We start from the raw sequence: 57,671 nt of genomic DNA on the forward strand, positions 1-57,671 counted from the left end.
CCCCACCCCGAGCCCTGTGAAGTGAGTTCTGTGGTGTGGCCTCTGCGCTCCCGGCTCTGCGCTCTCCAGGCAGGCCGCCGAGCCGACACGTGTCAGGCCGCTGCGAGGGCCTCATCCCACGCCGCACCGGCCGCAGCATCAGCCGCGTGCTCGTCGACGTCGACACCCAGCGCGCGCAGACCGGTGGCCAGCGCCGCCAGCGCGGCGAGCACCACCGCGCGGTCAGCGGCACGGCCGTAGTGGTTCACCCGGATCATCTCCTCGGCCAGCGCACCCGCTGCGGCCTGCACCGGAACCGAGCTGTCGGCGGCAAGCGCCGCGGACACCACCTCACGGGCGTCCACACCCACCGGCGCGCGGAGCGTCGTGGCGGCCGGCGCCGCGTCCTCGTGCCGGATCACATACGGCACCGGTCCGCCCAGCACCGCCACACCCGCACGGACCGCCGCCGCTGCCGCACGGTGCCGGGTGATGACCGCGTCCAGCCCCTCGGCCTCGACACGGTCCACGGCCTGTTCCAGCGCGAGCATCTCCAACTGCGCCGGGGCGTGCGGAAGGGCGGTACGCCCGCCGTCGATCCAACGCTCCTTCCAGTCCAGCAGGGAGAGATACGAGCGCCGGGGGGCCTGCTCATTGGCCGCGATGCGCTCCCAGGCACGGGCGCTCACCGACACCGCCGAGACACCGGCCGGACCGGCCAGCGCCTTCTGCCCACCGATGACGCACAGATCCACACCCCACTCGTCGGTGAGCAGCGGCTCGGCGCCCACCGATGCGACCGCATCGAGCATCAGCAGCGCCCCGTGCTCCCGCACCACCGCACCGATCTCGGCAACGGGATTGGTGTTGCCGGTCGCCGCCTCGGCGTGCACCAGGCTCACAAAGTCGATCTCGGGGTGCGCCCGCAGCGCCTCCGCCACCTGCTCAGGCGCTACCGCACCGGTGAAGGGCGCGGTGATGGTCACCACCTCGGCGCCGCAGGAGCGCAGCCAGCCACCGAACGTCTCGCCGTACGGGCCGGTGATGATGTTGAGCGCGGTGCTGCCGGGCGGGACCGCCGAGCGGATGCATGCCTCCAGGGGCAGCAGCGCCTCGCCCTGCGTCGCCACGACATCGCTGCGGGTGCGCATCAGCGCGGCGACCTTGTCCTCGATCCGCGCGAAGCGGGCCGCGTCGAGCGGTGGCAGGTCGAGCAGAACCGGGGCGTCGGAGGTGGCAGTCACGGCAGTCACAGTGGCCTTCCAGCGGTAGCGAGCCGCGCGGTGCGGCGGCTCCTGGCATCTCGCTCGACCCTACGTCCGGCCCGGACAGCCCCGTACGGGCCCCGGGCGCCCGCCGTTGGTCTACGGGCCCGCCGCGGCCCGGGGGCCGACGCACCGCAGCCCCCGCCCTGTTCGTCCCCGGCCGCTCAGAGCCCTCGCCAGCCTTCCGGGTCCACCCCTCCCGGAACCGGCTCCGCAGGCGCGTACGGACCTCGGGTGAAGACGAAGGTCCCCAGATCGAGATGGCTGACCGAACCGTCCTCCGCGCGCACCACCCGCAGCGTCTCGCCCGCGTAGTAGCCGTCCAGGCCGGTCCAGGTGCCGTCCGGCTCCGGCCGGAAGCGCGAGGTGCGCCCGGCCCCGGACAGCGTCACCAGCTCCAGTCCGCGCTCTTCCCTCAGCCGCAGGGCAAACGGGTTCGCGCCCCAGTACCAGGGGCCGGTCACTGCCAGCAGTTCCTCGTCCACCGGGCCGGACAGCGGGCGCCATGGCTCCGGGATCCGCGGCTCGTGCTCCGCCGTGACCTCCACGAGGTCGGCCGCCACCGCACTGATCGCGACCCCCGAGGTGCAGTTCGCGAGGGCGATCCCCGCCACGTCCTCCTCGGTGTCGATCCACAGCGCCGCCAGGAACCCCGGCATCGACCCGGTGTGCCCGGCCAGCAGGCGTCCGCCTCCCGTCGGCTGCCCGCTCACCCGCACCAGTTGCAGCCCCAGACCGTAGCCCGCGTCCCAGCCCGCGCCCTCCGGCGGCACCGCCGGGATCCGCATCTCGGCGACACCGGACTCACTCAGCACCCGGTCGTCGCCCCGCAGCAGGAACGCCGCCCATCGGCACAGATCCTCCGTGGTGGACCACAACTGCCCTGCCGGCCCCATCAATCCCGTTTCCTCCGCGGGCTCCGGCAGCATCACATCGGCCCACGGATGCACCGCCCAGCCACCCGCATGCGGCATCTCCGGCCGCAGCGTCGTACGGGCCATGCCCAGCGGCTCCAGCACCTCACGCCGTAGCACCTCGCCCCATGACTGCCCGTCCCGCAGCTGCTCGACAATCGCACCGAGCAGCGCATAGCCGAGGTTGGAGTAGTGGTGCCGCCGCCCGGCCACCAGCCGCTGCGGTCGTTCCCCGAAGAGATCGGCCCGTTCGGGCCGTAGCTCCCCCGAAGTCCGCTCCCACCACGGGCCGCGCGCCTCCGCCGCCAACCCCGAGCTGTGCGCGAGCAGTTGGGCGATTGTCGCGTCCGGCACGGGGACGTCCGCCAGGTACGTACCGATCGGGTCCTCCAGTCGGAGCAGGCCCTCGTCCCGTAGCCGGAGGACCATCACAGCCACAAAGGTCTTGGTCAGCGAACCGATCCGGTACTGAACATCGCCGTGCGGTACCTCGCCGTCCACCGAACTCCGGGCCCCCGCCCATACCGCTCGCCCGCCCCGCACCACCGCGCCCACCATCGACGGCGCCCGCCCCTCGGCCTGCGCAACCGCCAGCCTGCGCACCAGCGCCCGCCGGGTCTGCGGCATCAACTCCCCATACGCCTCAGCCGAATCGACGGACAGCACTGCACGCGGCGCCGCCTCCCGCACTCCGCCCTCACCCGGCTCGGGCTCCTTGGACTCCGCGGACTCCACGACGGTCATGACGCTCCTCAACGAGACGATCCACCTGCCGAACCGGCTAGTCGGCCCTGTTCACCGGTGGGCCACTGCTCACCGCGCGGCCATCCTGCCCCGACCACCAGGCCCCGCGCCTCCGGGTTTCACGTGAAACGAAGGCTCAGCCACTGGCGTCGTCGTGTCACACGAAACGCCACCTCAGCCGGCGCGCCCATGTTTCACGTGAAACCGCGGGTTGGCGGAGTCGCCACCGTTTCACGTGAAACCGGAGCCTGATCACCACGTGACTGTGTCACGGGAGACAGTCGCACCCGTCTCAACACCCCAGTGCGGCCGCCCCGATCACCTCTCCAAGCGCGGCCTGTTCCTCCTCAGGGAGCCAGCGCGCCGCATGCACCATGTGCAGCGCGCTCCGTAGTCGCACCCGGTCCTCGTCGGTCCCGAGATACCCCAGGTACGCCGGAAGCGTCAGCCCCAGTGCCTTGAGATCGCCGCGCGCACACCACCGTGAGAAAAGCTCCCGGACCGGCTCCTCGACGGCGTCGTCGAGGCCCCACCGCCTTCCGGCCTCCCCGTCCCCCTCGGCTGCTGCCGCAGCCTCCGCATCCCGCAAGCCGTCCGCGATCGCGAATCGGTTCCAGTCGCCGTACTGCCCCTGCGGCGCATCGGCCACCCGCTCCGCGGCACGGGCGAAATACGCATGAGCCGACGCCAGTTGACCGAGCTTTCGGTGCGCCTGCCCCATGTTCACGTACAGCGACGGGTAGAAGCCCCGCACCCGCTCGTCCCCCACCAGATCGGCACGGTCCAGACACTCCTGGTTCCAGCGGAGCGTCTCCTCGGGCGAGTTCTGATGCCGCGCGAGATAGTGCGCCGCGATACACGCCTCATAGTCGTCACGGGCGCTGTCCCAGGCCCGCTGGAACAGTCCGAGCGCCGCCTCGGGACGCCCCTCCGCCTCGGCCTGCATACCCGCCACGCACAACCGCACCACCGGCAGCTCCGGATCCATGCGCCCGCTCCCCTCATCGCCCATCAGCCATCCCGCCCCGCCTGCCGCCGTTCCCCCCCCCCGGCCATCAGCCACGGGTCCCTGCACGTACCGGCATCACCAACGTCGTGAAACTCCCCTGATCCGCGGAACGGACCACCACGGGCCGGTCCGCCGCAGCGATCTCCAGCAGCACATCGGGCCCCACTCCGGCCTCCAGGACCGGCACGAACACCGCCGGATCGAAGGCAATCCGCACCCCCGGCCCCGTACGGACCACCCGCAGCCGCACGGGCTCCCGGTCGCCGCCCGCCACCTCCAGCACCTGTGCCGCCTCGGGCTGCGCGCCACCGTCGGTGTCCGCCGTGTCCACACCGGACGTCAGCGACACCACTCCGCTCCGACCAGCCACCGCGTCCCGCAGCTTGGCCCGGTCCACGATGAGCCGGTGCCGTCCGGCCTCAAGCCCGGCCACCATCAGCCGGTAGTCCGGAAACTCCCCGGGATCCGCCGCCTCGTTCGTTCCGCAGACATGGGCCCACTGCGCGATGTCCCCGTGCTCCCCGCTGCTCCGCATCCGCAGCGACACCCCAGCCCGCGTGTCCGCCCCGGCGCCGCACTCCATCTCGACCGCCACCTGACGCACGGCCCACTCGGCCAGCCTCTGCGCCGCGTCCGCGGTGATCAGTACCCGCCGCGCGCTCCCTTCGAAGACCTCCGGCCGCAGCACCCGCACCGCCATCCGGTAGCGATCCGTAGCCACCAACCGCGCCTCACCATCGGCGAGTTCGAGCAGCAGGCAGCCCAGCACCGGAAACTGCTCCCGCGCGGCGCCGACCGCCGCCGCGGGCGCCACCTGCCGCACAGCACTGGCGAGTTCCGGACCGCCGACCCGGGCCCGCACCCGGTCACCGCGATCCACCGGTTCCCCGGGCGCCTCCTGGAGGAACCCCTCGACCACCGCCCGCGCCTCGTCCGCCGCCCGCCGGGTGCGCTCCAGGTGAGCCCGCAGTACGCCCCGGGCCGCATCGTCGGGTCCGTCCAGCACGACCTCGACGTCCGTCAACGGCAGCCCCGCCGCACGCAGTTGACGCAGCCGCACCGCCCGGGCCATCTGCCCGGCGGCGTAGCGTCGGTACCCCGTCGCCGCATCCACTCGTGCCGGGCGCAGCACCCCGCAGTCGTCGTAGAACCGCAGCGCGCTCGGCGCCAGCCCCACCCGCCGGCCGAACGCGCCGATGCTCAACAGTTCCCCGGTGTCGTCCATGACCGCGATTGTCGAGCTTCAGGCAACATGAAGGTCAAACCGCACGCCTCCAAGGCCCGGCGCCGGTCACGGCCACCCGGGACCCGCCTCGCCCGTCTCGTGTCCCGCAGGCCGGTAGCGGGCCGGCGTCCCCGCGCACCAGTGCCCTGCCCGAGGAACAACCGATATCAGGGGATCGTGCACCACGGAGAGTCCGGGAGGAGACGGCCGCCGGTGGTCTCGCCGGCCCCCACGGGTCACCGCTGGCGGAGGTCCGGACCCGTCCTCTTGAAGCGGGCCGTGGTCTCCTCGGTGCCCCATCGGGTGAGCACACGCATCCCGCGCGGTGTGACGGTAGCGGCGTGACGCCAACAACCCGCCATGGCCGGGGCAATGGGTTTTCCGTACGGAACGGACGTGGAAACAGCCAGGAGGGCAGAGCGCACGAGAGGAGACCCGAGAGGGCCTCACCTCACGTCTGCGCCATATCCACAAACCGCGAATAGTGCCCCTGGAAAGCGACCGTAATCGTCGCCGTAGGACCATTACGGTGCTTCGCGACAATCAGGTCGGCCTCGCCCGCACGCGGCGATTCCTTCTCGTACGCGTCCTCGCGGTGCAGCAGGATGACCATGTCCGCGTCCTGCTCGATCGAGCCGGACTCTCGCAGGTCGGAGACCATCGGCTTCTTGTCCGTACGCTGCTCGGGACCACGGTTGAGCTGGGAGAGCGCGATAACCGGGAGTTCCAGTTCCTTGGCCAGCAGCTTGAGGTTTCGGGACATGTCCGAGACCTCCTGCTGACGGCTCTCGGCGCGCTTGGAGCCACCGGACTGCATCAGCTGCAGATAGTCGATGACGACCAGCTTCAGCTCGTTGCGCTGTTTCAACCGGCGGCATTTGGCGCGGATTTCCATCATCGAGAGGTTCGGCGAATCGTCGATATAGAGCGGCGCGGCCGAGACATCCGGCATCCGGCGCGCCAGCCGCGTCCAGTCCTCGTCCGTCATGCTGCCGGACCGCATGTGGTGCAGCGCCACCCGGGCCTCGGCGGACAGCAGACGCATCGCGATTTCGTTGCGCCCCATTTCGAGCGAGAAGATCACGCTCGGCAGATTGCTCTTGATCGAGCAGGCTCGCGCGAAATCCAGCGCGAGCGTCGAGTTGTGCGTGGGGACCATCGACCGCGTGGCCAGATACAGGTGATCGGGATTGTCCACCTGGACACAACGGACCGGGACGCTCGCCACTTCCCGCACGTCGGTGACGAAGCGCTGCGCAGACTCCGGACCGCCGGGGCGCCGGCGCTCATCGTGCAGGCGCCGCTTCCGCTCGATACCGAAGACGTCGTCGGTCGTGGTGAAGGTGATCAGATGGCCGGCGGAGGATTCCTCCGAGTGCTCCCCAACCTGCTCGGCGGGCAGGTCGCAGCCGTGGCCGAGGCTCACCACCAGCTCCCGGAATCCTTCGGCCACCGCCGTGCCGGCGGCCGTGAACTGCACCGAGCCGGTCTCGGTGACCGTTCCGCGCGCGTCGAGAAGCCCGGCGAGGAGCTCCCTCCGCTGGGCAACGGAAGCCCGCAGATACTCCTGAGGGAGATGGCCGTTGCCCAGGAGACCCAGGGTGCGCAGCAGCGGAAGCAGGCCATCGCCCGGTGTCCGGCAGCCCTCGGCCGCGAGACGCCGCACGATCTCCGGGTCGGCCGGGGCGAACTCCGCGGCATCGTGCTGCCCGGCGCCCAGCCACGCACCGAGGACGTAGGGCGGAACCGGCAGATCCCGGTGGGGAAGGTCGAGCGCGCCCGCGTTCCGCACGCTGTGGTGCGGACGCCGGCCGGCCGCGATGTCGTGCAGCGTCGCGGCGATCTCCTTGGTCGTCCGGACCGCGGCGGGGGCCCGCCCGTCGCCGGAACCGCCGTCACCGGTCGCCGCACGGGAGTCCCGGGTGTGGGTGAGCCACTGGTGATCGGCGTCGGCGATGACGGAGGTGCCGTCGTCGAACGAGATCTCGTAGCAGGGGCGCCCCGTCATGACCTCGGTGGCGGCCACCACACGCGTGGGCTTCCCCGTCGCGTCGAGCAGATGGTCACCGGGCTGGACCTCGCCCATGGTGGTCCACCCGCCAGGAGTGGGCAGCGGCGTGTCCAGCGCGAGGGCCTTACCCATCGCCGGACGGGCCGCGATCACGATCATCTGGCCCGGATGCAGACCGTTCGTCAGCGCGTCCAGGTCGGTGAAGCCCGTCGGCACACCGGTCATCTGGCCCTGACGGGAGCCGATCGCCTCGATCTCGTCGAGCGCGCCCTCCATGATGTCGCCGAGCGGGAGGTAGTCCTCGCTGGTCCGCTGCTCGGTGACGGCGTAGATCTCCGCCTGGGCGCTGTTGACGATCTCGTCGACGTCGCCGTCGGCCGCGTATCCCATCTGCGTGATCCGGGTGCCCGCCTCCACGAGGCGGCGCAGCACGGCCCGCTCATGGACGATCTCGGCGTAGTACTCGGCGTTGGCGGCCGTCGGGACGGACTGGACGAGGGTGTGCAGATACGAGGCGCCGCCGACGCGCCCGATCTCGCCGCGCTTGGTCAGCTCCGCCGCGATGGTGATCGGGTCGGCCGGCTCGCCCTTGGCGTACAGGTCGAGGATCGCCTGGAAGACCAGTTCATGGGCGGGGCGGTAGAAGTCCTCGCCCTTCAGGACCTCGACGACATCCGCGATCGCGTCCTTGGAGAGCAGCATGCCTCCGAGCACGGACTGCTCGGCGTCCAGATCCTGCGGGGGAACGCGCTCGAAGCCGCCGGACCAGCCGCCGCCGTCATCGTCGCGATCCTGGCGCTCGCCCCGGCCGCGGCCCTTTCCGTCGCCCCGGCGGGAGCGGGCGGCCGGCAGCAGGTCACTCGGACCGGAGTCCGCCCAGGGATCGTCCATGGGCTCGGGAACGCTCACCCCGGCACCTCCTCCCGTCCGCGACGCGGACCTTGCTGTGCTGTTCTTTCTTACGGCACAGCTCTGACATTCGAGACGCCCGACTCCGGTTACGGCGCGTCGAGTTCGGACGAGGTCTCAGGCCGGAACAGGCGGCGGGTGCCGGACCACGGTAGGCCCGCGCGCACCGTCCGCCAATCTGGTTATCCACAGGCCATGTGGATGACTGCCCCACAGCTGTGGAGAAGTCCCCGGATCCTGTGCACGGCACGGGGGAAACTTCTGTGGACAAGCACACAATCACGCCAGCATCGAGCCTCTGACCTGCGCATTTCTCATCCATAGCCTGTGGGGGAGAAAAACTTCGGCAACCTGTTCATGATCGTCGCAAACGCCACACAGAAGGCACCTCCACAGAGCGGGAAGTAAGGATCACTAGGCAGTTGCATCTCTTACCTGTGGAAGATTAGATTGCTCCTCATGACACAGGCTCCCGCGACGCCACGGCGCGCCCACCGCCGCCATGACCGCGAGATCCTCGCACTGGCCCTGCCCGCCTTCGGCTCGCTGGTCGCGGAACCACTCTTCGTCATGGTCGACAGCGCCGTCGTGGGCCACCTCGGCACCCGCCAGCTCGCCGGCCTCGGCGTCGCCGCCGCCCTCCTGACAACCGCCGTCTCCGTCTTCGTCTTCCTCGCCTACGCCACCACCGCCGCGGTCGCCCGCAGGGTCGGCGCCGGCGACCTCCCGGCCGCGATACGCCAGGGCATGGACGGCATCTGGCTCGCCCTGCTGCTCGGCGCGGCCGTCATCGCCGCCGTCCTGCCCACCGCCCCCTGGCTCGTCGAAGCCTTCGGCGCCTCGCCGACCGCCGCCCCGTACGCCGTGACCTACCTGCGCATCAGCGCGCTCGGCATCCCCGCGATGCTGGTCGTCCTGGCCGCCACCGGCGTCCTCCGCGGCCTCCAGGACACCAGGACCCCGCTCTACGTCGCCATCGGCGGGTTCTCCGCCAACGCCGCCCTCAACGCCGCCCTGGTCTACGGCGCCGGGCTGGGCATCGCCGGCTCCGCCTGGGGCACCGTCATCGCCCAGTGCGGTATGGCCGCCGTCTACCTCACCGTCGTGATCCGCGGCGCCCGCCGCCACGGCGCCTCGCTCCGCCCCGACCCCGCCGGTATCCGCGCCTCCGCACAGGCCGGCGCTCCCTTGTTGGTCCGTACGCTCTCGCTGCGCGCGGTGCTGATGATCGCCACCGCGGTCGCCGCCCGGCTCGGCGACGCCGAGGTCGCCGCCCACCAGATCGTTCTGACCCTCTGGTCCCTGCTGGCCTTCGCGCTGGACGCCATCGCCATAGCCGGGCAGGCCATCATCGGCCGGTACCTGGGCGCCGACGACCGCGCCGGCGCCCGCGACGCCTGCCGGCGCATGGTCCAGTGGGGCATCGCCTCCGGCGTCGTCCTCGGCGCGCTGGTGGTCCTCGCCCGCCCGCTGTTCATCCCCCTCTTCACCGCCGACCCCGCCGTCCAGAGCCCGCTGCACACCACGCTTCTGGTCGTAGCGGTCACCCAGCCGGTCGCCGGCGTCGTCTTCATACTCGACGGGGTGCTGATGGGCGCCGGGGACGGCCCGTATCTCGCCGGCGCGATGGTCGTGGTGCTGGCAGTGTTCGCCCCGGCGGCGCTCGCCGTACCGGCCCTGGGCGGCGGTTTGGTCGCCCTGTGGTGGGCGATGGCCCTCATGATGACCGTGCGGATGCTGACCCTGTGGCTGCGCGCCCGCTCCGGACGGTGGATTGTGACGGGAGCCTCCCGTTGAATCGGCTCCCGAATTTCCGGCCCGCATCGATAATGACCATGTGCGCTCGCTTGCCAGAAAGTCCGTACTGCCCCTGACGCTGGTCATCGTGGGGGCAGCCGCAGTGGTGGGCTACGCCGCGGAGGAGACCCATACGAGCAGAGGCAGCGGTCGCAGCAGCTACGGCAAGTCCGGCGAGCCTGGCCAGGCTCCCCCGGACCAGGACCCCTCGGCGACCGCCCCCGCCCAGGACGGCACCGCGTACACCCCGCGCAGGACCGAGGAGAACGCCCGGATCGGCGCGGTCTTCGAGAAGGACGACCACGGCGCCCACTTCTGCACCGCGAGCGTGGTGCAGAGCCCTGGCCGGGACATGCTGATCACGGCCGCCCACTGCGCCTTCGACGCGGACGCCGGGAAGCCGGTGGACGACCTGGTCTTCGCCCCCGACTACCGCAACGGTGACGAACCCACCGGCCTGTGGAAGGTCAGCAAGGTCGTCGTCGACGACCGCTGGGCCAAATCACAGGACGAGGACCTCGACGTCGCCTTCCTCACGGTCGACCCGAAGGACGGCAAGAACATCCAGGACGTCCTGGGCGGCAACAGCCTCGGCATAGACCGCGGCTTCAACAACGACGTCAAGATCACCGGCTACCCCACCAGCCGTGACACCCCGATCTCCTGCCAGAACCGCACCACGAAATTCAGCGACACCCAACTGCGCATCCAGTGCACCGACTTCGAGGGCGGCACGAGCGGCAGCCCTTGGCTCGCCGACTACGACCCCAAGAGCCACACCGGCACCGTCATCGGCGTCCTGGGCGGCCATGAAGGCGGCGGCGACGAGGACGACGTCTCCTACGCCGCGTACTTCGACGACGACATCGCCAAGCTCTACCAGCGCGCCCAGAACGAGGACGGAGACTGACCCCGGCCTCCCGCGCCCGTCGCACATGGCGAAGGGCCGTACCCCGCAACGGGGTACGGCCCTTCGGCGTTGTGCTGCGATTACGCGGCGACGACCTCGACGCCGAGCTTCGCGACGACCTCGGCGTGCAGACGCACGGAGACCTGGTGCGCGCCCAGGGTCTTGATCGGCGAACCGAGCTCAACACGGCGCTTGTCGACGTCCGGACCACCGGCAGCCTTGATCGCCGAGGCGACGTCGGCCGGGGTGACGGAGCCGAACAGGCGGCCCGCGTCGCCGGCGCGAACGGCCAGCTTCACGTTGACGCCCTCAAGCTGGCCCTTGATCTCGTTGGCCTGCTCGATCGTGGCGATCTCGCGGATCTTGCGACCGCGGCGGATCTGCTCGACGTCCTTCTCGCCACCCTTGGTCCAGCGGATCGCGAAACCACGCGGAACCAGGTAGTTACGGGCGTACCCGTCCTTGACGTCCACGACGTCACCGGCGGTGCCGAGGCCGGAGACCTCGTGGGTGAGGATGATCTTCATTAGTCGGTCACCCTTCCCTTATCGCGCGGTGGACGTGTAGGGCAGCAGCGCCATCTCACGGCTGTTCTTCACGGCCGTGGCGACGTCACGCTGGTGCTGAGTGCAGTTACCGGTGACCCGGCGGGCACGGATCTTGCCGCGGTCGGAGATGAACTTCCGCAGCAGGTTCGTGTCCTTGTAGTCGACGTAGGAGATCTTCTCCTTGCAGAACACGCAAACCTTCTTCTTAGGCTTGCGAGCAGGCGGCTTCGCCATTGTCTCTCTCCAGTGAGTTCAAGAAGTGTGTGCTGACGCCCTCAAGGCCCCGGCCGCTCCAGTCGCCGTTTCACGTGAAACAGGCGGTTTCACGTGAAACACCGCAGAACCGGATCGGCTGTACGGACCTAGAAGGGCGGCTCGTCCGAGTAGCCACCACCGGAGCTACCGCCCCAGCCACCGCCGCCCTGCTGGCCACCGCCGGCAGGACCACTGGTCGCCCACGGGTCGTCGGCGGGCGCACCGCCGCCGCCCTGCTGGCCGCCGCCGGGGCCGCCGCCCCAGCCGCCGCCACCCTGGCCACCACCCTGCTGACCACCGCCGAAGCCGCCGCCCTGACCACCACGACCGCCGGTCTTGGTGATCTTGGCCGTGGCGTTCTTCAGGCTCGCGCCCACTTCCTCGACGTCGAGCTCGTAGACCGTGCGCTTCACGCCCTCGCGGTCCTCGTACGACCGCTGCTTGAGGCGGCCCTGGACGACCACGCGGGTACCCCGCGTCAGGGACTCGGCGACGTTCTCCGCCGCCTGACGCCACACCGAGCAGGTCAGGAACAGGCTCTCGCCGTCCTTCCACTCGTTGGTCTGGCGGTCGAAGGTGCGGGGAGTGGACGCGACGCGGAACTTCGCGACCGCCGCACCGGACGGGGTGAAGCGCAGCTCGGGGTCGTCGACAAGATTGCCGACAACCGTGATGACGGTCTCGCCTGCCATTAGGGGAACCTCTCGGCGGGTGTGCTGCTGGCTGCTGGTGTTGCTGCTACTCGAACCCGGTTACCGCTGGGCGCTGACGCGCTCAGTGGGTCTCGGGACGGAGGACCTTGGTCCGGAGGACCGACTCGTTCAGGTTCATCTGACGGTCGAGCTCCTTGACGACCGCAGGCTCGGCCTGCAGGTCGATGACCGAGTAGATGCCCTCGGGCTTCTTGTTGATCTCGTACGAGAGACGACGACGGCCCCAGGTGTCGACCTTTTCGACCTTTCCGTTGCCCTCACGGACGACGGAGAGGAAGTTCTCGATCAGCGGGGAGACAGCGCGCTCCTCCAGATCGGGGTCGAGGATGACCATCACCTCGTAGTGACGCATGGTGAACCCACCTCCTTTGGACTCAGCGGCCACGGTCGTTCCGTGGCAGGAGGGTCGTAATGCGTTCCGCGCCAGCCCGCCGGAGTGTCCGGGCAGACATGGGCGCAGACCGTACAGAGTACCTGCATCCGAGCTTCCGGTTGAAATCCGGCCGCCGCACCCCGCAATCTGGAACACAACGGGTGTGAGCGGCGTTACAGTGCGCCGCCCTGTCCAGTCGGAGGTGCCGTATGGCACAGGCAGCACGGACCCAGCGGAACCTGCTCGCGCTTCTCAACAGCGACGGCCAATCCCATCCCGTCGAGAACACCCTCGCGGTCACCACCCTCGTCCTGGGTGTGATCGCCGTTCTCGCGGCTCTCTCCCCCAGCCTGCACCTGGTCAGCTCCTGGGTGGGCCTGATCGGAATCGGAACGGGCCTCTGGGGCCAGTTCATCTCGTCGACGACGGGTGAACGCTTCCTGTTGATCATCGGGCTCGGGGCAGCCGCCCTGGGCTTTTACATCGGCCTGGCACACGGCGGCCTCTTCGGCGGCATCATCGGCTAGGCGCCGCCGCACTGCGGCATACGGAGCCCTGCCCCGTACGGCCCAGACGGGGTGCTCCCCGGTCACAGTAGGCTTCGGCGCGAGAGCCGGAGCCCCGACCAAGGGGGACACACCAGCCGAGGAGCGCCCCGCATGAGCCTGACCCTGAGGACCATCAGCCGAGAGCAGCATCTGGCGTACATCCAGAGCCTGCCCGCTGCGAGCCACATGCAGGTCCCGGCCTGGGCGGACGTGAAGGCCGAGTGGCGGTCGGAGAGCCTGGGCTGGTTCGACGCCACCGGCGAACTGGTCGGCGCGGGTCTGGTCCTCTACCGGCAGCTGCCCAAGATCAAGCGCTACCTCGCGTACCTCCCCGAGGGCCCGGTCATCAACTGGTTCGCGCCGAATCTGGAGGACTGGCTGCAGCCGATGCTCAGCCACCTCAAGCAGCAGGGCGCCTTCTCCGTGAAGATGGGCCCGCCGGTCATCATCCGCCGCTGGGACTCCGCCGCGATCAAGTCCGGCATCCAGAGCCCCGACGTCAAGCGGCTGCGGGACATCGAGGCCACCCACATCGAGCCGCGCGCCTTCGAGGTCGCCGACCGGCTGCGCCGCATGGGCTGGCAGCAGGGCGAGGACGGCGGCGCCGGCTTCGGCGATGTGCAGCCCCGCTACGTCTTCCAGGTACCGCTCGCCGACCGCTCGCTGGAGGAGGTCCACAAGGGCTTCAACCAGCTGTGGCGCCGCAACATCAAGAAGGCCGAGAAGGCCGGCGTCGAGGTCGTCCCGGGCGGCTACGACGACCTCGCCGAATGGCAGCGGCTGTACGAGATCACCGCGGAGCGCGACCGCTTCCGGCCCCGCCCGCTCGGCTACTTCCAGCGGATGTGGACGGCCCTCAACTCCGAGGACCCCAACCGCATGCGGCTCTACTTCGCCCGTCACGACGGCGTCAACCTGTCCGCCGCGACGATGCTCGTCGTCGGCGGGCACGTCTGGTACTCCTACGGCGCCTCGGACAACATCGGCCGTGAGGTCCGCCCCTCCAACGCCATGCAGTGGCGGATGCTGCAGGACGCCTATGCGCTCGGCGCCACCGTCTACGACCTCCGCGGCATCAGCGACTCGCTGGACGAGAACGACCACCTCTTCGGCCTGATCCAGTTCAAGGTCGGCACGGGTGGGCAGGCGGCGGAGTACCTCGGCGAATGGGACTTCCCGCTCAACAAGCTGCTGCACAAGGCACTCGACCTCTACATGTCGCGGCGCTGACCGCTCCACCGCACCGTTCGTACCCCTGACACACCCCAGCCACGAGAAAGGTTCCGGGCCGGCCATGGCGCTCACCCTCTACGTCGACACCGCGCGCTGGCGGGCGCATCAGCAGAGCGTTCTCCAGCAGTTCCCCGGGCTGGTCCCGGTCTGCAAAGGCAACGGCTACGGCTTCGGCCACGAGCGGCTCGCCGATGAGGCCACCCGGCTCGGATCCGACATCCTCGCGGTCGGCACGACCTACGAAGCAGCCCGCATCAAGGACTTCTTCAGCGGCGACCTGCTCGTTCTGACCCCGTTCCGGCACGGCGAGGAGCCGGTGCCGCTGCCCGACCGGGCGATCCGCTCGGTCTCCTCGGTCGAGGGCGTCGGCGGGCTGGTCGGCGCCCGGGTCGTCATCGAGGTCATGAGCAGCATGAAGCGGCACGGCGTCCTTCCTGAGGACCTGCCGAAGCTGGCCGCGGCCATCGAGGACGTCCGGCTGGAGGGCTTCGCGATCCATCTCCCGCTGGACCGCACCGACAGCTCCGACTCGGTGGAAGAGGTCATCAGCTGGATGGATCGGCTGCGCGCCGCCCGCCTCCCGCTGCACACCATGTTCGTCAGCCACCTCAAAGCCGACGAACTCGCCCGTCTCCAGCAGCAGTTCCCGCAGACCCGCTTCCGCGCGCGGATCGGCACGCGGCTGTGGCTGGGCGACCACGAAGCCACCGAGTACCGCGGCTCGGTCCTCGACGTCACGTCCGTCAAGAAGGGCGACCGGTTCGGCTACCGCCAGCAACGGGCGGCCTCGGACGGCTACTTGGTCGTCGTGGCGGGGGGCACCTCGCACGGCGTCGGCCTGGAGTCTCCCAAGGCGCTGCACGGCGTGATGCCGCGCGCCAAGGGCGTGGCCCGGGCCGGTCTGGCGACCGTCAACCGCAACCTCGCGCCGTACGTATGGGCCGGGAAGCAGCGCTGGTTCGCGGAGCCCCCGCACATGCAGGTGTCGATCCTGTTCGTCCCCGGGGACGCCCCCGAACCGAAGGTCGGCGAGGAGCTGGTGGCCCATCTGCGGCACACCACCACGCAGTACGACCGCATGGTGGACCGCTGATCCGGCCGGATCCCCCACACCCCTGCACCAGGGCCCGGTGCCGCCGGTCATCTCCGCGGCACCGGGCCCTGGTTGTGTGTCCGCCGGCGGATCAGTCCCGTACGACGCCCCAGCGCACCCGCGGCGCACCCTCGAAGTGCACCGCGTGACGCGGCGCGTGATACGCCCGCCCGAGCACGACGACATCGGGACTGCGGTCCAGGACGCCCCCCGACGGGTCGTCGTCGCCGTCCCTGCGGACCACGTCCCGCTCCGGCATCAGGATGTCGCGGACGACCACCGCGCACAGGTAGAGGGTGGCCAACAGGTGCAGTGCGATGGCGAGTTGGTAGCCCTCCGGGGGCAGCCCCTGGTGCTTGTCGCCGCTGCCGGTGTAGGCGAGGTACATCCAGATCCCGAGGAAGTACATGACCTCGCCCGCCTGCCAGATCAGGAAGTCCCGCCAGCGCGGCCGGGCCAGCGCGGCGAGCGGGACCAGCCACAGCACGTACTGCGGCGAGTAGACCTTGTTGGTGAGGATGAACAGCGCGACGACGAGGAACGCGAGCTGGGCGAAGCGCGGCCGGCGCGGCGCGTAGAACGTCAGCAGCGCGATGCCGCCGCATCCGAGGATCATCAGCACCGTCGCGTAGAGGTTGGCGTTCTCCAGGGGGTCCCCGGTGCGCTGCGAGATCAGCAGCCAGACGGAACCGAAGTCGATGGGCCGCTCCTGGCTGAAGGTGTAGAACTTCGCCCAGCCCTCCCGGATATGAAATCCGGACGCGTCGTGCATGATCATCACCGGCAGGTTCACCACCAGCCAGGACGCCACCGCACCGGTGACAACCCTCCCGTACGCGCGCCAGGCTCCCGCGCGCCAGCACAGCAGCAGCAGCGGCCCCAGCAGCAGGACGGGGTAGAGCTTCGCCGCCGTCGCCAGCCCGATCAGGACGCCGGACGCCAGCGGGCGGCTGCGTGACCACATCAGCATCCCAGCGGCGGTCAGGGCGACCGCCAGCAGGTCCCAGTTGATGGTGGCGGTGAGGGCGAAGGCGGGAGCCAGCGCCACCAGCAGACCGTCCCAAGGACGCCGCCGGTGGGTACGTGCCACACACACCGCGATGACGGCGGCGCAGACCATCAGCATCCCGGCGTTGACCAGCCAGTAGATCTGCTCGCGGTCCTGGATCGCCCCGCTGTGCGGCGTCATCCAGGAGGCGACCTCCATGAAGACGCCGGTCAGCACCGGGTACTCCAGGTACTGCATATCGCCCGGCAGCCGGTCGAAGTACGGGATCAGCCCGTCGGCGAAACCCCGCCCGGTGTAGAGATGGGGGATGTCGGAATAGCAGGCGTGGACGTACTGACTGGTGGCGCCGAAGAACCATCCGCCGTTGTAGCAAGGCAGCTTCTGCACCATGCCGAGCGCGAACACACCGATGGCGACGAGCACGATGACCCGCACCGGCGTCATCCGGTTCGCCCCGAGAAGCACCCGCCGGCCGATCGGCCCTCCGATCAGCTCGCTGCCGGCCGCCGCCACCTCATCCCGTTGCGTCGGCCGTACCGGCTCGTCCTGTCGCAGGCTCGTCATGGCCCCATCCTGCCGTACACGCATGGGACGAACACGACGAAGCCCCCGCCCGGTCGCACCGGGTCGGGGGCTTCGTGAAGCCGTGTTTCACGTGAAACGAGCGCCGTTTCACGTGAAACGATCAGCGGTCCTAGCCGCCGGTGGGCCCGCCGAAAATGCCTCCTCCGCTGTTCCCACCACTCGTCGGGTCAGGCGTCGGACTCGTACCACCATTGCCGCCATTGCCGCCGCCCGGCCCGCCGCCGTTTGCCCCGCCGTTCCCGCCGTTGTGCTTGCAGTGGAAGTCCCACGGGGAGCACTGCTTGGTCGGGGTGGGGGTCGGGGAATTCGTCGGGGACGCGGACTGGCTGGGCGTACCGGACGGAGTCACCGACGGCGTGGCACTCGGCGTCGGGGTCGGCGTGGGAGAGGGCATCCCCTGCTCGTTCTGCACCTGTCCGATGGTCGTGGCGGCCGGGAAGTCCTGCGGGGAAACACCCTGCATCGCCTGGAGCATGTACTCGGTCCACACCTCGGTCGGCAGCGCGCCACCGTGGATCGAGTCGAAGCCGCCGACGCCGTTCATGGACAGCTGACGGGGGTTCTGCGCGTCCTCACGGAACATGGTGATGGCCGTCGAGAGCTGCTTGGTGTAGCCGACGAACCAGGCCGACTTGTTCTCGTCGGTGGTACCGGTCTTGCCGGCAGCCGGCATACCCAGCTTCTTGGCCGTCGTCGCGGTGCCGTTCTCGATCACGTTCTTCAGCACGTCGGTGACGTTGTTGGCGACGTTGGCTTCCATGGCCGTCTGCGGCTTGGGCTTGTCGAAGCCCTTCACCTCCTCGCCCTGGGACATCACCTTGGTCACCGAATACGGCTCCACGCTCGTACCGGAGGCGGCGAAGGTGCCGTAGGCATCGGCCATGCGGATCGCGCTCGGCGTGGAGGTGCCCAGTGCGAAGGACGGGTTGAGGTTCTTGTCGAAGCTGCCCGGCGCGATCCCCGCGGCCTGCGCCATATCCTTCACCTTGTCCATGCCGACATCCATGCCGAGCTGGACATACGGGGTGTTGACGGACTGCTCCATCGCCTTCCGCAAGGTGATGTAGCCCCAGGGGTAATTGCTCTCGTTGACCTGATAGAAGGGCGAGTTGTCCTTCTTCAGCACAATCGAACCGTCCGGGTTCCTCACCTTGAGATGGTCATCGCCGTTGTACTTGCTGTCCGGCGAGACCGGCGTGCCACTGCGCGCGATCGTCCCGTACTTCATCGCCGCGGCGAGCACGAACGGCTTCCAGGTCGAGCCGACCGGCACACCGTAGGTGTCCGCGTTGTTGCTGAAGTGACCCTTGTCGTAGCCGTCACCGCCGTACAAGGCGACGATCCTGCCGTCTCCCGGCACCACGGAAGCGCCACCGAACTGGACGTACTTGTCCTTCTCCGGCCGCTTCTGCGGGTCGATGTAGTGCTTGTCGACCTTCTGCACCGCGGCTGCCAGCTCGTTGGTCTTCTTCTCGTCGAAGGTCGTCTGGATCGTGTAGCCGCCCTTGTCGAACAGGGCCTCGCTGAGGTTCCCCTGCTTGAGCACGTACTTCTTGGCCACGTCGATCAAGTACCCGATCTGGCCGCTCTTGCTGGCCACCGGCTTCGGCGCCTTGGGCATCGGGAACTTCGTGTACGTGCTCCGGTCAGCCTTCGACAGGAGGTGATTGTCCACCTCGCGGTCGAGGATCCAGGACCAACGAGCCTTGACGCGCTGGGTGTTCTGCTCGGGGGTGGCGCCGGGTCCGGTGCCACCCGCAGGGTCGTAGAGGTTCGCGCCCTTGAGCAGGGACGCCAGGAACGCGCCCTCGTCCGGCTTCAGCTGGGAGGCGTTCTTCCCGTAGTACGCCTGAGCCGCCGCCTGGATGCCGTAGGCACCGCGGCCGAAGTAGCTGGTGTTCAGATACCCCTGCAAGATACTGGGCTTGTCCATCAACGAGCCGACCTTGATGGAGATGAACAGCTCCTTGAACTTGCGGGTGATGGTCTGCTCCTGGCTCAGCATCGCGTTCTTCACGTACTGCTGAGTGATGGTCGACCCACCCTGGGTGTCACCACCCTTGGCCATGTTGACCAGGGCGCGGAGGATACCCATCGGGTCCACGCCGGAGTCCGTCCGGAACGAGGCGTTCTCCGCGGAGATCGCTGCGTTCTGCATGGACATCGGAATTTCGCTTATCTTGATGTTCTGCCGGTTTGTCTCACCGTCGCGCGCCATGACCTTGCCATCGGCCCAGAGGTAGACGTTGTTCTGCGACGTGGCGGCCTTGTTCTCGTCCGGCACCTGCACCAGCGCGAGGCCGACGCCGGCCGCGCCGACGATCAGGCCGATGACCGCGACGGACATGCCGGCCACCTGTTTCCAGGACGGCACAAACCGGCGCCAACCGGTGCGATTGGCACGCGGATAGTCAATGAAGCGCTTCTTGGCGGGATTTCCACCACCCCGACCGCGCCCCCGGCCTCCATCAGCGCCGCCACCGCCACCACCGCCACCGCCACCACGGCGGCCACCGCCGCCGTAATCGCCTGCGGACCCTCCGGAAGCCATCGCAGCGGAGTCGGACACCCGCCGGCGTCCGCCGCGCTGCGCAGCCCGCCGGGCCTCGGCACGCCCTCCCGGCGGCCGGTCCTGGGGAGACTGGGGCATAGACCCCGTGACAGCGCCATGCGGAGGGGCCGCACGCCGCCCCGGTGGCTGCTGTGCGGCACGTCTGGCCGCGGCACGTCCGCCACCTTGTGGCTGTGGCGGTTTGCGACGGTGCTCGCTCATGGAACGAATACTCCTCGGGCAGGCGCGCTCTCTCGTCGCCTGAAGGCGGCAGTTGTCTTCAGGTCCCCCCGATGCACGACCCGCTCCTGACGCGCGGGCCGCACTACACCGAGGTCAGGGACGCCACGTATCGGCCCACGGTTCCCGGCAGTCTGCATGCCGCACAGACTACGCACGGCCAAAACCTGCCCAGTGTTGAAATTCACTCCAAAACAGTCAGGTTACGTCGCACGAATAAGTGATGTGATGCCGTTCACCGTCCCCACCCTTGTTCCGCTCAGGGCGCCGTTCTATCGTCTGGATGTATCGAGTCGATACATCAGCACGAGATAAAGACCGCACAGGGCCAAGGAGGCGGAGGATGAACAGGCGTTCCGGCGTCCTCGAATTCGCCGTCCTCGGCCTGCTCCGCGAATCCCCCATGCATGGTTACGAGTTGCGCAAGCGGCTCAACACCTCGCTCGGGGTCTTCCGTGCGTTCAGCTACGGCACCCTCTACCCCTGCCTCAAGGGGCTGGTCGCGAACGGCTGGCTCGTCGAGGAAACGAGCGGCGCCCCGGAGGGCGTTCCCGCCGCGGCGCTCACCGGGCGCCGGGCCAAAATCGTCTACCGATTGACCGCAGCGGGCAAGGAGCACTTCGAGGAGCTGCTCACCCACTCCGGGCCGGATGCGTGGGAGGACGAGCACTTCGGCGTCCGTTTCGCGTTCTTCGGCCAGACATCGCGGGACGTACGGATGCGCGTGCTGGAAGGCCGCCGCAGCCGGCTGGAGGAGCGCCTTGAGAAGATGCGTACCTCCTTGGCCAGGACCCGCGAGCGGCTGGACGACTACACCCTCGAACTGCAGCGGCACGGCATGGAATCCGTGGAGCGCGAGGTCCGTTGGTTGAACGAGCTCATCGAGAGTGAGCGCGCCGGGCGCGATCAGCGCGCCCCGGGTCCCACGGAGCGGGACAAGAACACCCCGTCAGGAGATGCGGACGGCCTGCCCCGGCACCGGGGTGGTTCCCGGCCGGATCCGTCCGAATGACACCACCACATGGGGCCCTGCCGTACAGGTCCTCATCGAGAACACAGGGAGCAACCGGAATGGGTTCGGTTCGCGTAGCCATCGTCGGCGTGGGCAACTGCGCCGCCTCGCTGGTACAGGGCGTCGAGTTTTACAAGGACGCCGACCCCGACAGCCGCGTGCCCGGCCTCATGCACGTGCAGTTCGGCGACTACCACGTCCGCGACGTCGAGTTCGTGGCCGCCTTCGACGTGGACGCCAAGAAGGTCGGCCTCGACCTCTCGGACGCCATCGGCGCCAGCGAGAACAACACCATCAAGATCTGCGACGTGCCGAACACCGGCGTGCAGGTCCAGCGCGGCCACACGCTCGACGGCCTGGGCAAGTACTACCGCATGACGATCGAGGAGTCCGCGGAGGCCCCGGTCGACATCGTCCAGGTCCTCAAGGACAAGCAGGTCGACGTCCTGGTCTGCTACCTGCCCGTCGGCTCCGAGGACGCGGCGAAGTACTACGCCCAGTGCGCCATCGACGCCAAGGTCGCGTTCGTCAACGCCCTCCCGGTCTTCATCGCCGGCACCAAGGAGTGGGCGGACAAGTTCACCGAGGCCGGTGTGCCGATCGTCGGTGACGACATCAAGTCGCAGGTCGGCGCCACGATCACGCACCGCGTGATGGCCAAGCTCTTCGAAGACCGGGGCGTCATCCTGGACCGCACGATGCAGCTGAACGTCGGCGGCAACATGGACTTCAAGAACATGCTGGAGCGCGACCGCCTGGAGTCCAAGAAGATCTCCAAGACGCAGGCCGTCACCTCGCAGATCCCCGACCGCGAGCTGGGCGAGAAGAACGTCCACATCGGCCCGTCCGACTACGTCGCCTGGCTGGACGACCGCAAGTGGGCCTACGTGCGCCTTGAGGGCCGCGCCTTCGGCGATGTCCCGCTGAACCTTGAGTACAAGCTCGAGGTCTGGGACTCCCCGAACTCCGCGGGCGTCATCATCGACGCGCTGCGCGCCGCGAAGATCGCCAAGGACCGGGGGATCGGTGGCCCGATCCTCTCCGCTTCCTCGTACTTCATGAAGTCGCCGCCGGTGCAGTACTTCGACGACGTGGCACGGGAGAACGTCGAGAAGTTCATCAGGGGCGACGTCGAGCGCTGAGGCACTCGCCGCTGTCCTTGCTTCGCCGGCCTCCGGGTATTCCGCCCGGAGGCCGGCGTGCTGTGTGAGGCTGTGCCTCATGCATGCTGTGCGCGATCTCCGCGTATTACTGCGGCTGCGCGACTTCCGGACGCTCCTCGCCGCACGGCTCCTGTCCCAGGCCGCCGACGGGGTGTTCCAGGTCGCGCTCGCCGCGTTCGTCGTCTTCTCGCCCGAAAAGCAGGCGTCGCCCGAGGCGATCGCCTCCGCCATGGCGATCTTGCTGCTGCCGTACTCCCTTCTCGGGCCGTTCGCCGGAGTGCTGCTGGACCGCTGGCGCCGGCGTCAGGTCCTGCTGTACGGCAATCTGCTGCGGGCCCTGCTCGCGATGGCGACCGCCGTGCTGATCGCGGTGAAGGTCCCGGACTGGCTCTTCTACGCCTCGGCGCTCTCCGTCACGGGCGTGAACCGCTTTGTCCTGGCGGGGCTTTCCGCGTCGCTTCCCCGCGTCGTCGGCGGTGAACAGCTGGTGATGGCCAACTCCCTTGCCCCGACGGCCGGAACGCTCGCCATGACGGTCGGCGGTGCGCTCGCTCTCGCCGTCCGGCTGGCCGGCTCGGACGTGGATACGTTCGTCGTGCTGCTCGCCGCGTTCCTCTACTTCTGTTCCGCCCTCACCGCCCTGCGGATGCCCCCGCAGCGCCTCGGCCCCGACCCCTCGGCGCTCCAACCTCACCTCGGCGAGGCCCTGTTGAGCACCGTCAAGGGGCTGGCGGACGGTCTGCGCCACCTCGCCGAGCGGCCCACCCCGACCCGCGCGCTGGCCGCGATGACGGTGATCCGCTTCTGCTACGGCGCGCTGACGGTCATGGTGCTGATGCTGTGCCGGTACGCCTGGGCCCCTACCGAATCCCGGGGTCTGGCGCTGCTCGGGATAACCGTCGCCGTGTCAGGAGCCGGCTTCTTCGCGGCTGCCGTGATCACCCCGTGGGCGGTCGGGCGCCTCACCCCGTTCGGCTGGATCGCCTTCTGCGCCGCGATGGGCGCGGTCCTGGTGCCCGCGCTCGGCCTCTTCTTCCACCCGGCGCCCATGCTGGTCGCCGCGTTCGTCCTCGGCCTGAGCACACAGGGGACCAAGATCACCACAGACACGGTGGTCCAGTCGTCGGTCGACGATGCCTTCCGCGGCCGGGTCTTCTCCATCTACGACGTGCTGTTCAACATCGCCTTCGTCGGTGCCGCCGCGGTCGCCGCGCTGATGCTGCCGCCCGACGGGAAGTCAGCCGTACTCATCGCAGTGGTGGCCGTTCTCTACGCCGTGGTCGCCGCGACGCTGGCCCGCAGGGCGTTCGGACGACCCTAGGGCGGTCCGGTGGGTCGGGGTCGGACAGGCCCTGGCCGTCCCTCCCTTGCGAGTTGGCGCCCCTCGCCTGTGCGGCGGCGCCGGAGCAGATACCGTACGGGCGTCATTCACGCGTCCGGACACGTCACTTCCGGACACTTCCTTATCGGGGGAACTCCCATGACCACGCCGCCTCAGGGCCCGAATCCTTACGGCCAGCAGCCATACGGTCAGCAACCGTACGGCCAGGCCCCCTACCCGCAGACCTCCCAGGCACCGCAGGCTCCTTACGGCCAGCCGCAGGGCGGATACGCCTATCCCCAGCAGCCGCAGACCCCGTACGGTCAGCCGCAGCAGGGGTATCCGCAGGCACCGCAGCAGCCCTACATGCAGGGCGGAGCGCCTATACCGCCGCAGCCGTCCCGGCCGCAGCGCTCGCCCAAGGCGATCGTGAAGGGCATCTTCGTCGCCGTCGCCCTGATCGGTATCGGGGTGGCCTGGGTGAGCTCGTGGAACGACGCCGACACCGCCAAGGTCGGCGACTGCATGAAGAACAACGGCAACGAGATCAATCCCGATCTCAAGGTCGTCGACTGCGGCACCGCAGAAGCCAAGTTCAAGGTGACAGCTGTCCACTCCAACACCACGGACAGGTCTCTCTGCCCCAAGACCGACACGACCTATGCGGAGACCCAGCACCGCCGCCACGGCGGCACCACCCGCTTTGTGCTCTGCCTTCAGGACATCAAGTAGCGACGAGTCGGCTCCCGGGACACCGCGGGGCGCTGTTTCACGTGAAACACGGCGGTTCACGACCGGCCGTTTCACGTGAAACATCGCCCCGTTTCACGTGAAACAGCGACGGTTTCACGCGCGCGGCCTGAGCGGCCTCAGCCCTGAGCAGCCCACCACTCCTTGAGCGCGGCCACCGCGGCCTCCCGCTCCATGGGGCCATGCTCCAGCCGCAGTTCCAGCATCTGCTTGTACGCCTTGCCGACCTCAGGCCCCGGGCTGATGCCCAGGATCTGCATGATCTCGTTGCCGTCCAGGTCCGGGCGGATCGCGTCCAGCTCTTCCTGCTCCTGGAGTCGCGCGATGCGCTCCTCCAGCCCGTCATACGCACGCGACAGGGCCGCGGCCTTGCGCTTGTTGCGTGTGGTGCAGTCCGAGCGCGTCAGCTTGTGCAGGCGCTCCAGCTGCGGGCCGGCGTCGCGCACGTAACGGCGGACCGCGGAGTCCGTCCACTCACCCATCCCGTATCCGTGGAAGCGCAGGTGGAGCTCCACGAGAAGCGAAACGTCCTTGATCATGTCGTTCGAGTACTTCAGGGCGGACATGCGCTTCTTGGTCATCTTCGCCCCCACCACCTCGTGGTGGTGGAACGAGACCCGGCCGTCGCTCTCGAAGCGCCGCGTCCTGGGCTTGCCGATGTCATGCAGCAGCGCCGCCAGCCGCAGCACCAGATCTGGCCCGTTCTCCTCCAGGTCGATGGCCTGCTCCAGGACCGTCAGCGTGTGCTCGTAGACGTCCTTGTGGCGGTGATGCTCGTCACTTTCCAGGCGCAGCGCGGGCAGCTCGGGCAGTACCCGGTCCGCCAGCCCGGACTCCACCAGCAGCCGCAACCCCTTGCGCGGGTTCGCCGCCAGGATCAGCTTGTTCAGCTCGTCGCGCACCCGCTCCGCGGACACGATCTCGATACGGTCCGACATCGCCGTCATCGCGGCGATGACGTCCGAGGCGACCTCGAAGTCCAGCTGGGCGGCGAAGCGAGCCGCGCGCATCATCCGCAGCGGGTCGTCGGAGAACGATTCCTGCGGCGTCCCCGGGGTCCGCAGCACACGGGCCGCCAGGTCCTCCAGGCCGTCGTGCGGATCGACGAACTCCTTCTGCGGCAGCAGTACCGCCATGGCGTTCACCGTGAAGTCCCGGCGGACCAGATCGTCCTCGATGGAGTCGCCGTAGGAGACCTCGGGCTTGCGCGAGGTGCGGTCGTACGCCTCGGAGCGGTACGTCGTGACCTCGATGTCGAACGATGCCTTCTTGCAGCCGACCGTGCCGAAGGCGATGCCGACCTCCCAGACCGCGTCCGCCCACGGCCGGACGATCTTCAGTACGTCCTCAGGCCGGGCATCGGTGGTGAAGTCGAGGTCGTTGCCGAGCCGGCCGAGCAGCGCGTCCCGGACCGATCCGCCGACCAGGGCAAGCGTGAACCCGGCCTCCTGGAAGCGACGGGCCAGGTCGTCCGCGACGGGGGACACCCGCAGCAGCTCACTCACGGCACGGCGCTGCACGTGGTTGAGCGCGTTCGTCGACTGCGGAGCCCGCTCGGACCGCGGGGTGGGGAAGTCATTGTTGGCGTTCGGCACAACAGAAAAGGGTACGTGGCCGCGCAGCGGCCGGCGTCACGTCAATAAATAGGGGACAGGCATGAGCGGCCCCGCCCTGGCGATCATGTGGAGCAGTCCCCGGCACTACGGCGTGCCGGGCCTCGTTACCATTCGTGGACGCACATTCCGACGACCACTGACGACGACGAGGGACGGGCGAGCGCGTGGCCGATGCGGCAGGGTTCCAGGCGACTGAACGGCCGCGTGGTCGATGGCTGCGCAGGACCGTGACACTGCTCACCGGAGTGCCCCTGTTCGTGGGAATGCTGCAGCTCCCGCACACCCCCTCCGCCGAGGCGGCCCCGACAGGCTCCCGCGCGGTCAGCGTCACGATCAACGCGATGTCCCCGTCCGCCCCCGGGAAGGACGACACGGTCACCGTCTCCGGCACGCTCGCCAACGACGGCAAGGCGCCGATCACCGACGCACACGTCGGACTGCACCGCGGCGCCGCACTCAGCGATCGCAGCTCCATCGAAGCCGTGACCCAGCGCACCGGATATCTGCCGGGCGCCGACGGCAAGGAGATCGACGGGCACACCGAGAAGATCGACAAGCTGGATCCGGGCACCAGCAAGCCGTTCACCCTCAGCGTTCCGGTCAACGACCTCGGCCTGGGCGACGACGGTGTGTATCCGCTCGGCGTCACGCTGTCCGGGCACACCCAGAGCTCCTCGTACGAGCAGGTCCTCGGCATCGACCGGACCTTCCTCCCCTGGCAGAACGCCGCCCCGGCCAAGAAGACCCAGCTCACGTACCTGTGGCCGCTGATCTCGTCCACCCACCTCACCGCGGAGACCGGCGCCGACGCCCAGCAGACCCCGGTCTTCCGCAACGACGATCTCGCGGCGGAGATCGCGCCCGGCGGCCGGCTCCACCAGATGGTCACGCTCGGCAAGAACCTCCCGGTGACCTTCGTCATCGATCCCGACCTGCTCGCGACCGCTGACGCGATGACCAAGCCATACCGGGTCAACGGCCCGGACGGCCCGATGGGCAAGAACCAGGCCGTCGCCAAGCAGTGGCTGAACGACCTCGAAGACGCCGTGAAGGGCCACGAGGTCGTCGCCCTGCCGTTCGGTGACCCCGATCTCGCCTCACTCGCGCACCACGGCAAGAGCGTGCCCAGCGCACTCAGCCACCTCGGTCCGGCCACCGATCTCGCCTCGAAGACCGTGGACACCATCCTCGGTGTGAAGCCACGCACCGACTTCACCTGGCCGGTGAACGGCGCGATCGACTCCTCGATCATCGACGTCGCCACGTCGGCCGGCGCACACAACGTCATCACGCGCAGCGACAGCCTGGGCGACAGCGGCCTGCCCTACACCCCGACCGCGGCCCGGCCCATCGGCGGCGGCAACACCGCCATCGTCACCGACGAGCAGCTCTCCCGGGCTTTCGAGGGCGATATGTCGAAGTCGGGTAACGCCAGCCGCGCGATCCAGGAGTTCCTCGCCCAGGCCCAGATGATCGGCCTCCAGGACCCGGAGCAGCAGCGCAGCATCGTCGTCGCGCCGCAGCGCATGCCGTCCGCGAGCCAGGCCGAGACGATGGCCAGCGCACTGCGGAATCTGGACTCGGTGGGCTGGACCGAGACGCTGAAGCTCGGCGATGCGGCCAAGGCCAAGCCCGACCCCGCCGCCAGCCGCCAGATCCCGAGCCGCGCCACGTACCCGTCGTCGCTGCGCCGCCAGGAGCTCCCCACGGACGCCTTCCGGCAGATCCAGGACACCCAGGCCGCACTCGACGACTTCCAGGTGATCCTGGCCCAGCCCGAGCGCGTGGTCACCCCGTTCGGCAACGCCATAATGCGCGAGATGTCGACGGAGTGGCGGGGTGACCCCAAGGGAGCCGCGAGCTTCCGCGACTCCGTGCGCAGCTACCTCGACGGTCTGACCAAGAAGGTGCACCTGATCCAGAAGTCGGAGGCGACGCTCTCCGGGCGCAGCGCCACGATTCCGGTGACGGTCCAGAACAACCTGCTCCAGGGCGTCGCGGGCATGACGCTGCGGCTGACCTCGTCCCAGTCCAACCGCCTGGACGTGGGGCCGTCGCAGCAGATCAAGGTGGACGGCGGGCACAGCCAGTCCTTCAAGTTCGACACCACGGCGAACGCCAACGGTCGCGCCTGGGTGACGGCCCAGCTCTACACCGCGGACGGCAAGCCCTACGGTGACCCCATGACGTTCCAGGTGAACGTCACGGAGATCACCGCCACTGTGATGCTCGTCATCGCGGGCGGTGTGCTGCTGCTCGTCCTCGCCGGCGTACGGATCTACCTCCAGCGCAAGCGAGCCGCCGCCGAGGACGCCGAGGAAGGGCCCGACGACGAGGACAACGACGGTTCCGACGGCACAGCAGGCGCGAACGGCGACAACGGCGGAACGGGCGGCGACAAGCCCGAGCAGCCGAGTGACCGCTCGCCGGACACCGGATCGGAAAAGTCCGGCCCGTCCGGCACAGGTGAGAAAGTGGACCGTTGATATATGACGGGGCCGGATGGCCGGCGACGGATGAGGTGGGGCAGCGATGAATGCGCCGTATGACGGTGGCCGCGGCCGGGGCGCCCCTGGCGATCCCTCGGGGGCGGTCCCTCCGACGCCGCCGTTGCCCGCGGACCGGGACCCTTTTGTCCAGGACGCCTACCGCAACGACCTGCAGCACACGCAGGACCCGACGGGCCAGGATCCGGCGGCCGACGCGTTCTACGACCACGCCGCGCCTCCGCCGCCGGGACAGCCCGCGCACGCCCTCTACCACCAGCCGCCCACCGCTCAGCCCACTCCCGGCCCGCAGCAGTGGTCCACGCCCCCGGCGCCCGCTCCACAGGCCCCGGCCCACGATCTTTCATACGGCGACGCCGCCGAGACCATGCAGTTCACCGGTGGCGAGGAGCTGACCGCCCAGGGCGAGAGCGGGCGTCCCGAGCAGGACGCGTTCGCGCATCTCTTCCGGGATCAGCAGCAGCCCCACGAGGCACCGCGCCCGGCGCCGTCCTCCGTGGCGCAGCCGGTGGCCGCCGCGCCGCCCAGCACGGAGCCCGCACCGCAGCAGGCCCCGGCGGAGCCCGAGCCCGCCCCCGTGGCGGCGGCCGGCAAGCAGTCCGGTGGCCGCGCCTCCGGACTGCTGAAGTCCAGCGCGGTGATGGCCGCCGGCACCATGGTGTCCCGGCTCACCGGCTTCGTCCGCTCGGCGCTGATCGTCGCGGCACTGGGCGGCGCGGTACTCGGTGACTCCTGGCAGGTCGCCTACCAGCTGCCGACGATGATCTTCATCCTGACCATCGGCGGCGGTCTGAACTCCGTCTTCGTCCCGCAGCTGGTACGCGCGATGAAGGAGGACGAGGACGGCGGCGAGGCGTATGCCAACCGGCTGCTGACCCTCGTCATCGTGGTCCTCGGCGCGCTGACGGTGCTGGCGGTGTTCGCGGCGCCGCTCCTGGTGAAGCTCGTCTCGTTCGACATCTCCCGCGATCCGGCGGCCAACGAGGTCGCCGTCGCCTTCACCCGCTACTGCGTACCCACGATCTTCTTCATGGGCCTGCACGTCGTGATGGGGCAGATCCTCAACGCCCGTGGCCGCTTCGGCGCGATGATGTGGACCCCGGTCCTCAACAACATCGTCATGATCGCCACCTTCGGCCTGTTCATCGGGGTCTACGGCACGGCGAAGACCTCGCACATCGGCGTCACCACCATCCCCGCCGAAGGCATCCGGCTGCTCGGCATCGGCACCCTCCTGGGCCTGGTGGTCCAGGCGCTGGCGATGATCCCGTATCTGCGCGACGCCGACTTCAAGCTCCGGCTGCGCTTCGACTGGCGCGGCCACGGCCTGGGCAAGGCCGCCAAGCTCGCCAAGTGGACGGTCCTTTTCGTGCTCGCCAACCAGGCGGGCGTCCTGGTAGTCACCCAGCTCTCGACCTGGGCCGGCAACACCGCGGACCAGCAGGGCCACCCGGGCACCGGCTTCATCTCGTACGCCAGCGCCCAGCTGATCTGGAACATGCCGCAGGCGATCATCACCGTTTCCGTGATGGCGGCACTGCTCCCGCGGCTGGCACGGTCCGCGCATGACGGCGACACCGGCGCGGTCCGGGACGACATGTCCCAGGGGCTGCGCACCTCGGCCGTCGCCATCGTCCCGATCTCGTTCGGCTTCCTCTCCCTCGGCATCCCGCTGTGCACGCTGGTCTACGGCTCGTCCGGCGCCGGCATCCCGATGGGGTACATGCTGATGGCCTTCGGCGTGGGGCTGATCCCGTTCTCGGTGCAGTACGTCGTCCTGCGCGCCTTCTACGCGTACGAGGACACCCGCACCCCCTTCTACAACACGGTGATCGTCGCCGCCGTCAACGCCGCCGCCTCCGCTCTCTGCTTCCTGGTCCTGCCCGCCCGCTGGGCCGTGATCGGCATGGCGGCCTCCTACGGTCTCGCCTACGTGATCGGCGTCGGCGTGGCCTGGCGCCGGCTGAGCAAGCGGATGGGCGGAGACCTGGACACCGCGCACGTCGTGCGGACGTACGCGCGGCTGGCCGGCGCCAGCATCCCTGCCACGATCATCTCCGGGGCCGTGGTGTACGGCGTCATGCAGACCCTCGGCAGCGGATTCCTCGGCTCGCTGGCCGGTCTCATCGGCGGTGCCGCCGCACTTCTGGCCGTGTTCTACGTCGCCGCACGCAAAATGCGCATCGAAGAGCTGAATGCCCTGGTCGGCATGGTCCGGTCCAAGCTGGGGCGCTGACCGAGCACAACCATCGGCTGCCACCGTGTGTCGTGCATAGTGGCGGACTGTGGGCACAATTGTCTTGGCTCATTGAGCCTGCAACGGATGGGGAGGCAGGAACGACGGTGGCGGAACGGAGCACGGCTGCCGTCGACGTGGCCGACACGAGCGGCGAAGAGCCGCTGACCGCCAAGGCGGGTCAGGCCACGAGCGACGGCGCGGAGGCCGAGAAGGTATCCGGCAAGGAACAGCACGCCGCAGGCACCGATGAAAACGGTGCCGAGGCGACCGATTCCAAGCCACCGGAACTGCACAGCGGCCACAAGCTCGCGAGACGCTACCGCCTTGAGGAGTGCGTCACCCGTCTGGACGGATTCAGCAGCTGGCGCGCGGTCGACGAGAAGCTGCGCCGGGCCGTCGGCGTGCACATCCTGCCGGCCGACCATCCACGGGCCCGCCCGGTGCTCGCTGCGGCCCGGTCCTCCGCGCTCCTCGGCGACCCCCGGTTCGTCCAAGTCCTCGACGCCGTCGACGAGAACGACCTCGTCTACGTCGTCCATGAGTGGCTGCCGGACGCCACCGAGCTGACGACCGTGCTCGCCTCCGGCCCGCTGGAGCCGCACGACGCCTACCAGCTCGTAAGCCAGGTCTCCCAGGCCATGGCCGCCGCGCACCGCGAGGGCCTGGCCCATCTGCGGCTCACTCCCGGCTCGGTGCTGCGCACGGAGTCCGGGCAGTACCGTATCCGCGGCCTCGCGGTCATGGCGGCGCTGCGCGGCATCACGTGCGAGCACCCGCAGCGCACGGACACCGAGGCGATCGGCGCCCTGCTGTACGCCGCGCTGACCCAGCGCTGGCCTTACGAAAACGACGCCTACGGCCTCACCGGCCTGCCGAAGGGCGTCGGGCTGATCGCGCCCGACCAGGTGCGGGCAGGGGTCCACCGCGGGCTGTCCGAGCTCGCCATGCGCGCGGTGAACAACGACGGTGCCACCGCCTCGCGCCAGGAACAGCCGTGCACCACCCCGGAGGAGCTGGCCAAGGCCGTCGCGGCGATGCCCCGCATCCGGCCTCCGGAGACGGCGTTCTCCACCCCGCCGCCGTACCCGCGCAACGGCCACCAGCAAGGCGCGTACGGCCAGTCGCCGGCCCGCAACGGCCAGTCCGGCCGGCCGACGCAGGCGATCACCCCGCCGCCGCCCCCGCTTCAGAGCCGTACCGGCCGGGCGCTGAAGTGGTCCGTCTCCGCGCTGCTCATCGCGGCGCTGGGCCTGGGCAGTTGGCAGCTTGCGGACACCCTGCTGAAGCGGGAGAGCGACCAGGACGACCCGGGGACCTCACAGCCAAGCGGCGGCGCGAAGAAGCCCGCAGCAAAGCCTCTCTCAATCAAGGGCGCCACAGAGTTCTCCCCCCTGTCCGAGCCTTTCTCCGGGGAACAAGCGCACAACGCTACGGACAACGACCCGAGTACCGCCTGGGTGACAAAGCGTTTTAAGAGCTGGCCAAACTTCGGAAACCTGCCGTCGCGCGCAGACGGCAGCGGCATCATCGTTGACCTCGGAAGCACCAAAGACATCTCCGAGATACACGTCAGCATGTATCGACCAGGCCAGACTGTGGAAATCCGCGCAGCGGCGCCTTCCACAGCGAACCCGACGAAACTCAGCGATTTCTCACGAAGTCTTTCCAAGCCCCAAAAGGCTGGTGACCGGCTGGACGTGAAACTCGATCAGTCAGTACAGTCTCGGTATGTACTGATCCACATTACGGAACTTCCCACTGATGGCACATCCGATTGGTTCCGGGGCGGCATTTCGGAAATCCAAATTCTCGGCTGACCTTACGGAATATCAACCCGGGAGCCCATAGAAATCCCACTAGGATTTTTTGGTGGATGCTTCATGACAAGCGGCCGACCAAAGGACGCAACCCCTGGGGGGCTTGCGTCCTTGAACCGCCTGATACTCCAGATTGCAGTTAGCTATCGCTGCTGCTCAGTATGGAGCTTCGGAGCCTCCTAAGATGACGGGGTATCACGTGGGGCGTCGGCGAGGATGCGATACCGACCGGCTCCGCTCGACGAATTCATCGCCGAGGCCACCCTCGCCCTGCCCCACCATGGCACCCTCGAACCATAAAGGCCACAGCCCGAGTCTATGATGATCACTAGCGCTCACTGAGGCGTGCGCAACCATCAACATTCGCCCGACCGGGCACCTAGGGGAGGCTGTCTTGAAGCGCACTGTGTTTCGCCATGCTGCAACGGCAACTGTGGCCACTACGTTCCTCATCGGCGGGTTGGCAACCGCCACCCCCGCGTCCGCCGCCGGCAACTACAGCTGTGGCAATTGGAAGCAGACCGTCAACTCTTGGAGCGCGACCTGCACCGTCAAGAGCGGCCAGGCTCGCGCCGTCACTGACTGCAGCAACGGCAAGACGATATACGGCGCGTGGACGGGTCGCGGAACGTGGAGGTTCGGGGGCGAGTGCGGCAAGTACTTCGTCGTCTCCCAGGACACTCAGGGACGCAGCTAGCATCACAAGATGCGATGGCCTTCTGACGACTCGGAAGGCCATCGTTCCGTCCACGAAGACATCAGTTTCAGGACGCAGGTGCGCCGTTTCCGCATCGGGCAGAAATTCAGGTTGAGGTTCTTCCGAGATACGGGAGAGACCTGGCGGCAGGTCAGCCGGACCCCACAAGAGGAGCGCTGGCCACAGTCGCACCGAGAAAACGCCTCGCTTCGCCACTGCGGAACCTACAGAACTCGCTGTGTCCGCGCGGACCGTGGACCGTGGACCGCACCAAGATTCGGTATGTCGAGTACATCGCCCGCGTCTGACGCGAGGAGAATCTGAAGCCCTTCCGGTCGGGAAACATCGAACTCTCCAAAAAGCTGGCGTTCACGGCAAAGGTCACCAACATCGTCAAGCGGCACCTACCCTCGCCGGGCAGCGCGGTAGTTCTGCCGGCCGACGACAAGATGCAGATCCAGGCGCTGAACCCGACGCTGCCCGTGCTTCCGGCTACTCTTGGCCTCGTACTTTCGCGAGTACGGTGCCCATTCGCTGCTCTCCTCTGACTGGCAAGAATGAGGATTGTCGAGGCCCTCGTTCCCGCAATCGCCGGAGGAACTTATCCGGTGAAGAACACTATCGGGTCGTACCCGCGTGTCCGCATCGAGGACGGTGACCGCGGGTGCTCTCGCAGAGCATCGCCGTGCTGTTGATCGAAACGGCCCGCAAGACCGCTCTGGATCAGGCGATATCGACGGCACTGTCGCGGTGGCACAATCCGCGGGCAGTACACGATGTGGGCAAGACCCTTCTGAATGTCGCGCCCGCGGTCGCCGTCGGCGGGGACTGCCTGGCCGATGTGGGCGTGCTGCGGCCCGGACCCGACGTGTTCGGGCCGACGGCCCCGATCCGACCGTCTCCCAGTTGATCGACACACTCAGGCGGCAAGCGCGCCCTGGCCGCGATCCGCACCGCCCGCGCCGAAGTATGCCAGCGTGTCTGGAAGTTGGTTGTCGCCTCAGCGCCGAACGCCGGTGGGCAGGTGATCCTGGACCTCGACGGGGCGCTCGTCATCGCGCACTCCGACAAGCAAGACGCCCACGACCTGAATGAAGGCCCTCGCCGCCCGCTGACGGGGTTCGTCGACCACGGCCGAGACGGGACCGGAGAGCCAGTGGCGGGACTGCTGTGGCCGGGGAACGCGGGCTCCAACTGTCGCACCGATAGCCGCCGCCGTAACGAAAACGCCCACAGGTCGCGTTGAGTGAGGTTGGATTATTCCGCATGCGCAACGGAGATCGCGACACACGAGCCAGTCCAGCGTGCGAGCCAGCCGAAATTGCAGAATGAAACAAATTTCATCGGACAACTTCGGATCTTTGCGAGCCGAGATGGAGTAGAAAAACAATAGTGAGGTGACACTGCCGCGAACCTCATCCTGAGGGTTAAAAGCAGTTACGCACCCTTTAGGGGGCCAAGGTGGAAGATCACACGTCTACGATTCCATGAGCTCCTAGCAGTCCTCCCCGTCCCTGCCTACCATGAAGAGCGGCGTGTCAGGTTGCTGCAAGCTCGGAGGCTCATAGGTGACGCGGCGACAGGTCGACGATCTTCACCGCGATGTCTTCCGGAGCTCAACGCTTCAAGGGTTCCGTCACTAGGCGAGAGGGGGATATGGGTGGGCCTGCTGGAGGATTCTAGTGATCAGGACCTCCTCACTCGCCATGTCGCCGGCGACCGCGACGCGTTCGGGGAGATCGTCCGGCGGCATCGCGACCGGCTCTGGGCGGTGGCACTGCGGACCCTCGGCGATCGTGAGGAAGCCGCCGATGCCGTGCAGGACGCGCTGGTCTCCGCCTATCGCGCCGCACACTCCTTCCGCGGCCAGTCCGCCGTGACGACCTGGCTGCACCGCATCACGGTCAATGCCTGTCTGGACCGGGCCCGCAAAGCCGCCTCGCGCCGCACCTCTCCGGTCGCCGAGACCGAGCGCCTGGAGCAGCTTCTCGACCCCGAGGAGTCCGCAGCCCTCCCGGCCGAGCGCCAGGACCTGCACCGGGAACTGCTCAGCGCGCTGCGCACCCTCCCCGAGGAGCAGCGCGCCGCCCTCGTGCTCGTCGATATGCAGGGATACTCCGTCGCGGAGACCGCCGAGATCCTCGGCGTTCCGACCGGGACGGTGAAGAGCCGATGTTCACGCGGCCGAGCTCGCCTCCTGCCCTTGGTCACCCATCTGCGCGGCGACGACGGGGGTAGCAATCCCGCGAGCGGGGGAAGGAACCGGGCGCAGGGGACATCCGTCCCACCGACGGCAGGGCCGAAGGGAACAGGTGCCGTGAAGGGCGGAGGTGGGCGAGCGTGACGTCGACGACCGGCACAGGTGAGCACCCGGAGGTCTCCGAGATCTCCGATCTCACCGGTGGGCTGCTGTCCCCCTCTCGCACCGCGGATCTGCGAGATCACCTCGCGACCTGCGCGCTGTGCGAAGACGTCCATGCCTCCTTGGAGGAAATCCGGGGGCTGCTCGGCACACTCCCGGGGCCGATGCGGATGCCTGCCGATGTCGCCGGACGCATCGATGCGGCCCTCGCAGCAGAGGCGCTGCTGGACTCCACCGCTGCCAGGCCCGAGACGCTCGTTTCACATGAAACGTCGACGGTTTCACGTGAAACACGGAAGGCCGCCGTCACCGTTTCACGTGAAACCGAGACGGAAGCGCCCCGACGCGAGGTGCCGCCCGCCCGCCCGGCCGACCGGCCCCGTGGCTCCTCCGGACCGGGCCGTCAGACACCGAGGCGCCCGGCACGCTCGCGGCTCTGGCCCCGGGTCCTGCTCGGCACCGCGGCGGCAGCAGCGGTGTTCGGCATCGGCGGCCTTCTCATGCAGAGCGCCACCACCAGCGGCACCCAGGCCGGCAAGGACAGCGTGTCCTCGGCCGGCGCGGCTGGTTCGGGCGGACTGACCGCCGCATCGCTCGGGTCGCATGTGCACGACCTGCTCGCGTCCACCCAGTCGCACAAGGTTCCGGAGATCGGGACCCGCAGCTCTCCCCAGACGCCGCTGCGTGGCGAGGCCAACACCGTCCCGTCGTGCGTGCGCGAGGGCATCGGGCGTCCCGAGACCCCGCTGGCATCGAGCCGAAGCATGTACGAGGGTAAGGACGCCTTCCTCGTGGTACTGCCGCATCCGTCCGACCCGAAGAGCGTCTCCGCCTATGTCGTCACCGCCTCGTGTGTCTCAGCCACGCCGCCGGCACCCGGGAAGGTCCTGCTGACCCACTCGTATCGGCGAGACTGAGATACGGGATGTGCGCTGTGGCACTCCGGGAATGCTCGCCCCTTAGGATCCGTTGGGTGGGGTGAGAGTTCCGAGACCCCAGCAAGCCGTCGGCAGAGACAAGGAAGACACCCGTGAGCGACGTCCGCAACGTGATCATCATCGGCTCCGGGCCCGCGGGATATACCGCAGCGCTCTACACCGCCCGCGCGTCCCTGAACCCTCTGGTCTTCGAAGGCGCCGTCACCGCCGGCGGTGCGCTGATGAACACCACCGACGTGGAGAACTTCCCCGGCTTCCGCGACGGCATCATGGGGCCGGACCTGATGGACAACATGCGCGCCCAGGCCGAGCGCTTCGGCGCCGAGCTTGTGCCGGACGACATCGTCTCGGTCGACCTCTCCGAGGAGATCAAGACCGTCACCGACACCGCGGGCACCGTGCACCGCGCCAAGGCGGTCATCGTCGCCACCGGCTCCCAGCACCGCAAGCTCGGTCTGCCCCGTGAGGACGAGCTGTCCGGCCGCGGCGTCTCCTGGTGCGCGACCTGCGACGGGTTCTTCTTCAAGGACCAGGACATCGCCGTCATCGGCGGTGGCGACACCGCGATGGAGGAGGCCACCTTCCTCTCGCGCTTCGCCAAGTCCGTCACGGTCGTCCACCGCCGCGACGCTCTGCGAGCCAGCAAGGCGATGCAGGATCGTGCCTTCGCCGACCCGAAGATCAAGTTCGTGTGGGACAGCGAGGTCGCCGAGATCCACGGGGAGAACAAGCTCTCCGGTCTGACCCTGCGCAACGTCAAGACCGGCGAGACATCCGAGCTCCCGGTGACCGGGCTCTTCATCGCGATCGGCCACGACCCGCGGACCGAGCTGTTCAAGGGTCAGCTGAACCTCGACGACGACGGCTACCTCAAGGTCGAGGCGCCCAGCACCCGGACGAACCTGCCGGGTGTCTTCGCCGCCGGCGACGTTGTCGACCACACCTACCGTCAGGCCATCACTGCGGCCGGCACCGGCTGCTCCGCCGCCCTCGACGCCGAGCGTTTCCTCGCTGCGCTCTCGGACGGTGAGGCCACGGCCGAGCCGGAGAAGACCGCCTCCGCCTGATCCGAGTACCCCCAGCTTTCCCACCACCCACCCCATGAAGGAGATAGCCATGGCCGGCGCCACGGTGACTGTGACGGACGCCAACTTCGAAGAGGTCGTCCTCAAGAGCGACAAGCCCGTCCTCGTGGACTTCTGGGCCACCTGGTGCGGTCCGTGCCGCCAGGTCGCCCCCTCCCTGGAGGCTATTGCCGCCGAGCATGACGAGATCGTCATCGCGAAGCTGAACACCGACGAGAACCCGGCGACCACCGCCAAGTACGGCGTCATGTCCATCCCGACCATGAACGTCTACAAGGACGGCGAGGTCGTCAAGACCATCGTCGGCGCAAAGCCGAAGGCAGCCATCGAGCGCGACCTTGAGGACTACCTCGCCTGAGGTACGCCGTCGCGTTTCACGTGAAACAGGCCCGCCCCCTCCGTGGGGGCGGGCCTGTTTCACGTGAAACGCGACGCGCAGACCGACTTAGAGCGGCCGGAGGGCAGGCTCCTTCTGGACCGCTCCGAGCAGCCGGTCCAATGCAAGCTCCACATCTTCCTTCCACGAGATCGTGGTCCGCAGTTCGAGCCGCAGCCGCGGAAAGCGAGGATGGGGGCGGACCGTCTTGAAGCCCACCGCGAGAAGATGATCGGCGGGCAGCACACATGCCGGTTCGGTCCAGCGAGCATCACCGAACGCCTCAATGGCCTTGAAGCCACGCTGAATCAGATCCTTGGCAACCGTCTGCACCATCACCCGGCCCAGCCCCTGCCCCTGGTAACCAGGCGTCAGCCACGCCGTCAGCAACTGCACGGCGTCCGGCGACACCGGACTGGTGGGGAAGGCCAGAGAGCGCGGCACATAAGCCGGCGGGGCGTACATGACGAACCCGGCCGGCACCTCATCGACATAGACGACGCGCCCGCAGGATCCCCACTCCAGCAGCACCGCCGAGATCCAGGCTTCCTTCTCCAGCTCTGGCCGGCCCGCCCTTACCGCGGCTTCGCCGCTGACGGGGTCGAGCTCCCAGAAGACGCAGGAGCGGCAGCGCTTGGGGAGATCCGGAAGGTTGTCCAGCGTAAGCGGTACGAGCCGACGGCCCATGGAACCAGGTCCTCGCTTCCCTCGCCTGCCGCACCACGCAGCGCAGTCAGCGCCGCCTGCTCCCTGAGCAGACCACCCACGAACCCTCCGATGGTTGCAAGGCCGAAGCCCGCCGCCAGCAGTCCGGTGCGGCTCACTGATCGCATGGCCCTCTCCTCAGTGTGAGGTCTCTCCACGTGGATGCGTGCCATACCCGATCGCATCGTATCCACCCTTTACGGGCACGGGTACTGCCGGAAAGCAAAGGGCGGGCCGTGTTCCGGTATCCACTCCGGAACACGGCCCGCCCTGAGGCCGAATGGATCAGGTCACTCTTCTTCGCCGCTCTCCTCGGACAGCGACTTTCCCAGCACCGATCCCTCGCCGGGAGCGAGGGTGCCGAGGATCCGCTCCAGATCGTCCATGGAGGCAAACTCGACGACGATCTTTCCCTTCTTCTGGCCGAGGTCGACCTTCACCCTGGTCTCGAAGCGATCGGACAGCCGAGAGGCAAGACCGGTGAGCGCGGGGGACACCCGGGCGCCGGCTCGCGGCCCCTTCGCCTTGCTCGCGCTCTTAGGGTTCGAGCCCATGAGCGTGACGATCTCCTCGACCGAGCGGACCGACAGCCCCTCCGCCACGATCCGGCGCGCAAGCTGGTCCTGCTCTTCCGAGTCCTCCAGGGACAGCAGGGCACGGGCATGTCCGGCGGAGAGCACCCCTGCCGCGAGCCGCTTCTGTACGGCCGGCGACAGCTTCAGGAGCCGCAGCGTGTTGGAGACCTGCGGACGCGAACGCCCGATCCGGTCGGCCAGCTCGTCATGCGTGCACTTGAAGTCCTGCAGCAGTTGGTCGTAGGCGGCAGCTTCTTCCAACGGGTTGAGCTGAGCCCGGTGCAGATTCTCCAGCAGCGCATCGAGCAGCAGCCGCTCGTCTTCCGTGGCTCGCACGATGGCGGGGATCTTCTCCAGCCCGGCCTCACGGGATGCCCTCCAGCGCCGCTCGCCCATGATGAGCTCGTAGCTGCCAGGCGCGGGCTGACGGACCACCACCGGCTGGAGCAGCCCCACCTCCTTGATGGAGGTGACCAGTTCCGCGAGGGCATCCTCGTCGAAAACCTCACGCGGCTGCCGCGGGTTCGGCCGGATCGCATCCAGCGGCACCTCGGCGAAGTGGGCACCCGCTACCTCTGACACGGCTTCCGCGGTCTTCTCCGCTTCGGCCGGTGCCTCTGTTTCACGTGAAACACCGGGCGTCGGCAGCGAAGCGACCTTGGCAGCCGCTACTCCTCGTTCCGAGGCCAGAACCGGCACGGACGACGGTGACGTCGCTCCTCGTCCCGCTGTGGGCCCGGCAGGGTCCGTGTTCTGCGGTGCCGCGGGGATCAGCGCACCGAGCCCACGGCCCAGCCCTCTACGTCGTTCGCTCACTGAGTCCCCTCCGAGATGCTGTGCTGTGCTTCATAGTTCACACTCAGGCCCTGGCCCCCCGTCTGCGGAGCGCCACGCACCGCGATCTCTCTGGCCGCTTCGAGATACGAAAGCGCGCCACTGGATCCCGGGTCGTAGGTGAGCACCGTCTGCCCGTAGCTGGGTGCCTCGGAGATGCGGACCGAGCGCGGGATGCTCGTACGGAGCACCTCGCTGCCGAAGTGACTACGCACTTCATCGGCGACCTGTGACGCGAGCCGGGTACGCCCGTCGTACATCGTGAGCAGAATCGTCGAGACATGGAGCTTGGGGTTGAGATGCCCCCGCACCAGGTCGACGTTCCGGAGCAGCTGCCCCAGGCCCTCCAGCGCGTAGTACTCACACTGAATCGGAATCAGTACCTCGGCGCCGGCGACCAGGGCGTTCACGGTCAGCAGCCCGAGCGAGGGCGGACAGTCGATGAGGATGTAATCCAGCGGCTGCTCATACGCCTTGATAGCTCGGTCCAGCCGGCTCTCGCGCGCGACCAGTGAGACCAACTCGATCTCGGCACCGGCCAGATCGATCGTGGCAGGGGCGCAGAAAAGGCCCTCCACTTCCACCACCGGCTGCACCACGTCGGAGAGTGGCTTGCTCTCGACCAGCACGTCGTAGATGGACGGCACTTCGGCGTGGTGGTCGATACCCAGAGCCGTCGACGCGTTGCCCTGGGGGTCAAGGTCTATGACCAGTACCCGGGCCCCGTGCAGCGCCAGTGAGGCCGCCAGGTTCACCGTGGTGGTGGTCTTGCCGACCCCGCCCTTCTGGTTGGCGACCACCATGACCCGGGTCTGTTCAGGTCGGGGCAGCGCCTCACCCCCGCGGCCGATTGCCTCTACCGCCAGCTGAGCTGCACGACCGATCGGGGTGTTGTCCATCGGGGGCGGCGTTTCACGTGAAACGTCGTCCCCGAACGACTCGCTACGGGGACCGGGGACCGGATCGGTCATCGGTCCCGCGATGTTGGCGTCGGACCGCAAGGATTCACTCTCCTCGACATCAGGCTCGCATTGGTCAGAGCCTGCCATGCTTTCGGCACCGTGAACCAGTGAGGTCCGTTCTCCTGTGGATGAATCCACATCTGTGGATGCTTTCGTGACCCTTGCGGGTTTCCGGTCGCGCGGCGCGGTAGCCGCACGACCACGGCCGATGATCCCTTGCAGCAGAGAACGACGTTTCACGTGAAACACGATGCCAGCGCCGCGTCCGATTAAGTCGCGACACTCCGTCTTGTGGCTTTTTATGGCGCTTGCGGAATTCGCCCTATCCGCTGTTTCGCGGATAGCTACGCCCACCGCATTGCAGCCGGCCGGGACCTCTCCGGCGTCAGGGCATCAACGCCGGCGGCCCCTCGCCGCCCGGCTGACACGCGCAGCCTTCGCCCTCTTCGCGGCGAAGCGCACCCCGCCCGGGCTCTCGCCCACCTCGACCCGCACCACGGTCGACGGCGGATCCACCACGCCCTCGCCCACCTGCACGACCGAGGTCTCGACCACACCGAGCTTGCTCAGCGCCGCACGGGCCGCCTTGAGCTCCTCCTCCGCCGTGTCGCCCTTGAGCGCCAGCATCTCGCCGTACGGACGCAGCAGCGGAACACCCCACCCGGCCAGCCGGTCCAGCGGCGCGACCGCCCGCGCGGTCACCACATGCACCTGCGGAAGCTGGCCCATGACCTCTTCGGCCCGGCCCCGGACGACCGTGACATGGTCCAGCCCGAGCAGCTCGACCACTTCCTGAAGGAAGTTCGTCCGCCGCAACAGCGGCTCCAGGAGCGTGATCTTCAGGTCCGGGCGCACCAGCGCCAGCGGGATACCGGGCAGCCCTGCCCCCGAACCCACATCACAGACCGAGACACCCTCCGGAACGACCTCGGAGAGCACCGCGCAGTTCAGCAGGTGCCGCTCCCACAACCTCGGCACCTCGCGTGGACCGATCAACCCGCGCTTCACACCGGCGTCGGCGAGCAGTTCGCCGTACCGTACGGCCTCGGGAAAGCGCTCGCCGAATACCTCCTGCGCCGCTTTCGGCGCGGGAGGGAGCTCCGCTGCTGCCTCCGTCACGGGAACCGCCCTTCCTCTGGACTGCTTTTCCTGCCGGGGCCCCGGGCTGTTCCCGGGGGTATCACAGAAGGCTGACAACTTTTGGCCCCGCCTGCGAGCAGACGGGGCCAAAGAAAGACTGAGCGCTGAGCGATCAGGCCGGGAGGACAACCACGCAGCGCTGCGGCTCCTCGCCCTCGGACTCGCTCCGCAGCCCGGCCGCGGCCACCGCGTCATGCACGACCTTGCGCTCGAACGGCGTCATCGGGTCCAGCTTCACCGGCTGCCCGGTGCTCTTGGCCTCCGCCGCCGCATTCGCGCCGATCTTGGTGAGCTCCTCGCGCTTACGCGCCCGGAAGCCGGCGATGTCCAGCATCAGACGGCTGCGGTCACCGGTCTCGCGGTGGACGGCCAGCCGCGTCAGCTCCTGCAGCGCCTCCAGCACCTCGCCGTCCCGCCCCACCAGCTTCTGGAGGTCGCGGCTGGTCGAGTCGCTGATGATCGACACCGCGGCGCGGTCGGCCTCGACATCCATGTCGATGTCACCGTCGAGGTCCGCGATGTCCAGCAGACCTTCCAGGTAGTCGGCCGCGATCTCGCCTTCCTGCTCCAGGCGGGTCAGGGTGTCGGTGCCCTTGGTGGCAGGGGTCGTGTCCGTCACGTCAGGACTCCTTCTTACTTCTTGGACGGGTGCTTGGGGCGCTGCTGGCCCTTGCGCTGACCGGATTTGGTGGTACGGGATCCGGAGGCGGAGCCGCCCTTGTCGGACGTGTCGCCGGTCCCCTCGCTGTCCTGCGCGGACGCCTTCGAGGACCCGGCTGCCGTATCACCCGACGCCGAGCCGGCACGCGTACGGTTCTGCGCGCCGCCCGTCGGCGCACCCGTGCCGGACTGCCGCTTGGCCTTCGTCTGGCGCTTGGGCTGCTGGCGGTTCTGGCGGGCCTCGTCGGCGGCCTTCTTCGCCTCGATCTCGGCGGGGCTCTCGACGACCTTGCCCTTGGCGCGCAGCCGCTCCTGACGCTCGGTGAACGCCTTGCTGCCCGGGGTGGGGTTACGGCGGATGACGAACATCTGCTGCCCCATGGTCCACACGTTTGTGGTCAGCCAGTAGACGAGCACACCGACGGGGAAGTTGATACCGAAGACGGCGAACATGACCGGGAAGACGTACATCAGCATCTTCTGCTGCTGCATGAACGGCGTCTTCACCGTGAGGTCGACGTTCTTGGTCATCAGCTGGCGCTGGGTGTAGAACTGCGACGCCGACATCAGGACGATCATGATGATCGTGACGACGCGGACGTCGGTCACCGATGCGCCGAGAGTCTGGATCTTCGCCGCGCTGTCCATGAACTTCGCCGCGAGCGGGGCACCGAAGATGTGCGCCTTCTGCGCGCTCGCCAGCAGCGACGGGTCGATGAAGCCGACCGTCTTGTTCTGGGCGATGTGACTGAGGACCTGGTACAGCGAGATGAAGAACGGCGACTGGGCCAGAATCGGGAGACAGCTGGAGAGCGGGTTGGTGCCCGTCTCCTTGTAGAGCTTCATCATCTCTTCGGACTGGCGCTGCTTGTCGCTCTTGTAGCGCTCCTGGATCGCCTTCATCTTCGGCTGGAGCGCCTGCATGTTCCGCGTCGACTTGATCTGCTTCACGAAGAGCGGGATCAGGCAGACACGGATCAGCACCACCAGCGAAACGATGGACAGACCCCACGCAGCTCCACTGTCCCGGTCGAAGACGAGGCTGTAGAACGAGTGGAACTGGACGATGATCCAGGAAACTGCGTAATAGAGAGGACCGAGGATCGTGTCCACGAATCAGGCTCCTTGGGCGTTGGGCTGAGTCTCGGGCTGGGCGACAGGCTCAGGGACGGTGGGCCCGCCCAGGCGGCTCCTCAGCCGCTGATGCCAAACCGGACGCTTCCGGGGAGGGACGTGGTCGACGCCACCGAGCGACCACGGGTTGCACCGCAGGATGCGCCAGGCTGTGAGCGCAGTCCCTTTCACCGCGCCGTGCCGGTCGATGGCCGTATAGCCATAGTGCGAGCACGACGGGTAGTACTTACAGACCGGCCCCAGCAGAGGGCTGATGGTCCACTGGTAAATCTTGATCAAAAGCAGCAGCGGGTACTTCACTGTGCGCTCCCTCCCGGGTCCCGTCCGGGGTTCCGGGGGCCCGCGGCGGAGCCGCCGTCGGTCACAGCCCCTGGGGGATTGCAGCCTTTCGACACCTCTCCCAGCAGCCGCGCGAGCGCGGCGTCCAGGTCGCGGGCCAGCTGGTCGTGATCCGCGTCACCCGCGCCGGGCAGGGCCCGTACGACAACCAGGCTACCGGCGGGCAGCCGGTCCAGCCGATCGCGCATGAGGTGGCGAAGCCTCCGCTTGACCTTGTTGCGAACGACGGCGATGCCAACGGCTTTGCTGACGACGAAACCCGCACGCGCCGGGGGAACACATTCCCCCGCTGCGTGCGGGTCCGTTGCACCGCTACGAAAATGAACGACGAGGAGCGGGCGCCCGGCCCTGCGTCCCCGGCGTACCGCGGTCGCAAAGTCCTCGCGCCGCCTCAGCCGATGTTCGGTAGGCAGCACGTCATGGACCTAGGTTCAGGCTGCTCAGGCCGACAGGCGGGCGCGACCCTTGCCACGGCGGGACGCGAGGATCGCGCGGCCGGCACGGGTCCGCATGCGCAGACGGAAGCCGTGGGTCTTCGCACGACGGCGGTTGTTCGGCTGGAAGGTGCGCTTGCTCACTCGGGGGCTCCAGGAATCCTTGTTGTCTCTACGAGACAGATGTGGGGCGTCGACTGGCTGTCACCGTGCGCCCACGAGTAGCTCGCAACGCCTGAGTGCACCGCTACACGATCACTTGAGCGCGATCTTTGCCCATCGGAGGCAGGCGGCAGCAGCCATCGACAACTCGACCTGGTCACGGTACGCGCGGCTACGCCATCCGGTCAAACCGGCTCTATGGCAGCGCGGACGCCCCTCGCCAGGACACACTATGCACAGCCTGTGGACAACAACTTGAATCCCCAGGCCCGCCCTGACTACCGTGACTGAACTCCGATTCCTTCCCGCCCGTCCTGAGAATCACACATTCGTGGGACTGTGAGAGAGCGTGCCCTGTGGCTGATGTACCTGCCGATCTTGCCGCAGTGTGGCCACGCGTACTCGATCATCTTCTCCGGGCCGAGGCCGACGGCCTCAAGCCGAAGGACCAGGACTGGCTCAAGCGCACCCAGCCGCTGGCGCTGGTCGCCGACACCGCGCTGCTCGCCGTGCCCAACGAATTCGCCAAGGGCGTCCTCGAAGGCCGGCTGGCACCGCTGATCGGGGAAGCGCTCAGCCATGAGTGCGGCCGGCCGATCCGGATCGCGATCACCGTCGACGACTCCTCCGAGGAGCCCCCGGCCCAGCAGCCCGCGCCGCAGCAGCCACAGCACCCGCAGACGCAGCAGCACCAGCAGCACCAGCACGACGCGTACGACGGCTACGACGGGCGGCACGAGACCCGGCACGGCTACGGGCACCAGGGCGACAACCTGCCCTCGGTACGTCCCGCGTATCCCGATTACCCGCAGCCCCGGCACGAGCCCGGGGCCTGGCCCCAGCACTCCGCCGTCGACGCGGTCGGCCCGCGCGAGGAGTACGGCTGGCAGCAGCAGCACCTCAGCGGCTACCCCGACCGCGACCCGTCCGCGGAGCAGTGGCGCGAGCCGTACGCCTCCCCGCAGCCGCCGCACCTCCAGCACCAACAGCATCAGCAGCCGCCGAACGACTACCGCGCACAGGCGCCCGACCGCAGCGGGCCGCCGCGGCACGGCGAGGGCCCGCGCTCCCCTTATGACCAGCAGCGCCGCGATCACTCCGAAATCCCGCCGCACGGCCCCAACGGCCGGCCGGTCGGTCCCGGCGGCACGCTGCCCGCGCCCAGTGGCGCGCCCGGTCCGCTCGCCGCGCAGCCCGCGCCGGCGACCGGTCCCGGGGAGCCGACCGCGCGGCTGAACCCCAAGTACCTCTTCGACACCTTCGTCATCGGCGCCTCCAACCGCTTCGCGCACGCCGCGGCGGTCGCGGTCGCCGAGGCGCCGGCCAAGGCGTACAACCCGCTGTTCATCTACGGGGAGTCGGGGCTGGGCAAGACCCACCTGCTGCACGCCATCGGGCACTACGCGCGGAGTCTGTATCCCGGCACCCGGGTGCGGTACGTGAGCTCGGAGGAGTTCACCAACGAGTTCATCAACTCCATCCGCGACGGCAAGGCGGACGCGTTCCGCAAGCGCTACCGGGACATGGACATCCTGCTCGTCGACGACATCCAGTTCCTGGCGAGCAAGGAGTCGACGCAGGAGGAGTTCTTCCACACCTTCAACACGCTGCACAACGCGAACAAGCAGATCGTGCTCTCCAGTGACCGGCCGCCCAAGCAGCTGGTGACCCTTGAGGACCGGCTGCGCAACCGCTTCGAGTGGGGGCTGATCACCGACGTCCAGCCGCCGGAGCTGGAGACCCGGATCGCGATCCTGCGCAAGAAGGCCGTGCAGGAGCAGCTGAACGCGCCGCCGGAGGTGCTGGAGTTCATCGCGTCCCGGATCTCGCGCAACATCCGCGAGCTGGAGGGTGCGCTGATCCGGGTCACCGCGTTCGCGTCGCTGAACCGGCAGCCGGTGGACCTGGGGCTCACCGAGATCGTGCTGAAGGACCTGATCCCCGGCGGCGAGGACGCCGCGCCGGAGATCACCGCGACGGCGATCATGGCGTCGACCGCCGACTACTTCGGGCTGACCATCGACGACCTGTGCGGATCCTCACGCAGCCGGGTGCTGGTGACGGCCCGCCAGATCGCGATGTACCTGTGCCGGGAGCTGACCGACCTCTCGCTGCCGAAGATCGGCGCCCAGTTCGGCGGGCGCGACCATACGACCGTGATGCACGCCGACCGCAAGATCCGTGCGCTGATGGCCGAGCGGCGCTCCATCTACAACCAGGTCACCGAGCTGACCAACCGCATCAAGAACGGCTGACGGGCGGCCTCGCCGCCGGCTGCCACAGGCGCTCCCAGGGCGCTCCGGGACCGGTTCCCGGAGCGCCCTTCGCCGTCCGGGAGCCCGCGGTGCGCCAGGACCCCGGCGGCCCGCTGTACGGGCGAGCCGTGCCGCGGGTGCTCGGGTCGGCTGCAAGCCGCTGTGAGGTCCCGGTGGGCTCCTGAAGCCCACCCCGAGGGTTCCGGGCCGCTTTCCGAGGCTGTCCGGCACCATCCGCCGCCGACCCAAACCTGTGGACCGCACCGTCTCTGTTCGATTCCTGGCCCGGTCACGGCCTCTCTCCACAGATTGGGCAAGAATCTTCCGTCCACACCCTGGGGAGAGGAAAGTTATCCCTGTGGGATCCACAGGCCGGTGTTCTGACGGGCCATCGGACAAGGTCAGCGGCGTGTGGAATTGTGGCCAACCGTGATCCACAGGTTGTGGACAGAGATCTCGTCCACAGGGCTGGGGGCGGCTTGTCCACCGGCAACCCACAGCTCAGCCACGGTTGTCCCCAGTGATCCCCAGCTTCTCCACACCCCTGTCCACTGTTCGGCAACGCGACACCCCGCCTCACCGCGCCGAGTGAAAGCGGTCACACCAAGGTGGTGGGTTGGGCTGTGGGGAACGTGGGTAAACCTGGGGACGGCACTGGGGAGAAGTAGCCCTGCCCTGTGCATCGGGTGTGCAGAACTTCGGGCGGTCCACAGAAGAGGCCGCTTATCCACGGCGGTCACCCACAGGAGCAGTGGACAAAAAATCCGCGTTGACCTGCGCAAAGGCAGTTGTCCACGGTTTCCACAGGCCCTACTACTACGACCACGGATATCTACCGGGGAATTCGCTCGGAAACGGGGCCTGTGCACAACTCGCCTCCGGAGCGCCCGGCACCGGTCGAGCCGACTTGACCCCGAGCCGCACCGAGTGTCGGTGGCGTGCGTCAGACTGGTCTCCGGCAACTCAGCCGACGACGAAGAGCCAGCAGGCCGAGAGCCAGCAGGGCGAGAGCCAGCAACAGCAGGAGGCGGTTTCCGGTGAAGATCCGGGTGGAGCGCGATGTACTCGCGGAGGCAGTGGCCTGGGCGGCCAAGAGCCTCCCGGCCCGTCCGCCGGTGCCCGTCCTCGCGGGCCTGCTGCTGAAGGCGGAGGACGGCGCACTGAGCCTCTCCGGCTTCGACTACGAGGTCTCGGCGCGGGTCTCGGTGGAGACCGAGGTGGAAGAGGAGGGCACGGTCCTCGTCTCCGGCCGGCTGCTCGCCGACATCTGCCGGGCCCTCCCCAACCGCCCGGTGGAGATTTCCACCGACGGTGTACGGGTGACCGTGGTCTGCGGCTCCTCGCGCTTCACCCTCCACACCCTGCCTGTGGAGGAGTACCCGTCGCTGCCCGCGATGCCCACCGCCACCGGCACGGTTCCCGGTGAGGTCTTCGCCGCTGCCGCCGCCCAGGTCGCCATCGCCGCCGGCCGCGACGACACGCTTCCCGTTCTCACCGGCGTCCGGATCGAGATCGAGGGCGACACGGTCACCCTGGCCTCCACCGACCGCTACCGCTTCGCGGTGCGCGAGTTCCTGTGGAAGCCGGAGAGCCCGGACGCCTCCGCGGTCGCGCTGGTGCCCGCCAAGACGCTGCTGGACACCGCCAAGTCCCTGAGCAGCGGCGACACCGTCACCCTGGCACTGTCCGGCTCTGGGCAGGGCGAGGGCCTGATCGGTTTCGAGGGCGCCGGGCGGCGGACCACGACCCGCCTGCTGGAAGGCGACCTGCCGAAGTACCGGACGCTCTTCCCGACCGAGTTCAACTCGGTCGCGGTGATCGAGACCGCCCCGTTCGTCGAAGCCGTCAAGCGTGTGGCGCTGGTCGCCGAGCGGAACACCCCGGTGCGGCTGAGCTTCGAGCAGGGTGTGCTGATCCTGGAGGCCGGCTCCAGCGACGATGCACAGGCTGTGGAGCGGGTGGACGCCGAGCTGGACGGCGACGACATCTCGATCGCCTTCAACCCGGGCTTCCTCCTGGAGGGCCTGTCGGCCATCGACTCCCCGGTGGCGCAGCTGTCGTTCACGACGTCGACCAAGCCCGCGCTGCTGAGCGGGCGCCCGGCCAAGGACGCCGAGGCGGACGACGCGTACAAGTACCTGATCATGCCCGTCCGGCTCTCGGGCTGACCCGTGCGGCGCCGCTCGTCAGGGCCCTTCTGCCGACTGGCTGACAGGCCCTGATGAGCGGCTGAGCCCACAGCTGTGCACGGGGTCGCGGGCGTAGGCTCGGACTCAGGTACGACAGCAACGACTACGTGCAAAGAGGGTCTCTGATGGAGCTCGGTCTCGTCGGTCTCGGCAAGATGGGCGGCAATATGCGCGAGCGCATTCGCCGCGCCGGCCACACCGTCATCGGATACGACCGCAACCCCGACCTGGCCGATGTGGACAGCCTCAAGGAGCTTGTGGACAAGCTCAAGGGCCCGCGGGTGGTCTGGGTCATGGTTCCGGCCGGTGCCGCCACCCAGGCGACGATCGATGAGCTGGCGGAGCTGCTCTCGCCCGGCGACATCGTCGTGGACGGCGGCAACTCCCGCTGGACCGACGACGAGAAGCACGCCGAGGAGCTGGCCGCCAAGGGCATCGGCTTCGTGGACTGCGGTGTCTCCGGCGGTGTCTGGGGCCTGGAGAACGGCTACGCCCTGATGTACGGCGGCGACAAGGAGAACGTCGCCAAGGTGCAGCCGATCTTCGACGCCCTCAAGCCCGAGGGCGAGTTCGGCTCCGTCCACGCCGGCAAGGTGGGTGCGGGTCACTTCGCGAAGATGGTCCACAACGGCATCGAGTACGCGATGATGCAGGCGTACGCCGAGGGCTGGGAGCTGCTGGAGACGGTCGACTCGGTCACCGACGTGCGCGAGGTCTTCCGCTCCTGGCAGGAGGGCACGGTCATCCGCTCCTGGCTGCTGGACCTGGCCGTCAACGCCCTCGACGAGGACGAGCACCTGGACAAGCTGCGCGGTTATGCACAGGACTCCGGTGAAGGCCGCTGGACTGTGGAAGCCGCCATCGACAACGCCGTACCGCTGCCCGCGATCACGGCTTCGCTGTTCGCGCGCTTCTCGTCCCGGCAGGACGACTCCCCGCAGATGAAGATGATCGCCGCGCTGCGCAACCAGTTCGGTGGCCACGCGGTCGAGAACAAGAAGTAAGCAGCAGCAACCAGCTCAGCAGCCGGGGGAGGTCGGCGCGTAGCTATGCACGTATCGCATCTGTCGCTCGCCGACTTCCGCTCGTACGCCCGGGTCGAGGTCCCGCTCGACCCGGGCGTCACGGCGTTTGTCGGCCCCAACGGGCAGGGCAAGACCAATCTCGTCGAGGCGGTCGGCTATCTGGCCACGCTCGGCAGCCACCGGGTCGCGTCGGATGCGCCACTGGTGCGGATGGGCGCGGACCGGGCGATCATCCGGGCCGCGGTCGTCCAGGACGAGCGGCAGCAGCTGGTGGAGCTGGAGCTCAATCCGGGCAGGGCGAACCGCGCCAGGATCAACAGGTCGTCGCAGGTCAGGCCGCGCGATGTGCTGGGGATCGTACGGACCGTGCTGTTCGCGCCGGAGGATCTGGCGCTGGTCAAGGGCGACCCGGGCGAGCGCCGGCGGTTCCTCGATGAGCTGATCACCGCCCGTTCGCCGCGGATGGCGGGCGTGCGCTCCGACTACGACCGCGTCCTCAAGCAGCGCAACACCCTGCTGAAGACGGCGGCGCTGGCCCGTCGGCACGGTGGCCGGCAGATGGACCTGTCGACGCTGGACGTCTGGGACCAGCATCTGGCCCGCGCGGGGGCCGAACTGCTCGCGCAGCGGCTCGACTTGATCGCCACGCTGCGCCCGCTGGCGGACAAGGCGTACGAGCAGCTGGCGCCGGGCGGCGGGCCGCTGGGGCTGGAGTACCGCGGTTCCGCGGGCGAGGCGATGGCCGCCGCGGCGAACCGCGAGGAGCTGTACGGCGTGCTGCTGGCAGCGCTGGGCGAGGCCCGCAAGAGCGAGATCGAGCGCGGTGTGACCCTGGTCGGGCCGCACCGCGACGATCTGCTGCTGAGGCTGGGGCAGTTGCCGGCGAAGGGCTATGCCAGCCACGGCGAGTCCTGGTCGTACGCGCTGGCGCTGCGCCTGGCGTCGTACGAGCTGCTGCGGGCCGAGGGCAATGAGCCGGTGCTCGTTCTCGACGACGTCTTCGCCGAGCTGGACGCGCGGCGCCGGGAGCGGCTGGCGGAGCTGGTCGCGCCGGGCGAGCAGGTGCTGGTGACGGCGGCGGTGGACGACGATGTGCCGGGGGTGCTGATCGGGGCGCGTTACACGGTGTCCGACGGCGCCGTGGAGAAGGTGGACCGGTGACCGAACCGCAGCCGGAGCGCCCCAGGACTCCGGAGCTGTCGGGTGTGGATCTGGCCCGTCAGGCGCTGGTCGCCGCCAAGGAGCAGGCCCGCGCCCGGGGCGCCGCGGCGCAGCAGAAGAAGCAGGCCCGGCGCGGCGGGCTGCGTTCGGGTGCGCGGGCGGACGGCCGCGATCCGCTGTCGCTGGGTGCGGCGATCAACCGACTGATCACCGAGCGCGGCTGGGAGACCCCGGCGGCGGTCGGCGGGGTGATGGGCCGCTGGCCGCAGCTGGTGGGGCCCGAGGTGGCGCAGCACTGCGAGCCGCAGAGGTACGACGAGGACGCCCGCGTGCTGACCGTGCAGTGCGATTCGACGGCCTGGGCGACGCAGCTGCGGCTGCTGGCGCCGCAGCTGGTGGCCCGGCTGAATGAGGACCTGGGCCATGGCACGGTCAAGATGATCAAGGTGCTGGGGCCCGGCGGCCCCGCTCGCAGGTACGGGTCGCTGCGGGCGCCCGGCAGCAAGGGCCCGGGCGACACCTACGGCTAGATCCCGGCGCGAGGAGATCCCAGAGAGCGAGGTGGGGGGGGGGTTTCACGTGAAACACCGCNGTTTGCGGAGTCTCATGCGTCACACGTGTTTACAGGCGCCCTACACCCCGTCCCGCCGCCCGATCCGTTTCACGTGAAACGGCCCAGAGAGCGAGGTGGGGGCGGTGTTTCACGTGAAACACCGCCCCCACCTCGCTCTCTGGGCCGTTTCACGTGAAACGGATCGGGCGGCGGGACGGGGTGTAGGGCGCCTGTAAACACGTGTGACGCATGAGACTCCGCAAACGGTAGCCGGTGGTTGACATCCCGAAGCGCTGAGTGCCCGTTTGAGCGTCCTGAGGCCCCTTCTCGCATATGGGGAGTCGGCGGACGTCAGTTCAGGGCGGCACATGACGACTCAGGCGCCTGCAAACCCCCATGAGTGTCCGCCCTACCGGTAGACTGGTAGACAATCCCGCCCACTCGCGGAACATGTCGAACGACGAGCCGCTCCCGCCTGTCTTCCCAGGGGTCCTCCCCGCAGGTGCGGAAGGGCTCGTGCTGTGCCAGAAAGGGCGCTTCGTGGCCGACTCCGGCGACCTCAACGAGAACAACATGGCTTCTACCGAAGAAGGGGTTCCCGCAGGTGCCGTGGGCGACTCCTCGGTGGAGAAGTCGTACGACGCCAGCGCGATCACCGTCCTTGAGGGCTTGGACGCGGTTCGCAAGCGCCCCGGCATGTACATCGGCTCGACGGGCGAACGCGGTCTGCACCACCTCGTGTACGAGGTCGTGGACAACTCGGTCGACGAGGCACTGGCCGGGCATGCGGACACCATCGACGTGACGATCCTGGCCGACGGCGGTGTCCGCGTCGTCGACAACGGCCGCGGTATCCCCGTCGGCATCGTGCCGTCCGAGAACAAGCCGGCCGTCGAGGTCGTGCTGACGGTGCTGCACGCCGGCGGCAAGTTCGGCGGCGGCGGTTACGCGGTCTCCGGTGGTCTGCACGGCGTGGGTGTCTCCGTCGTGAACGCGCTGTCGACGCGGTTGGCCGTCGACGTCCGCACGGACGGCTACCGCTGGGCGCAGGACTACAAGCTCGGTGTGCCGACCGCGCCGCTGGCCAAGCACGAGGCCACCGAGGAGTCCGGCACCTCGGTCACGTTCTGGGCCGACGGCGACATCTTCGAGACGACCGAGTACAGCTTCGAGACGCTCTCCCGGCGCTTCCAGGAGATGGCGTTCCTCAACAAGGGTCTGACGATCGCGCTGAAGGACGAGCGCCCGGACCATGTGGACGAGGACGGCAATCCGCTCTCGGTGCGGTACCACTACGAGGGCGGCATCGTCGACTTCGTGAAGTACCTGAACTCGCGCAAGGGCGAGCTGGTGCACCCGAGCGTGATCGGGGTGGACGCCGAGGACAAGGAGCGGACGCTCTCGGTCGAGATCGCGATGCAGTGGAACACCCAGTACAGCGAGGGTGTCTACAGCTTCGCGAACACCATCCACACCCACGAGGGCGGCACCCACGAAGAGGGCTTCCGCGCCGCGCTGACGGGTCTGATCAACCGTTACGCCCGCGACAAGAAGCTGCTGCGCGAGAAGGACGACAACCTCACGGGTGAGGACATCCGCGAGGGTCTGACGGCGATCATCTCGGTCAAGCTCGGCGAGCCGCAGTTCGAGGGCCAGACCAAGACCAAGCTGGGCAACACCGAGGCCAAGACCTTCGTCCAGAAGGTCGTGCACGAGCACCTCACCGACTGGCTGGACCGCAACCCCAACGAGGCCGCGGATATCATCCGCAAGGGCATCCAGGCGGCGACGGCGCGGGTCGCGGCCCGCAAGGCGCGCGATCTGACCCGCCGCAAGGGGCTGCTGGAGACGGCGTCGCTGCCCGGCAAGCTGAGCGACTGCCAGTCCAACGACCCGACGAAGTGCGAGATCTTCATCGTCGAGGGTGACTCCGCCGGCGGTTCGGCCAAGTCCGGCCGCAACCCGGAGTACCAGGCAATCCTCCCGATCCGCGGCAAGATCCTCAACGTCGAGAAGGCCCGGGTCGACAAGATCCTGCAGAACAACGAGGTCCAGGCGCTGATCTCGGCCTTCGGCACCGGAGTCCACGAGGACTTCGACATCGAGAAGCTCCGCTACCACAAGATCATTCTGATGGCGGACGCCGATGTCGACGGCCAGCACATCAACACCCTGCTGCTCACCTTCCTGTTCCGCTTCATGCGTCCGCTGGTCGAGGCCGGGCACGTCTACCTCTCGCGCCCGCCGCTGTACAAGATCAAGTGGGGCCGGGACGACTTCGAGTACGCCTACTCCGACCGCGAGCGGGACGCGCTGATCGAGCTCGGCAAGCAGAACGGCAAGCGGATCCGCGAGGACTCCATCCAGCGGTTCAAGGGTCTCGGCGAGATGAACGCCGAGGAGCTGCGCATCACGACCATGGACACCGACCACCGTGTCCTCGGCCAGGTCTCGCTGGACGACGCGGCCCGCGCGGACGACCTGTTCTCCGTGCTGATGGGCGAGGACGTCGAGGCACGCCGCTCCTTCATCCAGCGTAACGCCAAGGACGTCCGCTTCCTCGACATCTGAGCCCTGTCGGCCCGAACAACAGCCGCAGCTCGAAAGGACTTTGAACCACCATGGCCGACGAGAACCCCCCTGTGACCCCTGACGGTGTGACCGCCGAGGGCGCGCCCGCCACCATCGAAGGCGTCGGGATGCGCGTCGAGCCCGTCGGGCTCGAAACGGAGATGCAGCGCTCGTACCTCGACTACGCGATGTCCGTCATCGTGTCGCGTGCGCTGCCCGACGTCCGCGACGGCCTCAAGCCGGTGCACCGCCGCGTGCTCTACGCGATGTACGACGGCGGCTACCGCCCCGAGAAGGGCTTCTACAAGTGCGCCCGCGTCGTCGGCGACGTCATGGGTACGTACCACCCGCACGGTGACACCTCCATCTACGACGCGCTGGTCCGCCTCGCGCAGCCGTGGTCGATGCGGATGCCGCTGGTCGACTCCAACGGCAACTTCGGCTCCCCGGGCAACGACCCGGCCGCGGCCATGCGGTACACCGAGTGCAAGATGAAGCAGCTGTCGATGGAGATGCTCCGGGACATCGACGAGGAGACCGTCGACTTCCAGGACAACTACGACGGCCGCAACCAGGAGCCGACGGTCCTGCCGTCCCGCTTCCCCAACCTGCTGATCAACGGCTCGGCCGGTATCGCCGTCGGTATGGCCACCAACATCCCGCCGCACAACCTCCGCGAGGTCGCGGACGGCGCGCAGTGGGCGCTGGCCCACCCCGAGGCGTCCAGCGAGGAGCTGCTGGACGCGCTGATCGAGCGGGTCAAGGGCCCGGACTTCCCCACCGGCGCGCTGGTGGTGGGCCGCAAGGGCATCGAGGAGGCGTACCGCACCGGCCGCGGCTCGATCACGATGCGCGCGGTGGTGGCGGTCGAGGAGATCCAGAACCGCCAGTGCCTGGTGGTCACCGAGCTGCCCTACCAGGTCAACCCGGACAACCTCGCGCAGAAGATCGCCGACCTGGTCAAGGACGGCAAGATCGGCGGCATCGCGGACGTCCGCGACGAGACCTCCTCCCGTACCGGCCAGCGGCTGGTCATCGTCCTCAAGCGGGACGCGGTCGCCAAGGTCGTCCTCAACAACCTCTACAAGCACACCGATCTGCAGACCAACTTCGGCGCGAACATGCTCGCGCTGGTCGACGGGGTGCCGCGCACGCTCTCCCTGGACGCGTTCATCCGCAACTGGGTCACGCACCAGATCGAGGTCATCGTCCGCCGGACGAAGTTCCGGCTGCGCAAGGCCGAGGAGCGGGCGCACATCCTGCGCGGTCTGCTCAAGGCGCTGGACGCCATCGACGAGGTCATCGCGCTGATCCGGCGCAGCGACACGGTCGAGACCGCCCGCGAGGGCCTGATGGGTCTGCTGGCCATCGACGAGATCCAGGCGAACGCGATCCTGGAGATGCAGCTGCGCCGGCTGGCCGCCCTGGAGCGCCAGAAGATCACCGCCGAGCACGACGAGCTCCAGCGCAAGATCCGCGAGTACAACGCGATCCTGGCCTCCCCGGAGCGCCAGCGCCAGATCATCAGCGAGGAACTGGCCGCGATCGTCGAGAAGTTCGGCGACGACCGGCGCAGCATGCTGGTGCCCTTCGAGGGCGACATGTCCATCGAGGACCTGATCGCCGAAGAGGACATCGTCGTCACGATCTCCCGTGGCGGCTATGTGAAGCGGACGAAGACCGACGACTACCGTTCGCAGAAGCGCGGCGGCAAGGGCGTACGGGGCACCAAGCTCAAGGAAGACGACATCGTCGACCACTTCTTCGTCTCCACCACCCACCACTGGCTGCTGTTCTTCACCAACAAGGGCCGGGTCTACCGCGCCAAGGCGTACGAACTCCCGGACGCCGGGCGGGACGCGCGGGGCCAGCACGTGGCCAATCTGCTGGCCTTTCAGCCGGACGAGCAGATCGCGCAGATCCTGGCGATCCGCGACTACGAGGCGGCGCCGTACCTGGTCCTCGCCACGAAGGCCGGCCTGGTCAAGAAGACCCCGCTCAAGGACTACGACTCGCCCCGCTCCGGCGGTGTGATCGCGATCAACCTCCGCGAGCGGGAGGACGGCACGGACGACGAGCTGATCGGCGCCGAGCTGGTCTCGGACACCGACGACCTGCTGCTGATCAGCAAGAAGGCGCAGTCGATCCGGTTCACCGCGACCGACGACGCGCTGCGCCCGATGGGCCGGGCCACGTCGGGTGTGAAGGGCATGAGCTTCCGCGAGGGCGATGAGCTGCTCTCGATGAACGTGGTCCGGGACGGTACGTTCGTCTTCACCGCGACCGACGGCGGGTACGCCAAGCGCACCGCGGTCGACGAGTACCGCGTCCAGGGTCGCGGCGGCCTGGGGATTAAGGCCGCCAAGATCGTCGAGGACCGGGGTTCGCTGGTCGGCGCGCTGGTCGTCGAGGAGTCGGACGAGATCCTCGCGATCACGCTCGGCGGTGGCGTGATCCGGACACGGGTCAACGAGGTCCGGGAGACCGGCCGTGACACCATGGGCGTCCAACTGATCAACCTGGGCAAGCGCGATGCCGTCGTCGGCATCGCACGGAACGCCGAGGCCGGCCGGGAAGCCGAAGAGGTCGACGGGCCCGAGGGAGCCGACGAGACCGGCGCGGCGGAAGACGCCGCGCCCGTGGCGGCCGGGGGCGAGCAGCCCGCGGCGGAGTAACCGAGGAGTAGGTCGTGAGTGGAGCCACGGGCGCTGCGGCGGGCGGACCGGGAGTCGGCAAGGACTCCTCGGCGGGACCCGCAACCGTGACGGAAGACGGCGTCCGTGGCTCTTCCATGTCCGAAGGCACCGGGGACGACGGTGCCCATGAGGGAGGACCCATGGCCGATACCCGACAGCCCCAGCCCCAGCCCCAGCCGCCGCAGGCCCGGACCGGCGGCCAGGTGACGCCGCAGGGGGGCGCGCAGCAGCCCTACCAGCCGCCTCAGGCGTACCGCACGGGCGGCGGGCAGGAGGGCGCCGGACAGGCGGTGCGCAAGCCGCGTACGGGCGCCAGTACGGCCCCCAGGACGCGCAAGGCCCGGCTCCGGGTGGCGCGTACCGACCCGTGGTCGGTGATGAAGGTGAGCTTCCTGCTGTCCATCGCGCTGGGTATCTGCACGATCGTGGCGGTGACGGTGCTGTGGATGGTGATGAACGCGATGGGCGTCTTCTCCACCGTC

Annotated in this window: 44 protein-coding genes and 2 pseudogenes (1 of these 46 running past the window's edge); 25 read left to right on the forward strand and 21 right to left on the reverse strand. The window is 68.5% G+C overall.

Features of this window, described 5'->3' with window-relative positions:
- Positions 1 to 92: 92 nt before the first annotated feature.
- From ACO1BR_RS02895 to dnaB, 5 genes are all read right to left on the reverse strand, one after another.
- Positions 93 to 1,232, reverse strand: coding sequence for a pyridoxal-phosphate-dependent aminotransferase family protein (locus ACO1BR_RS02895; protein WP_426793437.1), 1,140 nt, complete (start codon positions 1,230 to 1,232; stop codon positions 93 to 95).
- 176 nt (positions 1,233 to 1,408) lie between these two features.
- The gene (locus ACO1BR_RS02900) at positions 1,409 to 2,785 is read right to left on the reverse strand and encodes a serine hydrolase domain-containing protein (protein WP_426793717.1); all 1,377 of its coding nucleotides are present in this window, start codon (positions 2,783 to 2,785) and stop codon (positions 1,409 to 1,411) included.
- Between the two features lie 409 nt (positions 2,786 to 3,194).
- Positions 3,195 to 3,890, reverse strand: a complete 696-nt coding sequence (locus tag ACO1BR_RS02905; RefSeq protein WP_426793438.1) for a hypothetical protein — start codon at positions 3,888 to 3,890, stop codon at positions 3,195 to 3,197.
- A 67-nt stretch (positions 3,891 to 3,957) separates the two neighbouring features.
- Positions 3,958 to 5,136, reverse strand: coding sequence for a MerR family transcriptional regulator (locus ACO1BR_RS02910; RefSeq protein ID WP_426793439.1), 1,179 nt, complete (start codon positions 5,134 to 5,136; stop codon positions 3,958 to 3,960).
- 451 nt (positions 5,137 to 5,587) lie between these two features.
- Positions 5,588 to 8,038 (reverse strand): replicative DNA helicase, encoded by a 2,451-nt coding sequence (gene dnaB / locus ACO1BR_RS02915; protein WP_426793718.1) that lies wholly within the window; start codon positions 8,036 to 8,038, stop codon positions 5,588 to 5,590.
- A gap of 477 nt (positions 8,039 to 8,515) precedes the next feature.
- Between dnaB and ACO1BR_RS02920 the strand changes: the two genes are divergently transcribed.
- Both ACO1BR_RS02920 and ACO1BR_RS02925 read left to right on the forward strand, forming a co-directional pair.
- On the forward strand, positions 8,516 to 9,853 hold the full coding sequence (locus tag ACO1BR_RS02920; protein ID WP_426793440.1) for an MATE family efflux transporter: 1,338 nt from the start codon (positions 8,516 to 8,518) through the stop codon (positions 9,851 to 9,853).
- 40 nt (positions 9,854 to 9,893) lie between these two features.
- Positions 9,894 to 10,763 carry a trypsin-like serine peptidase gene (locus ACO1BR_RS02925; protein ID WP_426793441.1) on the forward strand — a complete coding sequence of 290 codons (870 nt, stop codon included), beginning with the start codon at positions 9,894 to 9,896 and terminating at the stop codon, positions 10,761 to 10,763.
- An 80-nt stretch (positions 10,764 to 10,843) separates the two neighbouring features.
- Here the strand turns inward: ACO1BR_RS02925 and rplI are convergent, their stop codons facing one another.
- From rplI to rpsF, 4 genes are all read right to left on the reverse strand, one after another.
- Positions 10,844 to 11,290, reverse strand: coding sequence for a 50S ribosomal protein L9 (gene rplI, locus ACO1BR_RS02930; RefSeq protein WP_159509509.1), 447 nt, complete (start codon positions 11,288 to 11,290; stop codon positions 10,844 to 10,846).
- Positions 11,291 to 11,308: 18 nt separating this feature from the next.
- Positions 11,309 to 11,545, reverse strand: a complete 237-nt coding sequence (gene rpsR, locus ACO1BR_RS02935; RefSeq protein WP_003978893.1) for a 30S ribosomal protein S18 — start codon at positions 11,543 to 11,545, stop codon at positions 11,309 to 11,311.
- 128 nt (positions 11,546 to 11,673) lie between these two features.
- Positions 11,674 to 12,258 carry a single-stranded DNA-binding protein gene (locus tag ACO1BR_RS02940; protein ID WP_043265240.1) on the reverse strand — a complete coding sequence of 195 codons (585 nt, stop codon included), beginning with the start codon at positions 12,256 to 12,258 and terminating at the stop codon, positions 11,674 to 11,676.
- A gap of 82 nt (positions 12,259 to 12,340) precedes the next feature.
- Positions 12,341 to 12,631 carry a 30S ribosomal protein S6 gene (rpsF, locus tag ACO1BR_RS02945; protein ID WP_003978891.1) on the reverse strand — a complete coding sequence of 97 codons (291 nt, stop codon included), beginning with the start codon at positions 12,629 to 12,631 and terminating at the stop codon, positions 12,341 to 12,343.
- Between the two features lie 230 nt (positions 12,632 to 12,861).
- Between rpsF and ACO1BR_RS02950 the strand changes: the two genes are divergently transcribed.
- The 3 genes from ACO1BR_RS02950 to ACO1BR_RS02960 all read left to right on the forward strand — a co-directional run bounded on the left by ACO1BR_RS02950 (position 12,862) and on the right by ACO1BR_RS02960 (position 15,526).
- Positions 12,862 to 13,179 (forward strand): hypothetical protein, encoded by a 318-nt coding sequence (locus tag ACO1BR_RS02950; RefSeq protein ID WP_426793442.1) that lies wholly within the window; start codon positions 12,862 to 12,864, stop codon positions 13,177 to 13,179.
- 132 nt (positions 13,180 to 13,311) lie between these two features.
- Positions 13,312 to 14,430 carry a lipid II:glycine glycyltransferase FemX gene (locus ACO1BR_RS02955; RefSeq protein ID WP_426793443.1) on the forward strand — a complete coding sequence of 373 codons (1,119 nt, stop codon included), beginning with the start codon at positions 13,312 to 13,314 and terminating at the stop codon, positions 14,428 to 14,430.
- A 64-nt stretch (positions 14,431 to 14,494) separates the two neighbouring features.
- Complete coding sequence (locus ACO1BR_RS02960) at positions 14,495 to 15,526, forward strand: alanine racemase (RefSeq protein ID WP_426793444.1); 1,032 nt, start codon at positions 14,495 to 14,497, stop codon at positions 15,524 to 15,526.
- Between the two features lie 91 nt (positions 15,527 to 15,617).
- Here ACO1BR_RS02960 and ACO1BR_RS02965 read toward each other — a convergent pair whose 3' ends face one another.
- Positions 15,618 to 17,099, reverse strand: coding sequence for a glycosyltransferase family 87 protein (locus tag ACO1BR_RS02965; protein ID WP_426793445.1), 1,482 nt, complete (start codon positions 17,097 to 17,099; stop codon positions 15,618 to 15,620).
- Between the two features lie 130 nt (positions 17,100 to 17,229).
- A complete protein-coding gene (locus ACO1BR_RS02970; protein ID WP_426793446.1) occupies positions 17,230 to 19,893 on the reverse strand; it encodes a transglycosylase domain-containing protein in 2,664 nt (887 codons plus the stop codon).
- A gap of 361 nt (positions 19,894 to 20,254) precedes the next feature.
- Here ACO1BR_RS02970 and ACO1BR_RS02975 point away from each other — a divergent pair, with 361 nt between their 5' ends.
- The 4 genes from ACO1BR_RS02975 to ACO1BR_RS02990 all read left to right on the forward strand — a co-directional run bounded on the left by ACO1BR_RS02975 (position 20,255) and on the right by ACO1BR_RS02990 (position 24,139).
- Positions 20,255 to 20,923 carry a PadR family transcriptional regulator gene (locus ACO1BR_RS02975; protein WP_426793447.1) on the forward strand — a complete coding sequence of 223 codons (669 nt, stop codon included), beginning with the start codon at positions 20,255 to 20,257 and terminating at the stop codon, positions 20,921 to 20,923.
- Positions 20,924 to 20,982: 59 nt separating this feature from the next.
- Positions 20,983 to 22,065, forward strand: a complete 1,083-nt coding sequence (locus ACO1BR_RS02980; protein WP_426793448.1) for an inositol-3-phosphate synthase — start codon at positions 20,983 to 20,985, stop codon at positions 22,063 to 22,065.
- Positions 22,066 to 22,144: 79 nt separating this feature from the next.
- On the forward strand, positions 22,145 to 23,407 hold the full coding sequence (locus ACO1BR_RS02985) for an MFS transporter (RefSeq protein WP_426793449.1): 1,263 nt from the start codon (positions 22,145 to 22,147) through the stop codon (positions 23,405 to 23,407).
- Between the two features lie 159 nt (positions 23,408 to 23,566).
- Positions 23,567 to 24,139, forward strand: a complete 573-nt coding sequence (locus ACO1BR_RS02990) for an LppU/SCO3897 family protein (RefSeq protein ID WP_426793450.1) — start codon at positions 23,567 to 23,569, stop codon at positions 24,137 to 24,139.
- A 137-nt stretch (positions 24,140 to 24,276) separates the two neighbouring features.
- On the opposite strand, the gene ACO1BR_RS02995 is transcribed toward ACO1BR_RS02990, so the two are convergent.
- Positions 24,277 to 25,752 (reverse strand): CCA tRNA nucleotidyltransferase, encoded by a 1,476-nt coding sequence (locus ACO1BR_RS02995; protein ID WP_426793451.1) that lies wholly within the window; start codon positions 25,750 to 25,752, stop codon positions 24,277 to 24,279.
- A gap of 248 nt (positions 25,753 to 26,000) precedes the next feature.
- Here ACO1BR_RS02995 and ACO1BR_RS03000 point away from each other — a divergent pair, with 248 nt between their 5' ends.
- The 8 genes and pseudogenes from ACO1BR_RS03000 (at position 26,001) to trxA (ending at position 37,776) form a co-directional block, all read left to right on the forward strand.
- Entirely contained in the window at positions 26,001 to 28,259 is a 2,259-nt protein-coding gene (locus tag ACO1BR_RS03000) for a DUF6049 family protein (protein ID WP_426793452.1), read from the forward strand.
- Positions 28,260 to 28,305: 46 nt separating this feature from the next.
- Positions 28,306 to 30,516: a murein biosynthesis integral membrane protein MurJ gene (gene murJ, locus ACO1BR_RS03005; protein ID WP_426793453.1), complete on the forward strand. Its 2,211-nt coding sequence runs from the start codon at positions 28,306 to 28,308 to the stop codon at positions 30,514 to 30,516.
- Positions 30,517 to 30,623: 107 nt separating this feature from the next.
- Complete coding sequence (locus tag ACO1BR_RS03010; RefSeq protein ID WP_426793454.1) at positions 30,624 to 32,336, forward strand: serine/threonine protein kinase; 1,713 nt, start codon at positions 30,624 to 30,626, stop codon at positions 32,334 to 32,336.
- Positions 32,337 to 33,641: 1,305 nt separating this feature from the next.
- Positions 33,642 to 34,240, forward strand: a pseudogene (locus ACO1BR_RS03015) (transposase); the annotation flags it as partial.
- Between the two features lie 453 nt (positions 34,241 to 34,693).
- Positions 34,694 to 35,377, forward strand: coding sequence for an RNA polymerase sigma factor SigM (gene sigM, locus ACO1BR_RS03020; protein WP_426793455.1), 684 nt, complete (start codon positions 34,694 to 34,696; stop codon positions 35,375 to 35,377).
- Complete coding sequence (locus ACO1BR_RS03025; protein ID WP_426793456.1) at positions 35,374 to 36,312, forward strand: hypothetical protein; 939 nt, start codon at positions 35,374 to 35,376, stop codon at positions 36,310 to 36,312. The genes sigM and ACO1BR_RS03025 overlap by 4 nt, the downstream gene beginning before the upstream one ends.
- A 113-nt stretch (positions 36,313 to 36,425) precedes the next feature.
- A complete protein-coding gene (gene trxB / locus ACO1BR_RS03030; protein WP_426793457.1) occupies positions 36,426 to 37,400 on the forward strand; it encodes a thioredoxin-disulfide reductase in 975 nt (324 codons plus the stop codon).
- A gap of 49 nt (positions 37,401 to 37,449) precedes the next feature.
- Entirely contained in the window at positions 37,450 to 37,776 is a 327-nt protein-coding gene (gene trxA, locus ACO1BR_RS03035; protein WP_426793719.1) for a thioredoxin, read from the forward strand.
- 87 nt (positions 37,777 to 37,863) lie between these two features.
- Here the strand turns inward: trxA and ACO1BR_RS03040 are convergent, their stop codons facing one another.
- The 9 genes and pseudogenes from ACO1BR_RS03040 to rpmH all read right to left on the reverse strand — a co-directional run bounded on the left by ACO1BR_RS03040 (position 37,864) and on the right by rpmH (position 44,721).
- Entirely contained in the window at positions 37,864 to 38,481 is a 618-nt protein-coding gene (locus tag ACO1BR_RS03040; RefSeq protein WP_426793458.1) for a GNAT family N-acetyltransferase, read from the reverse strand.
- Between the two features lie 308 nt (positions 38,482 to 38,789).
- On the reverse strand, positions 38,790 to 39,890 hold the full coding sequence (locus tag ACO1BR_RS03045) for a ParB/RepB/Spo0J family partition protein (RefSeq protein WP_426793459.1): 1,101 nt from the start codon (positions 39,888 to 39,890) through the stop codon (positions 38,790 to 38,792).
- Positions 39,887 to 40,957 carry an AAA family ATPase gene (locus ACO1BR_RS03050; protein WP_426793460.1) on the reverse strand — a complete coding sequence of 357 codons (1,071 nt, stop codon included), beginning with the start codon at positions 40,955 to 40,957 and terminating at the stop codon, positions 39,887 to 39,889. Before ACO1BR_RS03050 ends, ACO1BR_RS03045 begins: the two co-directional genes overlap by 4 nt.
- Positions 40,958 to 41,263: 306 nt before the next feature.
- Positions 41,264 to 41,989, reverse strand: a complete 726-nt coding sequence (gene rsmG, locus ACO1BR_RS03055; protein WP_426793461.1) for a 16S rRNA (guanine(527)-N(7))-methyltransferase RsmG — start codon at positions 41,987 to 41,989, stop codon at positions 41,264 to 41,266.
- A gap of 133 nt (positions 41,990 to 42,122) precedes the next feature.
- The gene (locus ACO1BR_RS03060) at positions 42,123 to 42,629 is read right to left on the reverse strand and encodes a protein jag (RefSeq protein ID WP_426793462.1); all 507 of its coding nucleotides are present in this window, start codon (positions 42,627 to 42,629) and stop codon (positions 42,123 to 42,125) included.
- Between the two features lie 14 nt (positions 42,630 to 42,643).
- Positions 42,644 to 43,783, reverse strand: a complete 1,140-nt coding sequence (gene yidC, locus ACO1BR_RS03065) for a membrane protein insertase YidC (RefSeq protein WP_426793463.1) — start codon at positions 43,781 to 43,783, stop codon at positions 42,644 to 42,646.
- 3 nt (positions 43,784 to 43,786) lie between these two features.
- Positions 43,787 to 44,104: a membrane protein insertion efficiency factor YidD gene (gene yidD / locus ACO1BR_RS03070; protein WP_006604423.1), complete on the reverse strand. Its 318-nt coding sequence runs from the start codon at positions 44,102 to 44,104 to the stop codon at positions 43,787 to 43,789.
- Between the two features lie 98 nt (positions 44,105 to 44,202).
- Positions 44,203 to 44,559, reverse strand: a pseudogene (rnpA, locus tag ACO1BR_RS03075) (ribonuclease P protein component); the annotation flags it as partial.
- Between the two features lie 24 nt (positions 44,560 to 44,583).
- Entirely contained in the window at positions 44,584 to 44,721 is a 138-nt protein-coding gene (rpmH, locus tag ACO1BR_RS03080) for a 50S ribosomal protein L34 (protein ID WP_003949374.1), read from the reverse strand.
- Positions 44,722 to 45,095: 374 nt separating this feature from the next.
- Between rpmH and dnaA the strand changes: the two genes are divergently transcribed.
- The 8 genes from dnaA to ACO1BR_RS03120 form a co-directional block, all read left to right on the forward strand.
- The gene (gene dnaA, locus ACO1BR_RS03085; RefSeq protein WP_426793464.1) at positions 45,096 to 46,994 is read left to right on the forward strand and encodes a chromosomal replication initiator protein DnaA; all 1,899 of its coding nucleotides are present in this window, start codon (positions 45,096 to 45,098) and stop codon (positions 46,992 to 46,994) included.
- Between the two features lie 1,037 nt (positions 46,995 to 48,031).
- On the forward strand, positions 48,032 to 49,162 hold the full coding sequence (gene dnaN / locus ACO1BR_RS03090) for a DNA polymerase III subunit beta (RefSeq protein WP_426793465.1): 1,131 nt from the start codon (positions 48,032 to 48,034) through the stop codon (positions 49,160 to 49,162).
- A 146-nt stretch (positions 49,163 to 49,308) separates the two neighbouring features.
- Positions 49,309 to 50,187: a phosphogluconate dehydrogenase (NAD(+)-dependent, decarboxylating) gene (gene gnd / locus ACO1BR_RS03095; protein ID WP_426793466.1), complete on the forward strand. Its 879-nt coding sequence runs from the start codon at positions 49,309 to 49,311 to the stop codon at positions 50,185 to 50,187.
- Positions 50,188 to 50,232: 45 nt separating this feature from the next.
- Positions 50,233 to 51,369 carry a DNA replication/repair protein RecF gene (gene recF, locus ACO1BR_RS03100; RefSeq protein WP_426793467.1) on the forward strand — a complete coding sequence of 379 codons (1,137 nt, stop codon included), beginning with the start codon at positions 50,233 to 50,235 and terminating at the stop codon, positions 51,367 to 51,369.
- Positions 51,366 to 51,899, forward strand: a complete 534-nt coding sequence (locus ACO1BR_RS03105) for a DUF721 domain-containing protein (RefSeq protein ID WP_426793468.1) — start codon at positions 51,366 to 51,368, stop codon at positions 51,897 to 51,899. Before recF ends, ACO1BR_RS03105 begins: the two co-directional genes overlap by 4 nt.
- 596 nt (positions 51,900 to 52,495) lie before the next feature.
- Complete coding sequence (gene gyrB / locus ACO1BR_RS03110) at positions 52,496 to 54,493, forward strand: DNA topoisomerase (ATP-hydrolyzing) subunit B (RefSeq protein WP_426793720.1); 1,998 nt, start codon at positions 52,496 to 52,498, stop codon at positions 54,491 to 54,493.
- A 50-nt stretch (positions 54,494 to 54,543) separates the two neighbouring features.
- Positions 54,544 to 57,168 carry a DNA gyrase subunit A gene (gene gyrA, locus ACO1BR_RS03115; RefSeq protein WP_426793469.1) on the forward strand — a complete coding sequence of 875 codons (2,625 nt, stop codon included), beginning with the start codon at positions 54,544 to 54,546 and terminating at the stop codon, positions 57,166 to 57,168.
- Positions 57,169 to 57,182: 14 nt separating this feature from the next.
- Positions 57,183 to 57,671, forward strand: partial view of a DUF3566 domain-containing protein gene (locus ACO1BR_RS03120; RefSeq protein ID WP_426793470.1) — the 5' portion only. The gene runs 216 nt beyond the window's last position; only the first 489 of its 705 coding nucleotides appear in the window; its start codon is at positions 57,183 to 57,185; its stop codon lies off the right edge, out of view.

It is taken from the genome of Streptomyces sp. YGL11-2, assembly GCF_050054615.1.
Taxonomy (GTDB): Bacteria; Actinomycetota; Actinomycetes; order Streptomycetales; family Streptomycetaceae; genus Streptomyces.

Bases quoted from the DNA above. Each gene is read 5' to 3' on its own strand.
- ACO1BR_RS02900 (WP_426793717.1), bottom strand. From the start codon at position 2,785: ATGCCGCAGACCCGGCGGGCGCTGGTGCGCAGGCTGGCGGTTGCGCAG.
- ACO1BR_RS02905 (WP_426793438.1), bottom strand. From the start codon at position 3,890: ATGGATCCGGAGCTGCCGGTGGTGCGGTTGTGCGTGGCGGGTATGCAG.
- ACO1BR_RS02910 (WP_426793439.1), bottom strand. From the start codon at position 5,136: ATGGACGACACCGGGGAACTGTTGAGCATCGGCGCGTTCGGCCGGCGG.
- dnaB (WP_426793718.1), bottom strand. From the start codon at position 8,038: ATGGACGATCCCTGGGCGGACTCCGGTCCGAGTGACCTGCTGCCGGCC.
- ACO1BR_RS02920 (WP_426793440.1), top strand. From the start codon at position 8,516: ATGACACAGGCTCCCGCGACGCCACGGCGCGCCCACCGCCGCCATGAC.
- rplI (WP_159509509.1), bottom strand. From the start codon at position 11,290: ATGAAGATCATCCTCACCCACGAGGTCTCCGGCCTCGGCACCGCCGGT.
- rpsR (WP_003978893.1), bottom strand. From the start codon at position 11,545: ATGGCGAAGCCGCCTGCTCGCAAGCCTAAGAAGAAGGTTTGCGTGTTC.
- ACO1BR_RS02940 (WP_043265240.1), bottom strand. From the start codon at position 12,258: ATGGCAGGCGAGACCGTCATCACGGTTGTCGGCAATCTTGTCGACGAC.
- rpsF (WP_003978891.1), bottom strand. From the start codon at position 12,631: ATGCGTCACTACGAGGTGATGGTCATCCTCGACCCCGATCTGGAGGAG.
- ACO1BR_RS02950 (WP_426793442.1), top strand. From the start codon at position 12,862: ATGGCACAGGCAGCACGGACCCAGCGGAACCTGCTCGCGCTTCTCAAC.
- ACO1BR_RS02955 (WP_426793443.1), top strand. From the start codon at position 13,312: ATGAGCCTGACCCTGAGGACCATCAGCCGAGAGCAGCATCTGGCGTAC.
- ACO1BR_RS02960 (WP_426793444.1), top strand. From the start codon at position 14,495: ATGGCGCTCACCCTCTACGTCGACACCGCGCGCTGGCGGGCGCATCAG.
- ACO1BR_RS02965 (WP_426793445.1), bottom strand. From the start codon at position 17,099: ATGACGAGCCTGCGACAGGACGAGCCGGTACGGCCGACGCAACGGGAT.
- ACO1BR_RS02970 (WP_426793446.1), bottom strand. From the start codon at position 19,893: ATGAGCGAGCACCGTCGCAAACCGCCACAGCCACAAGGTGGCGGACGT.
- ACO1BR_RS02975 (WP_426793447.1), top strand. From the start codon at position 20,255: ATGAACAGGCGTTCCGGCGTCCTCGAATTCGCCGTCCTCGGCCTGCTC.
- ACO1BR_RS02980 (WP_426793448.1), top strand. From the start codon at position 20,983: ATGGGTTCGGTTCGCGTAGCCATCGTCGGCGTGGGCAACTGCGCCGCC.
- ACO1BR_RS02985 (WP_426793449.1), top strand. From the start codon at position 22,145: ATGCATGCTGTGCGCGATCTCCGCGTATTACTGCGGCTGCGCGACTTC.
- ACO1BR_RS02990 (WP_426793450.1), top strand. From the start codon at position 23,567: ATGACCACGCCGCCTCAGGGCCCGAATCCTTACGGCCAGCAGCCATAC.
- murJ (WP_426793453.1), top strand. From the start codon at position 28,306: ATGAATGCGCCGTATGACGGTGGCCGCGGCCGGGGCGCCCCTGGCGAT.
- trxA (WP_426793719.1), top strand. From the start codon at position 37,450: ATGGCCGGCGCCACGGTGACTGTGACGGACGCCAACTTCGAAGAGGTC.
- ACO1BR_RS03040 (WP_426793458.1), bottom strand. From the start codon at position 38,481: ATGGGCCGTCGGCTCGTACCGCTTACGCTGGACAACCTTCCGGATCTC.
- ACO1BR_RS03050 (WP_426793460.1), bottom strand. From the start codon at position 40,957: ATGGCAGGCTCTGACCAATGCGAGCCTGATGTCGAGGAGAGTGAATCC.
- gnd (WP_426793466.1), top strand. From the start codon at position 49,309: ATGGAGCTCGGTCTCGTCGGTCTCGGCAAGATGGGCGGCAATATGCGC.
- recF (WP_426793467.1), top strand. From the start codon at position 50,233: ATGCACGTATCGCATCTGTCGCTCGCCGACTTCCGCTCGTACGCCCGG.
- gyrB (WP_426793720.1), top strand. From the start codon at position 52,496: ATGGCTTCTACCGAAGAAGGGGTTCCCGCAGGTGCCGTGGGCGACTCC.
- gyrA (WP_426793469.1), top strand. From the start codon at position 54,544: ATGGCCGACGAGAACCCCCCTGTGACCCCTGACGGTGTGACCGCCGAG.